At 41.0% G+C, this 45,598-nt stretch carries 42 protein-coding genes and 2 pseudogenes; 10 read left to right on the forward strand and 34 right to left on the reverse strand.

The genetic code is table 11. The annotated features are described in order from the left end of the window. Positions 1-15 precede the first annotated feature (15 nt). Positions 16-1,431 carry an FMN-binding glutamate synthase family protein gene (locus AC3WTL_RS06470; protein WP_048008816.1) on the reverse strand — a complete coding sequence of 472 codons (1,416 nt, stop codon included), beginning with the start codon at positions 1,429-1,431 and terminating at the stop codon, positions 16-18. A gap of 131 nt (positions 1,432-1,562) precedes the next feature. On the opposite strand from AC3WTL_RS06470, the gene AC3WTL_RS06475 reads away from it, so the two are divergent. Beyond that, positions 1,563-1,721: a hypothetical protein gene (locus tag AC3WTL_RS06475; RefSeq protein WP_492369228.1), complete on the forward strand. Its 159-nt coding sequence runs from the start codon at positions 1,563-1,565 to the stop codon at positions 1,719-1,721. Positions 1,722-1,756: 35 nt separating this feature from the next. Here AC3WTL_RS06475 and AC3WTL_RS06480 read toward each other — a convergent pair whose 3' ends face one another. The 9 genes from AC3WTL_RS06480 to ltaS all read right to left on the reverse strand — a co-directional run bounded on the left by AC3WTL_RS06480 (position 1,757) and on the right by ltaS (position 13,679). Further along, complete coding sequence (locus AC3WTL_RS06480; RefSeq protein WP_048008817.1) at positions 1,757-2,842, reverse strand: nitric oxide synthase oxygenase; 1,086 nt, start codon at positions 2,840-2,842, stop codon at positions 1,757-1,759. A 173-nt stretch (positions 2,843-3,015) separates the two neighbouring features. Next, positions 3,016-4,641 carry a glycoside hydrolase family 13 protein gene (locus AC3WTL_RS06485; protein WP_048008818.1) on the reverse strand — a complete coding sequence of 542 codons (1,626 nt, stop codon included), beginning with the start codon at positions 4,639-4,641 and terminating at the stop codon, positions 3,016-3,018. A 58-nt stretch (positions 4,642-4,699) separates the two neighbouring features. Next, the gene (locus tag AC3WTL_RS06490; RefSeq protein ID WP_283935675.1) at positions 4,700-6,385 is read right to left on the reverse strand and encodes a glycoside hydrolase family 13 protein; all 1,686 of its coding nucleotides are present in this window, start codon (positions 6,383-6,385) and stop codon (positions 4,700-4,702) included. Positions 6,386-6,419: 34 nt separating this feature from the next. Further along, positions 6,420-7,241, reverse strand: coding sequence for a carbohydrate ABC transporter permease (locus AC3WTL_RS06495; protein WP_048008820.1), 822 nt, complete (start codon positions 7,239-7,241; stop codon positions 6,420-6,422). Next, positions 7,241-8,104: a carbohydrate ABC transporter permease gene (locus tag AC3WTL_RS06500; RefSeq protein WP_048008821.1), complete on the reverse strand. Its 864-nt coding sequence runs from the start codon at positions 8,102-8,104 to the stop codon at positions 7,241-7,243. Before AC3WTL_RS06500 ends, AC3WTL_RS06495 begins: the two co-directional genes overlap by 1 nt. A gap of 57 nt (positions 8,105-8,161) precedes the next feature. Next, on the reverse strand, positions 8,162-9,394 hold the full coding sequence (locus AC3WTL_RS06505; protein ID WP_226619184.1) for an ABC transporter substrate-binding protein: 1,233 nt from the start codon (positions 9,392-9,394) through the stop codon (positions 8,162-8,164). 80 nt (positions 9,395-9,474) lie between these two features. Next, positions 9,475-10,482, reverse strand: a complete 1,008-nt coding sequence (locus AC3WTL_RS06510) for a LacI family DNA-binding transcriptional regulator (protein ID WP_048008823.1) — start codon at positions 10,480-10,482, stop codon at positions 9,475-9,477. A gap of 199 nt (positions 10,483-10,681) precedes the next feature. Then, positions 10,682-11,494 (reverse strand): uroporphyrinogen-III synthase, encoded by an 813-nt coding sequence (locus AC3WTL_RS06515; protein ID WP_197246165.1) that lies wholly within the window; start codon positions 11,492-11,494, stop codon positions 10,682-10,684. Between the two features lie 181 nt (positions 11,495-11,675). Continuing rightward, positions 11,676-13,679: a lipoteichoic acid synthase gene (gene ltaS / locus AC3WTL_RS06520; protein ID WP_163141371.1), complete on the reverse strand. Its 2,004-nt coding sequence runs from the start codon at positions 13,677-13,679 to the stop codon at positions 11,676-11,678. Between the two features lie 414 nt (positions 13,680-14,093). On the opposite strand from ltaS, the gene AC3WTL_RS06525 reads away from it, so the two are divergent. Beyond that, positions 14,094-14,237, forward strand: coding sequence for a hypothetical protein (locus AC3WTL_RS06525; protein WP_197246169.1), 144 nt, complete (start codon positions 14,094-14,096; stop codon positions 14,235-14,237). A 15-nt stretch (positions 14,238-14,252) separates the two neighbouring features. Beyond that, a pseudogene (locus tag AC3WTL_RS06530) lies at positions 14,253-15,377 on the forward strand (serine hydrolase domain-containing protein); the annotation flags it as partial. A 40-nt stretch (positions 15,378-15,417) separates the two neighbouring features. Here the strand turns inward: AC3WTL_RS06530 and AC3WTL_RS06535 are convergent. The 17 genes from AC3WTL_RS06535 to AC3WTL_RS06615 form a co-directional block, all read right to left on the reverse strand. Then, positions 15,418-16,092, reverse strand: a complete 675-nt coding sequence (locus AC3WTL_RS06535; RefSeq protein ID WP_197246171.1) for a lysozyme family protein — start codon at positions 16,090-16,092, stop codon at positions 15,418-15,420. 138 nt (positions 16,093-16,230) lie between these two features. Next, the gene (locus AC3WTL_RS06540; RefSeq protein WP_197246173.1) at positions 16,231-17,124 is read right to left on the reverse strand and encodes an NAD(P)-dependent oxidoreductase; all 894 of its coding nucleotides are present in this window, start codon (positions 17,122-17,124) and stop codon (positions 16,231-16,233) included. Further along, entirely contained in the window at positions 17,121-17,882 is a 762-nt protein-coding gene (locus AC3WTL_RS06545; protein ID WP_197246175.1) for a hydroxypyruvate isomerase family protein, read from the reverse strand. The genes AC3WTL_RS06540 and AC3WTL_RS06545 overlap by 4 nt, the downstream gene beginning before the upstream one ends. Continuing rightward, positions 17,879-18,754 carry an MBL fold metallo-hydrolase gene (locus tag AC3WTL_RS06550; RefSeq protein WP_197215034.1) on the reverse strand — a complete coding sequence of 292 codons (876 nt, stop codon included), beginning with the start codon at positions 18,752-18,754 and terminating at the stop codon, positions 17,879-17,881. Before AC3WTL_RS06550 ends, AC3WTL_RS06545 begins: the two co-directional genes overlap by 4 nt. A gap of 120 nt (positions 18,755-18,874) precedes the next feature. Beyond that, a complete protein-coding gene (locus AC3WTL_RS06555; RefSeq protein ID WP_248347077.1) occupies positions 18,875-19,642 on the reverse strand; it encodes a VWA domain-containing protein in 768 nt (255 codons plus the stop codon). Between the two features lie 74 nt (positions 19,643-19,716). Further along, the gene (locus tag AC3WTL_RS06560) at positions 19,717-19,923 is read right to left on the reverse strand and encodes a hypothetical protein (protein ID WP_492369229.1); all 207 of its coding nucleotides are present in this window, start codon (positions 19,921-19,923) and stop codon (positions 19,717-19,719) included. 37 nt (positions 19,924-19,960) lie between these two features. After that, positions 19,961-20,239 carry a hypothetical protein gene (locus AC3WTL_RS06565; protein WP_197246179.1) on the reverse strand — a complete coding sequence of 93 codons (279 nt, stop codon included), beginning with the start codon at positions 20,237-20,239 and terminating at the stop codon, positions 19,961-19,963. 116 nt (positions 20,240-20,355) lie between these two features. Then, the gene (locus AC3WTL_RS06570) at positions 20,356-20,829 is read right to left on the reverse strand and encodes a RidA family protein (protein WP_197246181.1); all 474 of its coding nucleotides are present in this window, start codon (positions 20,827-20,829) and stop codon (positions 20,356-20,358) included. Between the two features lie 295 nt (positions 20,830-21,124). Continuing rightward, the gene (locus AC3WTL_RS06575; protein WP_061791677.1) at positions 21,125-21,475 is read right to left on the reverse strand and encodes a 2Fe-2S iron-sulfur cluster-binding protein; all 351 of its coding nucleotides are present in this window, start codon (positions 21,473-21,475) and stop codon (positions 21,125-21,127) included. Between the two features lie 95 nt (positions 21,476-21,570). Continuing rightward, the gene (locus AC3WTL_RS06580; protein WP_197246183.1) at positions 21,571-22,257 is read right to left on the reverse strand and encodes a GntR family transcriptional regulator; all 687 of its coding nucleotides are present in this window, start codon (positions 22,255-22,257) and stop codon (positions 21,571-21,573) included. A gap of 15 nt (positions 22,258-22,272) precedes the next feature. Beyond that, complete coding sequence (locus AC3WTL_RS06585) at positions 22,273-22,803, reverse strand: chromate transporter (RefSeq protein WP_061791679.1); 531 nt, start codon at positions 22,801-22,803, stop codon at positions 22,273-22,275. Continuing rightward, on the reverse strand, positions 22,800-23,396 hold the full coding sequence (locus AC3WTL_RS06590) for a chromate transporter (RefSeq protein ID WP_197246185.1): 597 nt from the start codon (positions 23,394-23,396) through the stop codon (positions 22,800-22,802). Before AC3WTL_RS06590 ends, AC3WTL_RS06585 begins: the two co-directional genes overlap by 4 nt. An 83-nt stretch (positions 23,397-23,479) precedes the next feature. Beyond that, a complete protein-coding gene (locus tag AC3WTL_RS06595) occupies positions 23,480-23,959 on the reverse strand; it encodes a GlcG/HbpS family heme-binding protein (RefSeq protein ID WP_197246187.1) in 480 nt (159 codons plus the stop codon). A gap of 19 nt (positions 23,960-23,978) precedes the next feature. After that, positions 23,979-25,442, reverse strand: a complete 1,464-nt coding sequence (locus AC3WTL_RS06600; RefSeq protein ID WP_197246188.1) for an aldehyde dehydrogenase family protein — start codon at positions 25,440-25,442, stop codon at positions 23,979-23,981. Between the two features lie 121 nt (positions 25,443-25,563). Continuing rightward, on the reverse strand, positions 25,564-26,295 hold the full coding sequence (locus tag AC3WTL_RS06605) for an iron-containing redox enzyme family protein (protein ID WP_492369230.1): 732 nt from the start codon (positions 26,293-26,295) through the stop codon (positions 25,564-25,566). 221 nt (positions 26,296-26,516) lie between these two features. Further along, complete coding sequence (locus AC3WTL_RS06610; protein WP_197246192.1) at positions 26,517-27,287, reverse strand: creatininase family protein; 771 nt, start codon at positions 27,285-27,287, stop codon at positions 26,517-26,519. 62 nt (positions 27,288-27,349) lie between these two features. After that, entirely contained in the window at positions 27,350-27,682 is a 333-nt protein-coding gene (locus AC3WTL_RS06615; protein ID WP_197246193.1) for a 2Fe-2S iron-sulfur cluster-binding protein, read from the reverse strand. Between the two features lie 494 nt (positions 27,683-28,176). On the opposite strand from AC3WTL_RS06615, the gene AC3WTL_RS06620 reads away from it, so the two are divergent. Both AC3WTL_RS06620 and AC3WTL_RS06625 read left to right on the forward strand, forming a co-directional pair. After that, entirely contained in the window at positions 28,177-28,512 is a 336-nt protein-coding gene (locus AC3WTL_RS06620) for a hypothetical protein (protein ID WP_197246196.1), read from the forward strand. Between the two features lie 623 nt (positions 28,513-29,135). Beyond that, positions 29,136-30,518 carry a hypothetical protein gene (locus AC3WTL_RS06625; protein ID WP_197246199.1) on the forward strand — a complete coding sequence of 461 codons (1,383 nt, stop codon included), beginning with the start codon at positions 29,136-29,138 and terminating at the stop codon, positions 30,516-30,518. Between the two features lie 19 nt (positions 30,519-30,537). Here the strand turns inward: AC3WTL_RS06625 and AC3WTL_RS06630 are convergent, their stop codons facing one another. Continuing rightward, positions 30,538-31,218 carry an NAD(P)-binding domain-containing protein gene (locus AC3WTL_RS06630; protein WP_197246201.1) on the reverse strand — a complete coding sequence of 227 codons (681 nt, stop codon included), beginning with the start codon at positions 31,216-31,218 and terminating at the stop codon, positions 30,538-30,540. Between the two features lie 91 nt (positions 31,219-31,309). Continuing rightward, positions 31,310-32,755 (reverse strand): hypothetical protein, encoded by a 1,446-nt coding sequence (locus tag AC3WTL_RS06635; RefSeq protein ID WP_197246203.1) that lies wholly within the window; start codon positions 32,753-32,755, stop codon positions 31,310-31,312. 529 nt (positions 32,756-33,284) lie between these two features. Between AC3WTL_RS06635 and nadX the strand changes: the two genes are divergently transcribed. Beyond that, positions 33,285-34,091, forward strand: a complete 807-nt coding sequence (nadX, locus tag AC3WTL_RS06640; protein WP_197246205.1) for an aspartate dehydrogenase — start codon at positions 33,285-33,287, stop codon at positions 34,089-34,091. Positions 34,092-34,121: 30 nt separating this feature from the next. On the opposite strand, the gene AC3WTL_RS06645 is transcribed toward nadX, so the two are convergent. Together AC3WTL_RS06645 and yyaC are read right to left on the reverse strand one after the other, a co-directional pair. Next, positions 34,122-34,796 (reverse strand): GntR family transcriptional regulator, encoded by a 675-nt coding sequence (locus tag AC3WTL_RS06645; protein WP_163141433.1) that lies wholly within the window; start codon positions 34,794-34,796, stop codon positions 34,122-34,124. 105 nt (positions 34,797-34,901) lie between these two features. Then, a complete protein-coding gene (gene yyaC, locus AC3WTL_RS06650) occupies positions 34,902-35,522 on the reverse strand; it encodes a spore protease YyaC (protein WP_197246207.1) in 621 nt (206 codons plus the stop codon). A gap of 286 nt (positions 35,523-35,808) precedes the next feature. On the opposite strand from yyaC, the gene AC3WTL_RS06655 reads away from it, so the two are divergent. Then, on the forward strand, positions 35,809-35,961 hold the full coding sequence (locus AC3WTL_RS06655; protein ID WP_197246208.1) for a hypothetical protein: 153 nt from the start codon (positions 35,809-35,811) through the stop codon (positions 35,959-35,961). A 35-nt stretch (positions 35,962-35,996) separates the two neighbouring features. On the opposite strand, the gene AC3WTL_RS06660 is transcribed toward AC3WTL_RS06655, so the two are convergent. After that, positions 35,997-37,121: a M14 family zinc carboxypeptidase gene (locus AC3WTL_RS06660; RefSeq protein ID WP_222496860.1), complete on the reverse strand. Its 1,125-nt coding sequence runs from the start codon at positions 37,119-37,121 to the stop codon at positions 35,997-35,999. 352 nt (positions 37,122-37,473) lie between these two features. Here AC3WTL_RS06660 and AC3WTL_RS06665 point away from each other — a divergent pair, with 352 nt between their 5' ends. Genes AC3WTL_RS06665 through AC3WTL_RS06675 form a run of 3 tightly spaced genes read left to right on the forward strand, consistent with a single transcriptional unit; the run spans position 37,474 to position 39,362 of the window. Further along, complete coding sequence (locus AC3WTL_RS06665; protein WP_197246431.1) at positions 37,474-38,379, forward strand: DMT family transporter; 906 nt, start codon at positions 37,474-37,476, stop codon at positions 38,377-38,379. Positions 38,380-38,427: 48 nt separating this feature from the next. Next, a complete protein-coding gene (locus tag AC3WTL_RS06670) occupies positions 38,428-38,673 on the forward strand; it encodes a hypothetical protein (protein ID WP_346769623.1) in 246 nt (81 codons plus the stop codon). Beyond that, positions 38,664-39,362, forward strand: a complete 699-nt coding sequence (locus AC3WTL_RS06675) for an acetamidase/formamidase family protein (RefSeq protein WP_346769624.1) — start codon at positions 38,664-38,666, stop codon at positions 39,360-39,362. The genes AC3WTL_RS06670 and AC3WTL_RS06675 overlap by 10 nt, the downstream gene beginning before the upstream one ends. Before the next feature lie 52 nt (positions 39,363-39,414). On the opposite strand, the gene AC3WTL_RS06680 is transcribed toward AC3WTL_RS06675, so the two are convergent. Continuing rightward, positions 39,415-40,662: a helix-turn-helix domain-containing protein gene (locus AC3WTL_RS06680; protein ID WP_492369231.1), complete on the reverse strand. Its 1,248-nt coding sequence runs from the start codon at positions 40,660-40,662 to the stop codon at positions 39,415-39,417. Between the two features lie 108 nt (positions 40,663-40,770). Continuing rightward, positions 40,771-44,957: pseudogene (locus tag AC3WTL_RS06685) on the reverse strand (S8 family serine peptidase). Between the last annotated feature and the right edge of the window lie 641 nt (positions 44,958-45,598).

Consider the following 45,598-nt stretch of genomic DNA (forward strand, 5'->3'; position numbering starts at 1 on the left):
AAGTGCCAGGCTTTTTTATATCTTCTTAGATTTGTCCTCCCATGGTTCAAAGGAAAATGGGATTCCGATCATTTTCGCGGTGAGTTCATCATAAGACACAAGATCTTTCTTGGATAATTCTTTTAATGACTTTTTCCCCATGGCTCTTAAAGCCATTTTGATTTCCTCGGTGCTCGCGGTCAAGAACTTTTCCGCCGACTTAGCCCCATCCTCCGTTTTAAATACATCTTTGAATTTCCCCTGGTTCCAGACAGCCTGTGTTGGCGGCTCAAAAGGAAGAGCATTCAATGTTTGTTTATGAGAAACAGTAAACAGCATTACAGATCCCAGATAAACCGCATCCGCTCCAAGCGCCAGGACTTTTAAAAAGTGTCCTGGTGTAAAAAGACCTCCAGAAACAATTAAGCTGATATCCCCCTTCATTTTTCTTTTTTCAAGATGGTTTGAGGCACGGGTGATAGCATGCAGGGTTGGTATTCCAAAATCGTCTGCCAATAAGGGAGGTGCACCGACAGAAGCCCCTTGTCCCCCATCAACTGCGATAAAATCCACCCCGATTTCGATTAAATGATCAATATCATCTTCGATCTTTCCGCCTGCCCCTATTTTTGCGCCGATCGGGACACCTCCGGACATTTTACGCAGCTCATCCACCAGCTCTTTTAAATCCTTCAATGTCTGTTTTTCAAAAAAATGTTCCATTATATGGGCAGTTTCGTTTTCCTTTAACCCCATGACTTCCCTTGCACGACCGGTTAAATTTTCAGGGGAGATGTTGCCGCCCATACCCAGTGTAGCTCCCTGACCCAGCTTAAGTTCAATCATGTCCGCCCTTTTAATAGTCTTTTCTTCCTTACCCCACTCCGTCTTGGAGAACTGAAGAATGTACTTCCCCGCACTTTCAAGCTCTTCAGGCAGTATTCCGCCTTCACCGGAATTGATGGCTGTTCCTGTATTCTTGGCAGCTGTGGCCAATGCAATTTTGACTTGCTCACTTAAAGCGATTCCATAGGCCATTCCACTAATCATCAGTGGAATTTTGATTTTCATCGGCTTTTTCGCTTTTGGACCAATTGTCACTTTCACATCAACGTCTTCCTCACCGTCAATGGGGAAAGGGGATGTCTGTGCAGGGATAAACGTAATTTCTTCAAAATGCGGCCATTTTTTCGAGGAGCCAAATGGACGGTGAAGCACATCCCCCGTTTCAGCACGAAGGTTGTTTTCAAGCGCATTTTGAATGCCCATATGCTTAAAGCCGGGAATCAGCTCAATGAGGTTTTCCTGATAGCTGTCTGTCATAATAATTTTTCCTGCCTGCTTCACTGCCCGCTTCATAATCCAGCGCCAGCCGATAACAAGCATAAATAATAAAAAAATATATAATAAGGAAATCATTGCAAGTGTTGCAATTAATAATATATTGGTCATTAGTCTTCTCCAAAAGATCTTTTAGATTCCATTATTTCCATTGAGAGGGAATTTAACCTATGACTTTTGGGTTTTTGGAATAATCACAAAGCTGAAAGTAAACTCTATGTGAAAATATAGAATGAGGTGAAATGATGGACAACCGCGAGAATGTTCAGTCGAAAAATATTAATGAAGAAAACCGAGTTAAAGGAAGTCTTCTTGAATCTATGATGGAGCCTATGGACCAGCTATCTAAGATTCCTTCAGAGAAAACGGACCGAAGAACCAGTGATGGAGAGATGAATTAACAAATGAGAAAGCCGGCATTTTTGAATGCCGGCTTTCATTTTTGATAAGGAGTATCTTGATAAAAGTAATTAGGGGTTTTCACTTTATTATTATACTGCTTATGAAAAATATGTGCAGCAGCAGGGGAAACGGGCGGAATCAGCCAGGTCCAGTCACCGGTCAGGTCCCTCCCCTGGTTCTTTTCGTTTTCTTCAAATTTCTTGAATTGCTGTGCAGCGGTATGATGGTCTATTATGCTAACCCCTTCTTTTTTAAAGGAATGCAGTACGGCTGCATTTAATTCCACCAGGGCCCGATCCTTCCACAGCGAAGAATTCGACCTGGTATCAAGCCCCATTAATGAGGCAATTTGAGGAAGCATATCATAACGAAAATCATCTGCCAGGTTCCGCGCACCAATTTCAGTACCCATATACCAGCCATTGAATGGGGCTGCATTATAGGAGATGCCCCCAATTTCCAGTTTCATATCCGATATCATCGGGACTGCGTACCATTTCAAACCGAGATCACAGAACCAATTATACTCTGGATGCTCAATCTCTATTTCAAGAATCATCTCTTCCGGTATTTTCCTTAATTGGGGCGGCTGATTGTTCATTTGTATAACTAATGGCAGCACATCAAATTTGCCGTACTTCGGCTCCCAGCCCAATTTCATGCATTGCTTTGTAAATGCGATGGAGTGAGGATCGCCAATAATGCCTTCCTCTGTCTCATACCCAGCATACCGGATTAGCTGATGATTCCAAATTCTAAGTCCCTGTTCGGAAGTGTCCGGAGAGAAAATGGTGATGGCCGGACGCAGTCTGCCATTGTTAGTGGCAAATTGTATATGTTCAAAAAGAGCAGAAAATACTTCATCCGCTTGTTTCACATTCCGCTTATCCAAAACATTCAGCTGATCCCAAAACAGCCTGCCGATGCAGCGATTGCTATTTCGCCACGCTGCTTTTGCACCAAATTCCAATTCTTCAAAAGTATGTTCATAATACCCTTGCTTTGCAATAGAATATTCGATTTCCCTTAACCTGCTGTTTAGCTCAGCAGGACTTTTATTCTGTTCACCATAATACATTTTTATAAATTCTGCTGCTTTTTCAAGTAAGTCCTTTTTCAAAGATGAATCCTCCCAGAATAGACTACTTGTTAATGATAGCATAGGGAGGGTTGGGGAAAAAGTAATGATGTTCTGTGGTTTGCCTGATGTTACTGATATTGAGGTGGAGCTTTCTGAATTACTTCCATAGAAGTTTTCGCAAAGAAAAAAGAGAACCGCACGGGTCCTCTGCTTTAACCATTAATTATCTTATATATTCTAGCTTCATGGGGATGCAGTACTTCTTCATTTTTTTCAAAGTCACTTCTATAATTAGAAAGAATCAGCTTCCGGTTTGTGAATCCATTAAACGTAAATCTCTGCTGTTCGTCATCATGGTTTAAAACTATCAGCCAGGTTACATCATTATAGGAACGTGTATATACATATAGGTGTTCATCATCTGGCAATAGATCCTTATAATCCCCATAAACCATTACCTCGTTTTGTTTTCTTAATTCAATCAGCTTTTGATAAAAATAATATACGGAGTCTGTATCATTCAGAGCTGATTCGACATTGATTTCCTTATAATTCGGATTCACTTTGATCCATGGTTCACCAGCTGTAAAGCCTGCCTGGCTGCTTGCATTCCACTGCATCGGTGTCCTGGAGTTATCGCGGCTCAAAAGCAATAAGCTTTCAAAAACCTCCTGAGGGTCACGCCCTTTTGAAACTTCTTCATGATATTTATTTTTCATAGCAATGTCATTGTAGTCTTCAATGGAATCGAATCTCACACCTGTCATGCCGATTTCTTCGCCCTGATAGATATAAGGAGTTCCAGGCAAGGTATGAATCATAGCTGCCAATAGCTTCGCAGACTGAATACGGTACTGGCCATCATTTCCATAGCGGGTAACCTGTCTTGTGTGATCATGGTTGTTAAGGAATTGCGAATTCCACCCTTTTTTCTTAAGGCCTTCATGCCAGCTTGTTTGGATTTCCTTGAATCTCAGCATATCCCATACCGGCATTTCATCTGCCACCTGAAAATGGAACAGAGTGTTCAGTTCATTTCTGCTTTCATCCACATAGAGCAGTCCCTCTTCCGGTGAAACAAACGGGATCTCACCGACAGTCATCACATCATAATGCTGAAGGACTTCCCGGTGCATTTGCTGAAGATAGTCATGGATACCGGGGTTATTGGCCAGGTAGCTTATATCATAAGGATTCTCTGCCTCTGATAAATCTTCTTTTTTGGCCAGTAAATTAATCACATCCATTCGAAACCCGTCAATGCCTTTATCCAGCCAGAAGCGCATCATTTTGTAGATTTCCTGGCGCAGTTCAGGATTTTCCCAATTAAGATCCGGCTGCTCGACTGCAAAGGAATGATAATAATATTGTCCTGATGCTTTGTCCCATTCCCAGCAGGATGGAGCAAAATAGGAGCGCCAATTATTTGGCTCCCTGCCATCCTTTGGATCCTTCCAAATATACCAATCTCTTTTCGGATTATTTTTGGAGGAGCGTGATTCCACGAACCAGGGATGCTGGTCAGAAGTATGGTTTACAACCAGATCCATAATGACCTTCATACCGCGCTGATGTATTTCATGGATCAGCTCATCGAAAGCTGCCATGTCACCGGCTTTTTCCATAATTCCATAATAATTTGAAATGTCATAGCCATTATCCCGGTCTGGTGATTGATAAAAGGGATTCAGCCAAATCACATCAACGCCAAGATTCTTAATATAATCAAGCTTTTTTATAACCCCTCTTAAATCACCATAGCCATCACCATCGGAATCAAAAAAGCTTCTCCAGTAAATTTGATATACAACAGCTTCTTTCCACCATTTTTTACTCACAGGGCCACCTCATTATCATCAAATCTTCGTAAAAAAGGGCCCTAAACAGGCCCTGTCTTTATTTTTTCAATCGATACACTCTAGCTTCATATGGCTTGAGTGTCAGGTTATCAATTTCTTCATTTTCATCTGCAGTCAAGTTGGATATCAGAAGTTCCTTAGACGAATAAAGGACATGTCCCGGCAGCTTAAAGTCCGGTGTTCCATCACTGAAGTTGCAGATCACAAGCAGCTGGTCATCACCCAGAGTCCGTGTAAAAGCAAAGATCTGCTCATCCTCTTCCATTATTAAATCGAATGCTCCATATACAATCACTTCATTTTGCTTTCTAAGCTGAATGAGCTTCTTATAAAAATGGAAGATCGAGTCTTCGTCTTTTAAAACTGCTTCTGCATTAATCTTCTCGTAATTCGGGTTCACATTGATCCAAGGGTTTCCGTCTGTAAAGCCTGCATTCGGGCTGGCATCCCACTGAACAGGCGTTCTCGCATTATCCCTGCCTCTCTCATGAATGCCTTTAAAAATCTCATCATGTGTTAAGGAATCCGGTGTAAGATCACGGTAGGCATTCAATGTTTCGATATCACGGTAATCATTGATATCAATGAACTTAACATTTGTCATGCCGATTTCCTCGCCCTGGTAAATATAAGGCGTCCCCTGCATCATATGAAGGCACACAGCAATCATCTTACCAGAAGTTACACGGTATTCTTCTGAATCATTTCCCCATCTGGAGATGGCGCGGGGCTGGTCATGGTTGCTCCAGTACAGACTGTTCCAGCCATCTTCTTCAAGGCCCTTTTGCCACTTGTTGAAGATCTCTTTCAAATCAGTCAATTTCCAGGGGCGGGGGTCCCATTTGCCGTATTGTCCATCTCCAAGGCCCACATGTTCAAAATGGAATACCATATTTAATTCATTTCTGTCCCGGCCGGTGTAGAGTTTGCCTTCATCAACTGTTACACCAGGCATCTCGCCAACCGTGATGGTATCATACGGGCTAAGGGCTTCCTTGTTCATTTCCTGCAGGAACTCATGAATTCTTGGACCGTTCATATAATACTCGCTGCCGTCCCCATATTTGTGTCCTTCCCTGATCTTCCCCTGAGGATAGCTCGTATCTTTTGAAATGAAATTGACTACATCCATGCGGAAACCATCAATGCCTTTATCCAGCCAGAAGCACATCATTTCATACACTTCATTTCGCAGAACAGGATTTTCCCAGTTCAAGTCAGGCTGCTTTTTGCTGAACAGATGCAGGTAATATTCGCCGGTTTGTTCATCATATTCCCACACGCTTCCGCCAAACGCTGCTCCCCAGTTAGTAGGAGGCTCGCCATTGTCCGTCTTTTTCCAAATATAATAATCTCGATACGGATTATCTTTAGATTTTCGTGATTCCTGGAACCACTGGTGTTCATCGCTTGAATGGTTGACAACGAGGTCCATCATGATTTTGATCCTGTGTTCATGGGCTTTTGCAAGCATCCCGTCAAAGTCTTCCATAGTACCGAACTCATCCATAATATTACGGTAATCTGAGATGTCATAGCCATTATCATCATTAGGCGATTTGTAAACGGGGGATAGCCAGATGACATCGATCCCCAATTCGGCTAAGTATGGAATCTTTTCAGTGATTCCGTTGATATCGCCAATTCCGTCCCCATTTGAATCATTGAAACTTCTTGGGTAGATTTGATAAATAACGCTTTCTTTCCACCATGTTTTGTTCAATTTATACAACTCCGATCAAAGAATAATTTCATCTTTATTTTATAGAACCCTTCATTACACCGCTTATGATCCATTTTTGAGCAAAGATGTACACAATAATCATTGGCGCAAGTGCCATTAAGTAGGAGGCAAATGCAAGATTGTAATCTGTGCTGAATTGGCCCTGGAAAATGTACTGCACCAGCGGAAGTGTGGCCATTTCCCGGTCGCTGAGCAAGACAAGCGGAAGCATAAAGTCATTCCATGCACCAAGGCTCGTAATGATTGCGACGGTTGCATTCATTGGTGCCAGAAGCGGGAAAATGACTTTCCAGAAAACACCCCATGTGGTTGCTCCGTCCATGATAGCCGCTTCTTCCAATTCAACCGGAATGGCACGGATGTAGCCAATATAGATAAACACATTGAAAGAAAGGTTGAAAACGATATACAAAATGATTAATCCAACCAGGTTATCCATTCCCCATGCACTGGTCTGTTTGACAAGCGGCAGCATGATGATTGGAAAAGGTATAAACATAGCACTTAAAAAATAGAAGTATAGGAACTTATAAAACTTCTTATGAAGGTTTCTGGCGATGGCATATGAAACAAGCGAGTTCGTTAACACTGTAAAAATGACTACAAATACTGTAACAAATGCACTGTTTTTAAATGCATTAAAGAAATTAGTCATTTCAATGGCCTGTGCAAAGTTGTCAAATGACCATGACTTAGGAAGAGCCAGTAAATTCCCTGCCATTTCAGGCGGTGTTTTAAACGCAATGGTAATAGTTAAATACAGTGGAAAAAGAATGAGCAATGAACCTAAGATTAATAGAGTGGTCACAAGCCAGCTCGTTTTTTTGCGATTCATTAGTTTTCCACCTCTCTTTTATTTAAGAATTTCAGCTGAATAACAGAAAAGACGATGATGACGATAAAGTATATGACCGCATTGGCTGATTGATAGGCAAACTCTCCGCCTTCAAATCCTCCTCTATAAATTAGCAGGGAAATGGATTCGGTCGACTTTCCCGGACCTCCTCCAGTCAAGGCAACAATCTGATCAAAGACCATAAGGAAGTTTTTCAATGAGAGAACCATATTAATAGTGAAAAATGGTGCGATGAGCGGAAATGTAATTTTCCAAAATTTTGTCCAGACACCAGCACCGTCAATGCTTGCAGCTTCATATAAATCCTCTGAAATTGTCACAAGCCCTGCAAGATACAATATCGTATTAAAGGACACAGCCTGCCAAACGGCTACAATGACAATTCCGATCCAGGCAAGGTCCGGGTTTCCAAGAATATTGCGGGTCAAAATTTCCCATCCGAATACATCGCCAATCTGCGGCAGGAAATGAGCAAAAATAAAATTAAAGATAAAGCCAACAATCAAGATACTTAGAATGTAAGGCAGGAAGTAGATTGCCCGAAGCGTTTTGTGAAACTTTATCTTGGAATTAAGCCCGATGGCCACAAGAAGGCTTATGATATTGACCAAAATGGTCGCAACAATGGCAAATTTAAAAGTAAATAAGTAGGCATCCCCTGCCCGTTCATCTTTAAAAACGTTTAAGTAATTTTTTAACCCAACAAAATTCCAATCTCCATACCCTTTCCAATCAGTAAAGCTGTAAAAAATCCCCTGCAAAGCGGGAAAGCTGTGGAAAATAAAGAAAAGAAGGAAAGCGGGTATGGTGATGATGAGAAACACACTGTTTTTCTTTTTCATAGTGACAACTCCTTTTTAGAAAGCCAGGAAATCATGAGATTCCCTGGCCCGATGCCTTTATCGGTTTTGAACTTTTTCCCATTCGCTGTCCATTTTCTTCAGGAATTTTTCTTTATCTTTCTTGATCAGGAATTCCTGAACAAGGTTTTCGGCTCCCATGCCTGCAGGGTAATAGTGATCGGGGAAGCTTGTGATGGTGCCATTTTCAAAGTTAGCTTTGATTCCTTCAAACACCGGATCTTCCTGATATACTCCTTCAATGGCTGAGAAAGCTTTCTGCTCGTCAATATACTTTTGAGCAGTATCATTATTCATCATGAATTCAGCAAATTTCATCGCTTCTTCTTTATGCTCAGTATCTTTGCTGACTGCTAAAAGAACATCTACACCAGAAACAAGTTTGTTTTGTGCAGGATCGTTTGTTACAGGCATTGGAAATACTCCAAGTTCCATGTCAGGATTTGCTTTTAGAATTTCAGGGATTGCCCAGTTGCCCTGCAGGTAGAAAACAGATTTGCCAGCCGCAAATGCATTGTTTCCATCCCCGTAAGCAACACCCATATTGTCCTTGTGGCCATACTGAACTAATGTTGCCATCTTGTCTGCAACTTCATCATATTTATCGGTGAATGATGTTTCGCCGGCATTTTTCTTTTCGGCAAAATCTTCTCCTGCAACATTCGCACCAAGAGAGTTCCATGCAATCATGCCAGTCCAGGCATCTTTTAACGTGAAGTAAATCGGTGTGTCACCAGCAGCCTTCACCTTTTCAAGACTGGCGATGAATTCATCCCAGGTAGCAGGGACTTCAAGGCCATGTTCTTCAAACTTCGCTTTATTGTAAATAACCGCATTCGCATTTGTAGCATACGGAAGTCCGAAAGTACCTTCACTTTCAGGTCCTACAAGACGATTGATCATGTCGATATAAGATGGCTGGACTGTTTTAGCTAAATCAGTGCCTGAAAAATCCTCTAGAACGCCTGCACGTCCAAGCTCGCCGTATGTTGCATTACCAGCAATGGACATGATATCAGGAAGATCATTTTTGGTAAGCCGTGTTTTCAGGACTGTTTCCGCTTCTGGCGGTGCATCCAATTTGATCTTAATATCCGGATATTCCGCTTCAAATTCTTTAATCAATCCTTTGTATGTCTCGATGCTTTCTGATTTATTGGAGAAGAGCTCAAGCGTTACTTTTCCGTCATCAGCACCATCAGATGAACATCCAGCCAATAAAGAGGCTCCTAAAGTTAATGCCATCACACCTGCAGTCATTTTTTTAAACATGGTATATCCCCCTATGTGTTTTTGTTTTATAGCTCAATTACGTAAACGTTTACGTAATTGAGCTGAGAAAAAGAGAGTTCTTATTGCCTCTCTTTCACACTCATTCTTTCAATGATTTTATGCGGCATAATCCGGCTTTCCGGAGTTTCGCCAGTTTCCATGATGGTAAAAAGCATTTCTGCAGCAGCCTCACCCATTTTTGCGAGAGGCTGTCCTACTGTAGTCAGCGGCGGGATGGACATCTCAGCCAGGCTCAAGTTATCATAACCCATAACAGACAACTCTTCCGGGACGTTAATTCCCAATTGATATGCTGCGGATAAGGCACCGATAGCCATTTCATCACTTGCAGCAAATATCGCCGTAACATCCGGGAACTGTTCGACAAGCTTTTTAAAGCCCTCAACTCCATCAGGGAATGTAAATCCCCTGCTGAACACAATATTTTGGGAACCCAGCGGTATGCCATGATCTGATAAAGCTTTCTTAAAGCCTTCAATCCTGGGAATACCCGCGATGATATCATCCTTGTTTCCACTTATCATTCCAATTTTGGTATGCCCCTTGTCGATTAAATGCTTAGCTGCAGCATATGCTGCATGAAAATCATTGACCTTTACAAAAGGCACCGGGTACGCATAGGACTCTGTCGAAAGCAAAATCATCGGCATCTTGGTTTTAGTTACAAATTGATAATACTCATCCTTTAATATTTCACTTGCGAAAATTATCCCGTCTACCCTTTTTTCGATAAGCAGCTGGAGATACTTCATCGTTTTTTCGCCATTTGATTCTGTATGGCAGACGATCACACTGGAACCGTTGTCATTAGCAGCCTTTTCAATGCCATCCAGCAGATCGGTTACCAGAGAACTGGAAAGCTTCGGGAAAAGCACCCCAATCGTATGTGTTCTTTTGTTAATTAATCCTCTTGCCACTGCGTTTGGCTGGTATCCCAGTTCTTCAATCACTTTTAGAACCTTGAATTTTGTTTTTTCCGAATAGCCTCCCTGGCCATTTAAAATCCTGGAGACTGTTGCAATGGAGACATTTGCTTTTTTGGCAACATCTTTGATGGTATAAGACATATCCCACCTGCTTTAAATTGCTGTATTATTTTTTACGAAAACGTTTACGTTGTAATAATATCACGAAGTGTAAGCCTTTTCAATATTTTTTAAAAATTTTTTAAAAATTTGTATATACATCTAGTCATTGAAAAAGAGCCTATAAAGGCTCCATGATAAATTTTGCAATGCTGCACATTTATGAATACAAACTTTATTCCTAAAAATCTTCTTCCGTATAGAAACGGGCTAATTCAATTACCGCACTGCCTATCCTTTCGACTTCGGGGAAAATGACTCTAATAATCCCTTCTTCATATAAAGCTTGAGCAGTTACTTTTCCAACAGATAACGCAACAGTTTTTTCCGACAAACAGGTTTTCAATTGTTCTTCTGTATTCTTTTGGCGGGCGAAGCTGAATAAATTCCTCACTTGTGGAGTGCTTGTGAAAAATACGGAATCGAGCTTTCCATCAAGGATCTCTGAAAGCAGCAGACTCATCACTTTTTCCTCCGGAGGAATATGGGTATATGGAAGAATTTCTTCATAGTCGGCCTGGTTATCTTCGAGCCATTGTTTTAGGAGTGGTGCGGGGTCGCCGTGAAGCTGCAGAGCTACTTTCATGCCTTTTAGGGGATATGCTGAGAGCTCTCGAAGTAATCCTGCCATGCTGCCGTCATCATCCCGAACTGCAGGTATGATATTAAGTTTTTTCAGCATATTGGCGGTTTTGTATCCCCTTGCAGCAATATTTGCTTTTTGCAGGCTGCTGATCAGTGCATCACTCTTATTCATCTCAAGAGCAGTTTGATAAATGGTTTCAACACCGATTCCAGTCGTAAAAATAATCCAATCGAAACTGCACTCAGTCAGCATTTCTACATGGTCCTGGAGTTTTTCATCTTTCAGCAGTGATGTTCCCTGAGCGGGCCTGCTGACAGCAACCCCTCCCTGATTCTCCACCAATTTACTGATATCTTCTATTTTCCGTGAACCTAAAAGTGCAACTTTTTTGCCGGCAAGCTTTTTCATTTTTACTCCCCCTCGGTATGTACATCTATATGTATTATTATAAAATATGCATTACATTAAAACAGTGGTTAAGCACTTTAATTAAAGTATATTTTAATTTTGTCCATAAGTTTTGTTTTTTTTGGATTAAAAGAAATGCGTAAAAAAACTGCCTGCAGGATCTCCCGCAGGCAATTTTAATTTATTTATCAGCTGGTTCAGCTTCAGACGTTTCTTCGGTTTCATCGTTCTTTTTGATTACCCCATTGTTTTCTGCTTTGTAATCGTATTTTGAACGATCAACCGGTTCGAAGTTTTCCGGTTGGTAGAAGCGGAGAAGATCTCCGTTTACCACTTTATCAGATAGTGCCAATTTCTGCTCAGCACTTTCCTGGAGTTTTTTCGCTTCTTCAAAACGGCTTTCATCCAGCAGTTCACCCGTTGTTGAATCATAGTACTTTCCGTCAACAGATGAAATGGTTGGACTCATGAAGTCTCCGTTACGGAACGGCACAAGGTCATCATGATTTTCTGATAATAAGTCTGTACCGAATTGGAGATACTGTTTAGTATCAATCCCAAGCAAGTGCATCAATGTTGGCATCAGGTCGATCTGACCGCCAAATTCATGATTTACTCCGCCTTCCATGCCAGGTACACGGATGAATAGAGGAACACGCTGCAGACCGGCACTATCAAACGGTGTAATTTCCTTGCCAAGCACTTTTTCCATTGCTTTATTATGATTTTTGGAAATTCCATAATGGTCACCATACATGACAATTACTGAGTTTTCATACAGGCCGGAAGCCTTCAGCTGTTCAAAGAACTGTTTAAGCGCTTCGTCAGCATAACGGGCTGTCTGGAAGTAATTATCAACTGATTTGTCCCCTGTAGTATGGGGCTCAATTGTCGCCATCTCCTGATCCATATGATACGGATAGTGATGGGACACTGTAATGAATTTAGAATAGAACGGCTGCTTCAGCGATTCCAGATACGGCATGGATTGTTCAAAGAACGGCTTATCCATTAGACCGTAGTCAGCCATGTTTTCAGGTTTTAAATCATAATAATCTGCATCAAAAAAGTTATCATATCCAAATGATTTATAAATTTCGTTACGGTTCCAGAAACTTCCGGAGTTGCCGTGGAAGACCGCAGAAGTATATCCTTTATCCTTCAGAATTGCCGGCGCTGCATTGTACGTATTCATGCCTTTTGTTGTAAAGGCAGAACCCTGAGGGAGCCCATATAGGGAGTTCTCAAGGATAAACTCAGCATCAGCTGTTTTCCCTTGTGCAGTTTGATGGAAGAAGTTATCAAAATACGTTGTATTTTCCTCTTCTATCAGCGAATTCAGGAATGGTGTTACTTCTTCACCATGCAATTCATAGTTCATTAAAAATGTCTGAATGGACTCAAGGTGAAGGTAGATCACATTCATGCCTTCGGCTTTTCCAAAATATTTCGGATTCGGCTCAGCATAATTAGATTTTGTAAAGTTAATGACTTCAGTTGTATCACTGCTATCCGCCATAACTCTTTGTGCGGATGCCTTCGTGCTTTGCACTGCATCATAGATTGTATAATTGTACATGCCCAGATATTTAACAATATAGTTACGGTCAAAACCTCTTGTCAAAAGCTCAGGGCGGTCTGTTTCAGCCAGGCCCAGATTTGCAAAGGAAATGGCAAGCGACGCATAGATTAGGGCTGCTGATCTGCGGCGCGTCAAATCCTTTGTTTCAATTTTAACGGCTTTAAAAATAAGCAAGCCGGCAAGCACGATGAAATCAAGGAAGAAAAAGATATCAGTTGGCTTTAATAGTGAGCTGATGCTTCCGCTGACATCACCGAAATTTTGTGTCTGCGTCAATGTCGGCAGTGTAATAAAGTCATTAAAGAAACGGTAGTACACTGCATTTGCAAACAGCAGGAACGACAGGAAGAAGTACATAACCATCAAAGCGATATATTTTCTTCTGCCTTTAAAAAAGAATGCAATTCCTAAAAACAGCAATGCAGACCCAAGCGGGTTAATGAATAAAAGGAACTGCTGCAAGGCACTTTCAATGCCTAAATTAAATTGTGTCATTTGAGTAATATACGTTTTCATCCAGAGCAGAAATACTGCTAAAAAGAAAAAGCCTATATATTTATTCAATATATCCTGACTTTTATGAAGTAAAGTATTCAAAATCATACACCTGCCTTCTAGCACATTATTGTAACATACTTCGCTAGTAATTTAAAAATTTAATGTTGGCAATCAGCCTAATTATTAGTTTACCTGAAACATATTAATAATCTATGAACAGGCAAAAAAGCACTGCACAAGAATATAACTATACTCGCATTTAATAAAATGTCAAGCATGTCCAGATAAACCGCTCTTAATGCCGATAAAAACAGGGTGAGAACCCTATTCACAGTATAAGCTGATTTTAAGACATTTATAAATGCTGCACGTCTATATAGACGAATGAAATACAATTTGGTTTCACTTTTTATATAAAAACTTATGAATCTATAATTTTCCAGGGAAGGAGAAAAATCAGACAACAGCCAATATATATGAAGAATGGTAAACAATTATACATAAAGGCGGAATATTTTCATGGACAAGAAACAGCAAATTAATGAGTATATGAACATCCTTGCCGAGGGCAATTATTTTAATGGATCTGCACTTGCAGCAAATAAAGGAGAAGTCATTCTGAATAAAGGATATGGACTATCAAGCTATCAATATGCCATTTAAAACACGTCAGACACCAGGTTCCGAATCGCTTCTTTAACAAAGTCATTTACCGCCGCGGCTGTCCTGTTGCTCCACCAGCAAGGAAGACTGAATCTTTCGGATAAAATTAATGACTATATTAACAATTTCCATTCTGAAAACGGTGTGACCATCCACCATTTATTATGCCAGTCTTCGGGTGTGGCTTATTTCACTTTCTCTTCTGAATACTGTGAGAAATATATGCGCCTTCCTTCCAGTCTGAAACAATCCGTCAATTGGATTAAAAGCAGACCGCTGCAATTTAAGCCCGGTACAGACATGCAATACAGCAATGCAGGATATCTGCTCCTGACTGCTTTAATTGAAAACGTTTCAGGTTTACCCTATGAACAATTCCTCCTGGAGAATATTTTTAAACCACTTCAACTTAAAAATACAGGCATTGATCATGGCCGCAAGATTGTGAAGGACTTGGCCAGCGGTCATTCGGTCTGGGAAGAGGTAATTAACGCAGAATTTGTAGATATGAGCATTCCACAGGGAGCATATGGGATGTACAGCACTGCTGAGGATTTATACAAGTGGACAGAAGCATTGCGGAATGGTGTACTGCTAAACAAAAACATGACCTCAAAAATGTTCACAGCCAACCATTGGAGATATGGCTATGGCTGGTTTAGCGGCAATTCGGAGACAGCCAGACACTTTGGGGACATTAATGGCTTTACAAATGAACTGTTGATGAACTTTAAAGAGGATCTTACCATTATCGTGTTGAGTAATGTTAATATCACTCCAGCGGACAAAATCTGTGAGGATATATCCAAAACCATCTTAAATAAGGAAGTTCGCATGCCGGAAAGGTTTTCACCTGTAAGAGAGCCTATTCCATGGAGAAATCTTATAGGTGAATACAAATCCAATGAAATATATTCATCAGTCCATTGGGAAAACAATAAATTGTTTGTGACCATGCCAAAGAAATATGGGGCACTATATAAATATCAAATACAACCTTTTACCCTTGCAGATGGCAAAGCTATTCTCAAATCAGAATTTTTGTATGAGGTTTTTACATTTGATTTGAAGGGTCACTTTCTAGAGTTTGTGGATGTATATGGAAAAACGCATATTCTTAAAAAACAAACCGCACAATAAGGTGCGGTTATAGTTTACCATAATATTATTATGTTTGGTTTTACCAAACTGATTTATATTCCCCGTTTTTTCCTGTGCCGCTTGCTGTGAGAATCTCGATATTCTTTGTTACCTTAGTGGTATATGTGAAATCACCATAACAGTATGGATAGCGGAAATTATTCTTATCGTCTCCACAATCATAAACCTCCGGATTCTTTTCAGCCTGCTTGAGAGAGAATTGCTTTGCGATTTCTTCACTGTGTTTTCCCCCCTGTTCAGCGACAAAGTCAATATATCCGATTCCCATATTATAAGCCTGGATCACGGCAGGGAAGTCTACATTTTTTTTACTGCCATAATTTAATGCTTTCTGAAAGTGTTTTACTCCCTGTTTAATGCTCTGTTCCGGATCCTGAATTGAATTTGGGGGCAATCCTGCTGATTCAGAAGCCTGCATTGGGTCCCCGCCCTTCCCTTTGCTTTCCTGCTGCATGATTGCGGCCAGAACAAGTGTGTATTCTTCGAGATTGACCTCTTTCAATTCCTTTTCAAGTAAAGGCGTGTAATGCTGGACGTTTTTAGATACCAAATTTGGCATCAAAGAAACTGCAGTTTCCTTTATATTAATCTGCTTGAATTGGTCAAATAAGACAAAAATCAAAACCATAAAAAATAACAGTAAGGCTATATTTGAACTGCGTTTTGTACGCTTTTTGCTTTTTCTGCGCTTCATTGCTGCACTCCCGGATTCTCTATTATTATTTCAGATTATTATTATAGCAGAAAATACTGATATTTTAATAAAAAAACCCCTTACGTGAATTTGCAGGAAAATGATAAAAAAAAGCGGACGCATTTCTGCACCCGCTCATTAATCTTTCTGCTTCACAACAGTGCCCGTCTCTTCCTCGAGAATCTTTATCACTGCCGACATATCCTGCTCGCTTAGTTCTTTCTCTGCTGCTGTTTGGAATGCTTTTTCTGCCATCCGCCCGGTAAATTGAGTAAGGCCGGCTTCCTGCAATAGCTGGTTTGCAAGCCGGACGTCTTTATGTACATACTTGACTGCCCCTCCTGGTGTGAAATGGCGGGGTAATACGTATTGTTCCATATGCCTGCGTAGGATCTTGCTGTCGCCATAGCTTGTTTTCAGGACTTTTAATAGCTGTTCAGAATCCAGTCCATATGCAGCTCCGGTTACCATTGCCTCTGAGGCAGCCAGCGAGTGGACAGCAACAAGGTACTGATTAATCAGCTTGGCAATGCTGCCAGACCCCGAAGGTCCCATATATTCTATAGTGTCACCCAGCACATCAAGTACCGGCTTAACTTTCTGAAAGGCCATTTCCCCGCCGCCAGCCATGATCGTTAAAGTGCCGCTTTCGGCCCCTTCAGGTCCGCCGCTGACAGGACAGTCAAGATAACTGATTTCTTTTGCACCTGCCATCCCATTGATGATTTTACTCGTATCGGCCCCTACTGAAGTAAAGTCAACGCATATCGTTCCGGGCTTGGCATTGTCAATGATTCCTTCTTTACTCATATAAACGGTCATAACATCCTGAGGCATCGAAAGACACGTGCATATAATTTCACATTGATTGGACAGCTCACTTACTGTCTCTTCATAAATCGCTCCATTTTTAATAAGCGGCTGCACTTTTTGGAATGTCCGGTTATGTACTGCCACTTGAAAACCATGGCCTAATAGCCGCTGGGCCATTCTGGAGCCCATCACGCCTGTTCCTATAAACCCGATCTTCATGAGGTCACCTCCTTCAGCCTAGCAAAGCTCTCAGCGCTTCTGCCTTGCGGATTATATTCAAGACCAATACTGCCTTTATAGTGTTTCTGCAAATATAGGAGGATCTCTTTATAGTTCATTTCCCCCGTCCCCGGCTCATGTCTGCCCGGAGAGTCTGCAATCTGTACATGTGAAACCAGCTCAGCATACTTTTGAAAAAAAGAAAGAGCTTGGCCATGTATTCTTTCAATATGGTAAAAGTCGAATTGAAGCTTCACATTCGGCAAACCGACACTATTGATTATCTCTTCAGCCTGCTGGATATCGTTTAAGAAATAGCCAGGCATGTCGATTGGATTGATTGGTTCAATTAATAAGTTAATTCCGTGTTCAGACATAGCAGTGCCCGCAAAAGAGAGATTTTCAATAAAAATATTCTGATTATTACTCGGGTGTACCCCTGCCATGCAATGAATCTGATTTACCCCAAGTCCTTTCGCATAACGGATCCCGATTTCAACTGATTCTCTGAATTCTTCTCTGCGATTGGGGTCTGCAGCAAGGCCCCTGTCCCCTTCTTCCCAATGACCTGGAGGCAGGTTTATTAAAACCAATGATAAATCATTGGTTTTAAGCTCATTTCTGATTTCTTCTATTGTATTAGAATATGGAAATTGGCATTCTACAAGATCAAAACCAGCTTCGCGGGCTTTTTTGAATCGGTCCAAAAAAGGGACTTCTGTAAAAACGGTTGATAGATTAACAGAAAAATTGTTCATGGCAGCCTCCTGGAAGGTCCTTTCAGTTCATAGCCATTTGCAAAGAACTGTATCGTTTCTAACTCATTCTCATTCAGTTCACGATTGACATAGGATTGATAGGCATTCTTCATTTCTTCAATCTGCCCTTCGTATTTTTCGCTTAGGTGGGCTGCTTTCCTGAGCATGGCCGCTTCCTCCTGGTATTCTGCCTTTGAGATTGCAGTCCCGTGGGATAAAATATATGTATCTGCATCAAATTGATCTATTGCATCTAATAACTGAAGCATGGGGTCTTCCATGTAATTCCATTTACTTGCGTAAAGATTCGCGTAAATCGCATCACCCAAAAATAATATTTTTTCTTCCTTTATATATACCACTACGGAATCTGGAGAATGGTCCCCGCCGACTTGCTGCAGTTGGCAAGTCACACCGCCGAGATCAATTTCAAGCTTATTCTCGAAAGTGATATCTGGAAGTTTAATTTTAATACTCCGGTCATTACCATATTCTTTCTTTATGGCGCTCGCGCAAAATTCTATTTCGACTCCGTTTTCCACACGTTCATCTAAAGCTTCATCTGTCCATAAATATGGGATTAGTTTTTCCATTTCAGCTTTGGTCAGTCGGGAAGCAATAGATGGGATGTTCAGTCGAGACAAACCGAAAATATGATCCCAGTGCCAATGAGTCAACACCACCATCCCTGGTGAAAGTATTTGATGTTTCTCCAGCTCGCTTAAAAATAGTTGAGCATGAGCTTCCGAATTTCCTGCATCAATCATCAGAGTCATTCGATCCCCGACCACAGCCCCTAAAATGGGACGGTCTGTTTCTGCAACAGGAGTAAGATACCAAAATCTGCGCTTTAGTTTTTCTAATGTTTGCATAAAATCCTCCCTTTGATTCTGTTATACTTTAATTCGGTAAAAGTGAAGAGAATCCTTTTTTTAGTCCTATATACAGACAAAGCCTGCTCTTAATGCTTTTTGAGCAGACTCTTTATAAATTTACATATTAACATTTTCTAAAAATCGATCTGTTATCTCATCCCAATTATCAAGGAATGAGTCACGATTTAGACTATCGAGCTCTAAGAATAAATCACGCGACTCCTGATCCACTGTCAAAAAATATTCCCGATAATGATCATCATATCTAAAGAAAACATCTGTATCAATTTTCTCTTGATCATTCAAATAATTTACCGCTGATTGGAGATTCTTATGTTCCCTGTTCATCTTTTCCTGCTCTGTTTTGTGCCACTCGTTTAGCTGTGATTGAACATTATTAAACAGACTGTTAATGGCTGCATTGGCATCTTCATGCCATTGAGACCACACTTTAGCCATTTCAGCTGTCCTGTTAAATTCAGATTTTAGATCCTGCTGATTTTGAACGTTCAGAAACTGGCCATTGGCGGCCTTTGCCATTTCCTTTAATTGACTAAGACCATGGTTATCTACCTGATAGCCAATGATATTGACAACTGGCTTGAGATTGGACGCACCAAGGCTTTCCATTGCTTTAACTGGATCTCCTCCGCATGTTTCAATCCCGTCGCTGACTAAATAGATTATGTTGGTATTCATCTCACCATCCTTTTCCTTTAAATCCTTCATCACCTGCTCGACAGCTTTAGCCATAGGTGTCCAGCCTGCAGGCTTAAACTGATTTAATGAGTTTGTGAATGCAGCAGGGTCATAAGCTGAAAGCGGATAAACTTCTTCAACCTTTCTGCAGGACTTTTCTTTATCTTTTTCCTGACCTGTGCCCACATGTCCATAAACGCTGAGAGAGACATTAGCTTTTTGCGGCAAACTCTCAACAAATTGCTAAATTGCCTCTTTGGCTAAATCCATTCTTGTCCGCCCGTTCTCGAGCGCACCCATGCTGCCGCTGGAATCCAGCAATATAGCCACATTACAATTTTGTTTAACCTGCAGATCTCCCCCCCCCCGGCATTTGGATCTGTAAACTTCATTGCTTCCCATTGATCAATTGGCACATTAGGCAAACTAAGATTTTCTTTAAACAGCGCAAATATCTCCTGTTCCATTGCCTCTATTTCTTCCTCTGACGAATCCTTATTTATGTCAGGAATTAAGCTTATTTTTTGCTTCTTGTGAAAACTCTTTTCCTGCAAATTCTCCTGTCATGTCATATTCAGCAGATTCTTTGAAAGACTTGGGAACAGGAGGAAACTTTTTTACAGTTTGCTCTGAATCTTCTTCCTCAACTCCTTCCACACTTTCAGCTGATTTCTTTTGATCAGACTCCTTTTTATCGTCCTTATTCTCTTCAGCTGAACTGCATGCAATTAGAAAAACTGCAGAAAGAATAATGGTTACGATTAGCAGTAATGCTCTTTTCATAGTACCCTCCTTCTTATCTTCAATATCCTCAATCATTTTACCATGACAGTGAATCTATGAAATTAGTTTTAAGTCACAAAAAAACTGCTCTAAATTGAGCAGCCCTTGTTCGGAATTTATTCTATTTCAACAATCATTTCAATCTCAACAGGAGCCCCACCTGGCAGTGAAGCCAATCCCACTGCTTTACGTGCGTGTCCATTTTCTTTGCCGAAAATATCATGCAGCAGTTCTGATGCTGCATTTATGACGATCGGATGATATTTAAAGTCACTTGTTGAGGCAACATATCCATCCATTTTGATGATTCTTTTCACTTTATTTAAATCTCCAATTATTCCTTTAAGGGCTGCCAGCAAATTCAGCGTACAAATTCGTGCCGCATCCTTTGCATCTTCGATCGAAATGCCTGCCCCGACAATTCCGGTATATTTTTGAAGACCATTGACTCTGGGTGTTTGCCCGGATAAATAGACAATCTTTCCTGAGATAACGCCCGGTTCAAAAGGCATTCGGATATCAGTCAATTCAGGGAGCTGGATATTCAGCTCTTCCAGTCTTTCTTCAATTCCCTTTTTTACCCCTTCCATCTCTAAGCCTCCTGGGAAACACTTTCTTTTAATGAAGAATAAAGTTGTTTAGTGAATTTAAATGAGCGGTGAGTATAGTACACTTTGGCAAAAGCATGATTTTCACAAAGTGAGCATTTAATTTCATAAGGAGCTTTTCGAATATGAGGTGTTTTTAATATTTGCATGGCTTCTTTTAAATGAGTGCTGCAAACCCACATAATTTCACCTTCTTCTATATTATTGGAAATTTATTTTGCATTCTGTAACGTGCAGAAGTTAAGTTCCTTCATTACAGAATGCATTCTTCGGAATCTCATTTTCCTGTTGAGACGGCTTGCTTCAATTTATCCGGCTTTCTCTTCTTAACCTGATCTGTCACTTTATCATCCCAGGAAATTGTAACATCCCCGTTTGTTACAAAAGTCTGGCATCCTAAACGATAGCCTTTCTCCAGCCACTCTTCTCCCAGCTTTCTTCTTTCCTGGATTTTCACGTTGTCCAGATATTCGGACCCTTCTTCCGTTTTAAAAACACATGTGCCGCAAATACCGCCGCCGCAGCGATTTGGCAGATCACCATCATATCGGAGCGACATTCTTAATATATTTGAATCCTCAGGCACTTCCAGAGTTTTGCTGCTGTTGACAAAATGGATGTTTGGCATGCTTGAATTCCTCCCTGTGATTTCGTTTCTCGGTACTTGGTATACAATATACCATATTAATAATATTCAGACAATACTAAACTTTTAATTATTTATTAGTTTTTTACAATCCCTCTCTTTTTAATTCGGTTCATATAGGCCATATAGGCCTTCTTTGAATTTTCAATATGAATCCTCATCAGGTATTCCGCTATTTCGGCATCTTTATCGCGAAGTGCTTTCATAATATCGATATGTTCTTTTAATGAGTCCTTTCTTCTCCCAGGTGTTTCATATCCCATATTGGCAGCCATGTGAATGAAATCGATCAAGCCTGATAGGATTTCATATAGCTTTGGGCTTTTGGATGCCTTATTAATCAGCCTGTTCATCTGGATATGTTCGGAATTGAAGTTTTCTTCATCCTGTTCACTTAGCTCTATTAGTTCCTTAATCTTGAGATCCAGTTCTTGTTGTGTACTTGAATCCATTCTTTGTGCTGCCAATTTTACAGCCAGCACTTCCAAGGAAGATAGAATCGTAAATACCTCCAATACCTCATTCTCTGAAATATTGGAGATGACCACCCCTTTTCTGGGAACTGTTTTGACGAAACCTTGAGATTCCAGCCTGAACAGAGCCTCCCTAATCGGCGTGCGGCTGATGTTGAGCTTGGCTGCAAGTTCTCTTTCTACCAGTCTGTCCCCTGCCTGGTATTCTCCTTCTAAAATAAGTTTTTTCAGATACAAATACGCATGTTCGCGTATAGATATTAAGTTATTTTCCCCCCATATTTTTTCCATTGTTTCACCGCCTGTTTAAGATAAAAAGATCCCTCCATAAAATAAAGCTCCGAATATAACAAGAGAAGGATGAACCTTGAATTTGATTAATGTTAAATAGCTGACGGCTGCAAGAAGTATAAGGTGCAGCATTCCGCTTTTTTCGAAGGCTGACATAAAGAACTGATAGGCCATGACAGCCAGAAGGACCGCTATGACCGGCTGTACGGATTTGGTCATTAATTTCACTTTAGGAGAATCTTTAAATAAATTCACAAACTTAAACAGCACAATCACTGCCAAAGCGGATGGCAGGATGGTTGCGGCTAAAGCCACCGCCGCACCCAATACTCCGCCTAGTTCATAACCGATAAATCCGGCCATTTTGGTTGCTATGGGACCCGGCAGCGCATTGGCTATGGCAAGAACATCCCCAAATTCAGAGAGTGTCATCCAGCCATTGTTATTGACTACTTCAATCTGTATGAGGGGAATTGTTGCGGGTCCCCCTCCGTAACCCAATAAATTCGCTATAAAAAATGCCCAAAAGATATCCCAATAGATCATGAACTTTTCTCCCTTACTGGCATGTACTCTTCAGCTGTCTTTTTATTCGCCTGTTCTTTCCGGTGGGCAATATAAAAAGCAGTACTTAAGACAATTGCAATTAAAATACCGGGATGCCATTCCAAAAATTGAACGAAAATTAATGACACTGCGGCCAATATTAGGTTTTTTGGCAATCCTAACCCCTGGCTGCCTTTCTGGTAAAAACGATAGGCCATCTCTGCCAGCATAAAACCGATGACTGGTGTCACTCCCTGCACCATTCCACTGACAATTGGGGACTGGCGGAAAGAGTATAAAACGCCAAGCAAGGCTAGCATGGCAATAATGGAAGGCAGTATATGCGTAAGGATGGCTACAGTAGCACCCAAACTGCCTTTGACTTTATAGCCGATATAGGCAGCCATCTTCGTTGCAATCGGTCCGGGCAAAGTATTGGCTAGAGCCAGAGTCTCTCCGAATTCCTCCTCCGTCATCCACTTATATTTCTTGACTGCTTCAAATTCGATCAGTGGTATTGTCGAGGGACCTCCTCCATACCCTGTCACACCGGTACGTGCAAATCCAACCGCCAATTCAAGATAAGGCTTCATGCGATCCTCCCCTTTTTTAGGTGCTTCTGACTGAAGAAGGACCTCATTCCGCTACTATTAAAAACGAATGAGGTCCCTTTCTATTATTTTTTAATATCTGCTTCGGTTACGACTTCATAGCCGTCTTTTTCCAGGTAAGTTTGAAGGGCTTTTAGTGCAGCAGTCCCAACAGCGGTATCCTGCTCGCCGTTTCCTCCGCTGATGCCGATTCCTCCAACAACCTCACCATTTACCACAATTGGGAACCCGCCGACAAACACAGCAAATTTGCCATTAAGCATATGCTGAATGCCAAATGCCTCATTGCCAGGCAGGGCAGGCCCGTTCGGTTCTTTATTGAATAGGTGGGTGGATCGTTTATGGCCGGCGGCAGTGTATGCCTTGGCAATTGCAATTTCAGGACCCGTGATTCTTGCTCCATTCATGCGTTCCAGGGCAATGACACTTCCGCCGTCATCGACAATCGCAATTGTTTCAAACACATTGATTTCAGCAGACTTTTCCTTTGCTGCTTCAATCATCAATTTTGCTTCTTCCAGTTCAAGCTTTATAGCTGTTTTCATCTTTCATTCTCCTTTAGTTTTAATAGCCGATATAAACGGTTTTTACTTGAGTGAAAAACTCCAGTCCAACTCTTCCTGATTCCCGGAAAGTAGCCGTGCTTGACTGCTTTAATCCGCCAAACGGTGCATTGATTAAGTTGCCTGTTGTAGTCCGGTTCACTTTTACCGTGCCAGCCTCAATGTCTTTAGTAAACTGGCTGGCTATTTTTAAGTTATTTGTCACGATGGAAGCAGATAATCCGTAGTCAACGTCATTTGCAACCGCAATAGCTTCTTCATATGTATCTGCCTCGATCACGGCAATAACCGGTCCAAAAATCTCTTCCCTGGCAATACGGTGATTCGGTTTAACATTCGTAAAAATGGCCGGCTGAACAAAATATCCTTTTTCATATTGTGCTTCAGTCAGCTGTTCACCGCCATATACAAGGTCTGCACCGTCTTCTTTTCCAACCTCAATATACTTCAGAACGTTTTTCAGCTGCTTTTCATTTGCCAGCGGACCAATTTTAACTCCTTCTTCAAAGCCGCTGCCAATTTTAAGGGCACTCGTTTTTTCAATCAATTTGTTTACAAATGCTTCCTTTACTTCCTTCATCACAATTACTCTGCTTGTTCCAGTGCAGGCTTGGCCTGTTAAAGAAAACCCGCCATTTACTGTTAATGTTGCCGCCAGATCAAGGTCAGCATCTTCCATAACTAAAAGCGGGTTTTTACCGCCAAGCTCCATTTGGGTACGGGTGGTGAAAGAGCTCTTGCTGTGGATGTCCTCACCGGCAGCTGTTGAACCAGTGAATGTAACAGCCTTGACGGCAGGGTGGGTGACTAATAAATCACCTACATCGGAAGCCCTTCCTGTAACAAAATTTAAGACCCCTTTTGGTATACCTGCCTTATGCAGTGCTTCTACAAGCCGGACAGCAATCAAAGGGGTATCTGATGAAGGTTTGAACACAACTGTGTTTCCTGTAATTAATGCTGGAGCAATTTTTCTCGCCGCAATGGAGATTGGAAAGTTCCATGGCGTTATGACACTTACAACGCCGAGCGGTTCTCTTTCCGTTGAAACTCTCATATTGGGATCATCATTAGGGAAGGTTTCACCTGTGAAGCTTTGTCCCTCAACCGCATAATAACGAAGCGTCTGTGCGGAACGGAGCACTTCATTTTTTGCATCACTGACATGCTTCCCTTCTTCTCTTGTCAGTTCTTCTGCAAATTGGGCGGCATTTTCTTCAAGGTATGCTGCTGCTTTGTTTAAAATGGCTGCACGCTTGGATGGCGCTGCCTTTGCCCAGCCCGGGAATGCTTCTTTCGCGGATTCAATCGCCAGCTTGACATCTGTTTCATTGGATGCCTGAAAAACGCCGACGACATCTTCAGTATTTGCCGGGTTAACACTATAAAACTTCTTTTGGCTCCCGGATTCCTGCCATTCACCATTAATATAATTATGGAAGGTTTCTACTTTTGTTGTAATCAAATGAAATCACCTTACTCTCTGTTTATTTCTCCCTTTACTGCGCCAAATTCTCTGGTTATAGAAAGGCCGCCACATAGACCTCGGATGACAAGATTTAGTGTGACGGCCTGGATAATAGATATTATTTTGCTTCTACTAAAGAGCCAAGATCCTGTTCAAGATATTCTCTCCATAGGCCATCCATGTACATGCGGCGCATCTTCGCACCTGTGCGAACGACTTCCAGACAGCGCTGCTGCAATTCAGAAGTGTCAGCATGATCTAAAACAATCTTATAGCCGCGTTCTCCATGGATTTCATCGGATACGATATGAAGATCGAAGAATTCGATTTCTTCATCTGTAAATCCGTATTGGGCACGAAGAGCAGGAGTCTGCTTTCGATAAATGTCCGGTACCTGTGACTCTAAGCCGACAACAAGAGCTGCTGTAGCTACAACGAAGTTTTCACGGGCAGCAACTGCATAGCACCAGCTTTGAAGACCTAGTGTAGTCGGTGCCATGTTTTCTGGATTAATTACGCGTTCGCGAGTTGTTCCGCATGCCTCTGCAAAACGAATCAGCAAGTCTGTATGGCGGTCGGCTGCAATTTCTTCTTCATACATATTTTGAAGTGTGAAATCTTTTGCTGCTTCGAATTTCGGATCGGTTGGAGTGTTGTGATAGATGTACGCTAAGTAGTCAGCAAAAGGCCCTACATAGTGGTAATGATTTTCAGCCCATCTCGCAAAATGCTTTCTTTCCAGTTTTCCTTCAGCCCAAGCTACAGTGAATGGAGCTTTCTGACTGTGGTTTCCTTTAATGGCTTCCTCTAGTTCTTTGCGAAATTCATCTTTAGATAATAATTCTGGCATGTGTAAACTCCTCCTCGAAATTTATGTAGCCTATCGGCATTTAATATTTTGTATACCAAAACTTCTTTTAAAAAAATAGTTTGCTAATTTTCAGCCCTATTTAATCTTGTTTTTGGTCTTTGGTATACCTTAACGAAATCATAACCTATTCTTTTTCAATTGTAAACACAATTTTTAGAATTTTTTAAAGATTATTTTTTCTCGCTGCTAGTTTGTTAGAATTAATATAGAAGTTCTTCTTTCAAATCAAGCAGTTCAGAAAGCTCCTCAGTAAGATGATCCAGTGCTTCCTCTACAATTTGCTCTCCGATATCCCTGCCCCCTTGCCGGGCATCACCTATACAGCCGTTTCCAGTCATTTCTTCGTAAAAATAAAATCCCTGAACAGCCTTCCCCGGACGGAGCTTTTCCCATCTGCCGCCTTGCTTGATTTCTCCTTTTTCCAAAAGGTCCTTTCTGACCAGTTCCGGAGCCAGATACAGAGCTTCAGACACTTCCCTTTCGCAGCTGTGGCCAAATAGAGGGGATTTAACATATTTTCCGATAGATTTCCTGGCAGAGGCAGTAGTCTTTGCATAGTAGACTTCTACTTCTAATTCCTTTGTGATAGTCATTGCTGCGAGATTCAGTGTAGATTGGTTTCCGCCATGGGAATTCAAAAATAGAAACTTTTTGATGCCATGCTGTTTCAGTGAAGAAACCATATCTTTCAGAACAGCAATCAAAGTAGACGGCTGAAGGGTGATGGTTCCGGGAAAATGAATGTGATGCTCGGAAACACCCATATTAACGGTTGGTGTCACAATAGCATAAGGAAACATTCTTTGCCCCAGTTTAATTGCCATTCTTTCCGCAAGCACGGCATCACAGCTTTCCGCCATATGAGGCCCATGCTGCTCATGTGCTCCGACCGGAATAATAGCAAACTCTGCATTTTCTAAAGATTTCTCGACTTCCTTCCATGTCATCTTGGTAAGCTCATAACAATTCATTTTCTTATTACCCCGCTTATTTTTAGGTATTTTGTATACCACTAAATAATAAAAATAAAAAACTATTTTGAAATAGCTGCAGTTGTTTTCTTAAGAGGTTTTACAGAGATATTTTCCTGGGATATTTCAATATCACTTTGGATGGTCATCTGACAAGTTAACCGGTATCCTTCTTTCACTTTATCGCCAAGCATTTTTTCTTCCTTCCAATTTGGCGGCGCGAGATCATCTCCCCCGTTTAATACGACACATGTACATTTTGTACACCTTCCCATGCCACAGCCATACTTTAATTCCGGAAATTGGCGGATCCCTGCCAGAACAACTAAATTGGCATTATCCTTGACCTGCTTCTCCACAATCTCTCCATCCACATGCAGTGTAACCTTCGGCATATCAATACCCCTTTCAGTTTATTCTAAAAATTTAGATACTTTTCCAAAGTATACAACCTTTCTTGGAGATTAGCAAACTGGTTTTTTATTTTTTCTTTGGAAATGATCCTGGAAGTGGAAGCGAAAAAGATGTTGTTTTATAGATTATGAAAGGTTGCAGTTGATTTAAGATGGATTAACTACCATTTTGGCATTGGCCCGCTTATTTTCGTCGTTATTCAGGAGGATTAACAACCATTTTTAACTTGGCTCACATATTTTCGTCGTTAATCGGCCATAGGAGCTGCCATTCATAAGCTGCTTAACATAATCAAACGGAACTTTTACCGAATTATTATAAAATTTAGAATATACAATTGAATTTTTCGAAAATTTAGTATAAAATACATTTAAAGTTATTGGTATACAATGTTCCAACAAAAAAGGGAGGTATGCTGCCTAATTACATATTGAAAAACACTGAAAATATCAAAATAAAAAAAGGAGTGTTTTAATTGGGTAAATATATTGTATTAACGAATAAAGATACTTTCCAGACCATTCTTGAAAACGAGGGACTGAAGCCGGTTGAGACGTATCATTTCTATTTTTTTGATAAACTGAAGGCAAAGTACACAATTGCAGAAGTTTTGGATGAGAATATGAAAATCCAATTGTTTGAAGAATTTGAAGGAAAAGAGTATGTAAATCATATCGGTGTTAAATTTTTTGAACGTTTTGAAACGCTGGAAGCTGCCAGAGAAGAATTGGATGAGATTGTAAAGGCATCCGGCAATAGTGAAGACTCCATTCACTCGAAGCTGGTTAAATCTGATGAAGTAGCAGTATAAAGTGAAACTTCAATCAGTGGGAAGTGCTTTTCTCCCTGCTGATTGTTAGTTGAGGCCCACAGGACAAGAAAGGCTTCGTCAGCATGAGCATCGCACGACCAAATGCGACAGCTTTTGGGAGGATGTGGCGTTTTTAGTCTTTGTTCTTCTTTTCGGGCCTTTACGGGCAGTTTGACCCCCACTTATCCTCCCTTGATTCATCTGAGTCTTGATGTGGGGGTCTTACTGGCCGTTAGTCTGCGATAAAAACTTCTTAAAACCCGGGAGAAGCCGCTCTTCTTCCGGGTTTGCTGTTCACAAATAATAATTTTATAAAAGAAAAAACCGCCAAAGGATGGCGGCATAACTAGAATTTTAATGTTCTTCTTAAACGGGCTAATTTTCTTTCAGTTTTCTCAATTGCATATTTGGATCCAAAAAGAAAATGGAACATCGGGGCAGCCTCCTTTTTTTCTCTTACCTGTTATCATTATTATAAGATGAATTTTTAAGATTTACAATACAATTGTATACCAAATACCAAAATATAAGAATATTTGTGACTGATTTTTGAACAATTATATAAAAATTGGGATTTTGGTATACAATTTATGTTGAAATTCAATTAAATGAGGGTGGCTGATATGCTAAGAGTTTTATTTTTGACAGTGATTGCTTTATATTTGCTGTCCACCTTGCTTCCGCAGTGGAATATTGATTCTCTCCTTTCTATCTTGTGTTTTTTCATCGTCGTTTTGACATTCCGGCTTACGAAGAAATTTGTACAGATTCTCGGGGGCGTTTTCCTGACTTTTGGTGCATTCCTGCTATGGACAAGCAGCTCTGAGTGGCAGCAGTATATTTTTGCTTTTGGACCAATGCTTGATTTGCTTACCATGTTTACTTTAATACCCATTTTGGGGATTCCTGTTAAACTGGGACGATACGGGGAAGGCATCCAGGCCATCATTCAAAAACGTGTAAAAACATCTGGTCATTTGTATATGATGACTTCTGGAATCTCTTACTTCTTCAGCATTTTCATGAATCTTGCCACCCTGCCCATGACTTATTATTCTATCAGGCCGGCTCTGGGGAGCTTTCCGGTAAGGAATAAAGAGCGGTTCATGAGCAGGGCTATTTCCAGAGGGTTTGCAATGCCTTTAATTTGGGCGCCTGTAACGCCTATTGTGGGGATTGTGATAACGATGACGGGGGTCAGCTGGGGATCCATCCTCCCTTATGTCATTCCGCTGAGCATATTAGGATTAGCAATGGATTGGTTTATTGGATCCCGTCAGTCCCAGCCAATGAAACTCCCTCACTCTGCAGATGAATCTGTGCATGAAACAGCTGCAGCCCTGGAAGTGACCAATGACAGTCGTCCGGGCAGAGTTTTTCAGATCCTGGTGGCAATCGCAATATTTAATGTCCTCGTATCCTTTGCAGAGACACAAGTTTCGTTGCCATTCTTAATTCTTGTATCGCTGATCGTCATTCCATTTGCTTTCAGCTGGTCCCTTTTTTTACGTAAAGGAAAAGAATTTGGCCATCAGCTGTCTGACCATTTCAATTCCTTCGCGATGAGCATGAAGGATCAATTTTTTATCTTTTTATCAACAGGCTTTTTTATCTCAGCGATTAATATTTCGAAGGCAAATGAAATCCTTTTTGACTGGATTGCAGCTTTTATAAGTGTGGCAGGAGTCGAGATATTCCTGATCATACTTCCTTTGATTCCTTTAGGGCTGGCCTTTCTGGGCCTCCATCCAGCCGTTTCCCTGGCTTTGATGATTGAAGGAGTAAACCCGGAAGCCATCGGTATTTCTCCTCATATTCTGACAGTCGCAATGCTGTCCGGCGCAGTTTCCGCCTTCTTAGTAGGCCCATATAATGCCACTCTTGGTCTCATGTCTAACATTATCAAAGTCGATTCTTATAAAGTTTCGAGCTGGAATCTTCCCTTTGCGGCAGTTTATGTTGCCTGCGTAATGTTCTATTTGTTTATGCTGGAAAGATTGCTCTAATAGGAAAAGCTGCTGAAAATTAATCAGCAGCTTTTTTATTAGATTCCTGTATTTCCTTCACAATTTCTTTTGCAAAATGCCCCAAAGTACCTTCGCTGTAAGAGCGTATGACTTCCGGTGCAAGGGAAGTAAGACCTCTTTTAATATAAGCTGGGTCGTATCCTTTGCCTGTCAAATCATTCTCAATTTCAACAGCCGTTTTCACAGCATAATAGGTTGCCAGTTTATTTATTTCTGCTACTCTCTCTTCGCTGTCTTTTATGATTTCCCCCACTGGTCTAAACAGGTCCTGTATGGGAGCAGGGAGTTGGTCCTCAGTAATAAATAATCCCTTTCCATTCTCCATTAAGTCTCTTGAATGCCCCATGTATTTCAACCCACACACCTTACAGGAAGGGAACCTTTCTTTAATCTTTTTCGTTGGAAGAGCGGTCGCCATATTAATGAAGACAATCGAAGAATTCTCTGGAATTATGCTATCCATAAAAGAAATCACTTTTCCAGCCGGCAATGCGAGCAGGATAATATCCATATGTCTCATTTCGTTATCAGTTAAAGGATGTGCGTTAGGATACCTTTCAGCAAATTGTTCTGCCTTTGAGCTGTCAGGATGAAAAATACCAATTGGAAGATTTGATTTATTCCAGTGAGTCATCATCGCTGAACCTAATTTCCCTATACCTGCTAATCCAATTTTCAAATCCTCACTCCTCTCTTATAAAAAAGACTATCCCCTAAGTTAGTTTATTCTAACTTTGCAGGATAGCCTTCTTTATTTCAAGCTTACTATTTTACCAGATTAATATGGCAATTAAGGTTGCGATAAATAAACTGGCGACGACTGGAATAAAGTTTTTTCTGGCCAGCTCCAGCGGTGAAATCTGCAGGAATCCTGCTACTGCAACAAGCGAAGACCAGGCAACAATTGTTCCTCCACCCCAGATGGCACCCATTTGCCCGATGGCTGCTAATGTGGAAGGATCAATATGGCTTCCACTTGCTAATGCACCTGATAAGGCACCTGTTAACGGCAGCCCGGAAAAACCGGAGCCATCTAAGCCGGTGATCAGACCGACAATTAAGAGGCCAAATCCTGCAATAAACGCATTTTCAGGAATATAAGCCTGGCCTGCCTGTATCATATCAAATAAAAAAGCAGGTTTGGCAGCGCTTTCATCTAAAGATAAAATGGTGCCGGTAAAGTCCGAGCTTCCCATAAAGAAGAATCCTGCTATTGGAATTACCGGAGCCATCGCCCTGAAGGCAAACACGAAGCCTTCCGTTAAATGCTCGCTTATCTTATCTAATGCATGGATGCGATTAAATGCCACAGTGGCAAGCACCAATAAAAGAGTCGCAACACCGCCAATAAAAGCAGCTCCATCTGTTCCTTCAAAACCCGACCCACCTGTTAATTTGGTTGAGAACATATAAATCATTACACCCAGCATCGATAAAGGCACTAATACAGCAAAAACCTTGCCCCATGTATTTTTTCTCTGAATGATTTCAGCACTTTCTTCAGCCGTAGCAGCAAGCTCATTCGCTACACCAAAAAAGGCAGCATCTTCAGGGTTTAACGAGGAGTCATGTTTCCCATTTTTCACGATTGATTTTCTATGCGCCACATAAACGTAGGTCAATGCAAGTACACCTGTAATGACGGAAAGAACCAGTGTCTTATCCGCAACCAGGGCCTTATCAATTCCAGCTGCCTTGGCACTGAGCATCGGTGCTACCTGCATGATATAGTCAGAGGAAAGCGCCATACCCTGACCGGCAATGACAATAACCATGGCTGCTGTCATTACAGGCAGCCCAGCTCTGACTGCTGCGGGTACAAGCAGGGCACAGATAAGCGGAACAGCAGGTGTTGGCCAGAAAAAGAGAGAAATCACATACGTTGTTACCATTAAAACTAAATAAGAAATATGCCCATTCACCATAACCTTCTCAATCGGACCAATAAGCCTTTTGTCAGCTCCCAAATCCTTCAGTGAATTGAGTAGCGCGATCATGAGAGAAATGATTAAGAATATACTGAATAACTCTTTTGCTGCGAGGAGATTAGCGTTAAATACAGCCTGAAAGCCAGCGATCAGGCTGCCTTTATAAATGACTGCCACAAAGAAAGTTCCGATGATAACCGGCAAGACAACGCCTCTTCTAAAAAGCATCGTGGCGATGACAGACACAGTAACAATTGCATATACCCAATGAGCAAATGTTAACTCCATATATTCCCCTCCGTTTTTCGTTTTAAATAATAACCCCTATAAAATATTGCAAAAGACAGATTGCAAGGTTTTCTGTTTTTCTATGGCTGACTATGTAATACCCCGGCATTTTGCTTCACTAGAAGGACTTGTAACTTTTCCCAAAAAGAATACAGCATTTGGTAGATTGTATACCAAAATCACCAAAAAACAAAAAAGCGCTATCATGGATGACTTGGTTATCTGCTGGTGCACCGCTCTTTTCATGCTATACCAATCTCTTATGCTCTTTAGATGTGCAAACATCGTCAAGACCTTGAGACCACTACCACCTCCTCTTTACACTATTTTAAACTTGTATACTATAATAACACTAAAAATAACTATTGTGCAAATAATTTTGAAAATTTAGATGTTTTAATATTTTCTATAAAATCTATTGCTCTCTTAATGGTTTTAAGTTAAAATCTAGAATAAAATTGCACAAAGTATATCGTATACCAAATTTATACAGTTTTTTTAAGGGTGATCCCGAGAAGGAGTGATAAATATGTTTAAAGCTGGAATTATCGGCTATGGAACGCTGGGGAAAACCATAGCGGAATTAATAGAAGACGGCCATGCCGGAAACGTGGAGTTAAAGTCTGTGCTGGTTAGAAGTACTAAAAATTCAGAGCATGCTGATAAACAAGCATTTACCCTTACATCAGATGAAGACGAATTTTTTAATGGAGATTTAGATATTATCATAGAATCAGCAGGTCATCAGGCATTGCATATGTTCGGGGAGAAGGTGCTGGCAAATGGAAGCCATCTTGTGGTGCTTTCTGTTGGAGCATTAGGAGACACCGGTTTTTATGAAAAACTGCAGGCTGGGGCCAAGCAGCATGACCGGCAGATCTTTGTTCCCTCTGCAGCTATAGCCGGCCTGGACCGGATTGCAGCGGGAGCATTGGGTGAGATTGAAGATATTACCTTAATTACAAGAAAGCATCCGCGCAGCTGGAAAGGCACGATTGCGGAAGAAAAAGTGGATCTGAATATGCTGACTGAGCCATTTTGTATTTATGAAGGGAATGCACGGGAGTCATCCAGGCTGTTTCCGCAGAGCGTGAATGTTTCAGCAGCCCTTAGCCTTGCAGGGATTGGCTTTGAAAATACAAAGGTGAAGGTGTATGCCGATCCGACTATCCAATCAAACACACATACCATCAAGGCTAAGGGTTATTTTGGCGAAGTAGAGATATCCGTTTCGAATGTTCCTTATGAGGAAAATCCAAAATCCAGTCCAATTGTCGCCATGAGTGTGGCTAAGGTTTTAAAAAATCTAACTTCGCCATTCGTGATTGGAATTTAATAAAAATTAAGAAAGAGCTGAGGCTCTTTCTTAATTTTTGTCTTCATTCTGCTGAACCGCTTCAATATATGCTTTTTTTGAATTCTCAATATGTATTTTGGTCAGATACTCAGCCATTTCCATCTCTTTATTAACGATGGCTTCCATGATTTTTAAATGCTCCTCCATGGACTGCTTTGCCCTGCCGGGATTTTTATGCCCGATTTTGGCAAATGCTCGAATGTAATCGGACAATCCGCTCAGCATCTCATAAAGCTTCACATTTTTGGCGGAGCTATATAGGAGATGATTGAGCTCCCTATGTAATTCAGCAGCATCCTCTTCAGGATTGTTCAGAAATTCCTGTACCTTCTTTATGCTGCCTGTGAACTTGTTTTTCATTTCATCATCCAGCTTTTGGACGGCCAATTTTGCTGCCAATACTTCAAGTGATGATAAAATGGTAAACACTTCAATAATTTCCTTTTCAGAAATATCGGCAACGATTACGCCTTTTCTTGGAACTGTCTTTACAAACCCTTGTGATTCCAGGCGGAACAGCGCTTCGCGAATTGGCGTCCTGCTGATATTTAACCGTTCAGCAAGTTCCCGTTCCACCAGCCGGTCTCCCGCTTTGAATTCCCCGTCTAAAATAAGATCCTTAATATGCAGATAAACTCTCTCACGTATCGAGATAAGATTATCTTCCGTCCAATTGTTAACCATCCCTTTCCCTCTTTCTCTCTTTAGTAACCTTACTGCCCATTATAACTTACCTGTCAGGGTAACAGCAATTTTTTGGCTGATTTACCAGGAGTTCTTATACAATGTTTACGGCACATTTATTTGTTCTATCTCCCCTCTGGAAGTCCGATCATTAGCCGCTACCCGTGAAATAATTTCCGCAATGATCTCAGCCAGTTTTAAAACCATATATAATCTCGTGCTATTTAAGGAGTGTACAGGTGTTAATGGATCCAGAGTATTTACAATGGCCTTAAGATGATAGTCACCCACACTCGGCAGAACCCGATTTACTGCATTCCCCGGAATAAACGACCCTTCTCTTATTAAAATATAGCCGATTTGCCGTTCGTCCCCGAGGCAGGCGTCTATGCCAAATATAAAAGGTTCATGATGCGTGTCCTTAATTTCTTTAAGAACCGTTTTGATATTTAATGCGTGAACCGGATCCTTAAGAGTCCCATATACCGGATACGGAATGTTCTTTTCTTTAAGGATCTTTCCTGTCAAGGGTCCAAGAGAGTCTCCTGTTGACCGGTCCGACCCGATGCACAAAATAACAATTTCCCTTGATGTGCTGTAAAAGATCTGTTCCAGCTTCGATACCATCTTTTCAATTTCCGCTTCTTCCGTTGTTTCATTGATGGAAATGTAACTAGCTGCATTGATGACATTTTTCTTCGATTTGTTGGATGAAAAAGGCCACATTTTGGTCCCCCCTTCCCGGTAAAAGGTTATATATTCCGAATCAGCATTAAATAAACACTAAAATGACAATCGTTCTTAGTTTATATAATGAAAGAAGCAATTGTAAATTTTTTAGCCGGTATAATATGTAATACCCTGACTTTCAGTGACATATCCTCGGACTTTTTTTATATCTTTTTTTAATCATAACCGAAGCCCAAGCTGAAGTTCATCACCTTTATAAATCCGTTTGAAGAATATTTTAGATACTTAAACAAAACATACTTTTTAAGGAGATGAGATTAAAATGAAAAAGGATAAAATTAATGAAGGAATTGATAATCAAAATGGTTCTTCCAAGGATATAATGATGCATCGGGTTAATCAAGTTTTTGACAAAATGGTTGAAGATGTAAGAGGGATGGTTGGTGAGAACAATAGCAGAAAGTATAAACGATAAAAGAAGCTGGCACCATGACCAGCTTCTCCATTTTTTTAAAACCCTGAAGATTCCACAGGTACTATCCCATTATAATCTGTCCAATAGCCTGCTAAAGGATAAGCTGGGATCTCATTCCATTTTGCAGGATCCACTTTATTTACCTCTCCTGTGACATAGCCATAAACTAAGGATTTTAAAGCTAAATAGTTTTGTTTTGTTAGATATCCGTTTGATTTCTGCCCTAGGCTGCCATCGCTTGAATTGCCTTTTGTTTCAAAAAATATAGCCGGATGGCTGTGTTTGTCAGGATTCAAGTCGTTATAGTTCAATCCCATCATCATGGCCGATACAACTCCGCCTTTAATGTCGATGTCATAGCCAACTTGATTCTCACTATCAACAATTTGGTAACGGTCAATATGCGTGTAGCCGTATCCTTTCATTTCATCATACACATATGCCATCATCTGTTTAGTAATATCATTGTACTTTGTTTCATTTGGCAATGTTGGCCCGTCTGGTGCTAAAGATATTCCTAAGGAGAATGATGTCGCTTCATTTGTTCCATATATTTTCTTTAAACCTTGATGATGCAAATCAATCGCAAAATCCGGCTTCAATTCTGCCCAATAAGAATAGACAACTTTTGATTCCTTGGCTTTAAAGCCTCCCTCTACCCAATCGCGATTTAGGTCCAGAGACTGGCCCGTTTCCATAATTTTAGTTCCGCGGGTATTCATCTCTGCACCATCAGGATTGTACATCGGAATGAAGTATAGTGTGGACTCTTCCAGGACGGTCTGTACGTCTTTGGAATTGCTGCTCGCATAATTTTTTAACAGCTGAAGCGCTGCCTCTGTAACCAGTTTTTCATTTCCATGGATTTGAGCCTGAATCCAGATTTTCTTTTCTCCAGTCCCAACCTTGGCAGCATAAATGCTTCTGCCCTGCTCCGATTTTCCAAAGCGATCAAGTGTAAAGACTTCAACCTTCCCTTTGCTTGTCTGTTCGATACTGTTAAGCTCTTTCACCACATCTTCATAGGAAAGCATGCTGTTAATGTTCGTGTTTCCATTAGTTGATGGCCCTCCTGGTACTGTTGCCGCAAAGGAAAGCGATGAGAACAGCAAAATAAAAAATGCTGTCAGTAAGCTTATTTTCCCTGCTCCTTTTTTCATATGTATTCACTCCTTCTTCGCCCCTTTCTTCGGGACTCTAAAGAAAGAATAAGGGATGGGCTTATCCTTGGATAGAGAAAAAAGAATGAATTTTCCAGCAATTTTAAATACAGTTTTTCAATGTTTAGCAGAGTGATTGAGAAAAAAGAACTGTTTTATTCTTTAAATCGATAAAGTGAGACAAAAACCAACATACTCTACCCATCCTTTTATCCCATAACTGGATTTGAAGTTCATGTAATAAAAAAATAACTATTTCGACTTTCGAAAAAGGTGTTATAATACTATTTATAAAATTTTACAGAAATGAAGGCGAGTTCGTTTGAAAAAGAGATTATGGCTTATTTATGGAATGCTGACTTTGGCTACTGCAACATGGGGCAGCGCATTTATTGCCGGCAAGTTTGCTGTTCAAAGCTTTGAACCTGCAACCGTTGCATTTTTGCGTTTTTTGGGAGCTGCCATCCTGCTTTTTCCGCTCATGTGGATTATGGAGAAAGACCGGAAACGACCAAATTTAAAAGATCATGGACTGTTTGCTCTCTTGGGCCTGACAGGAATTGCGCTGTATAATATTTGTTTCTTTCTGGCCACAAAGCACGCACCTGTGATTAAAAGCTCATTATTTATTGCATCAAATCCGGTTCTTATCGTCCTTTTATCTGGACTATTTCTTAAAGAAAAAATTACGAAAAATCATATCATTGGAATGGCCGTTGCTTTGACAGGTGTAGTGTTTATTATTACAGATGGCCATTTGCTCACTCTTTTCCAATATGGCTTTGAACCAATTGACTTTGTACTGCTGGGGGCTGTCGTCAGCTGGGCCATCTATAGTGTTGTGGGGAAAGTAGTCCTGAAGAAGTTCAGTTCAGTAGAATCCACCACATATGCAGTTGCCTATGGAACCTTATTTCTTTTGCCATTTGCTTCAGCAGAAACAACGTGGATGGATCTTCAGCAAGCCAGCTTTACGACTTGGGCTGCTATCGCACATATGAGTATCTTTGTTACGGTGGTTTCGTTTGTCATGTATTATAACGGAATTAAAGAGGTCGGAGCGGCCAAGGCTTCCATTTTTATAAATGTGATGCCTGTGTCTGCTGTTATCATGGCTACAGTATTTTTGGATGAAACGTTCACCATTGCGCATGGAATAGGCGCAGCCTTTGTTCTTACGGGAGTATATATAGGAACAAACGCGAAGATGTTCCGAAGAAAGATGAATAAACAAACCATGAAGAATAAAACTGCCTAGTAATTTATAAGATCTTAAATTTCTTAATCCTGCAAGGAGAAACAATTTATGATTCATACACTTACAATAAAGGACGAAAATCTCCACGGTTCTTTCAGCAATGAATATAAACCTGCTCTAACCATTCATTCCGGTGATTCCATTCGCCTGCAAACGCCTGATATCCAATGGGGGTACTCAAGCTCAAAGGATATGAAAGAACCACTTTTAATTCCAAAGAGAATGAGGAGAAGCCAGGTCATCCAATGGTGGGCCCCATTAAGATTCATGGAGCAGAGCCAGGGATGGTTTTAGAAGTAAAAATCAATGATCTTGTACCCGGCTGGTATGGCAGAAACTGGGCAGGAGGCAATAAAAGCTGGCAAAATGATCAGTTGGGATTAACAGGAACAGAACGCATTCAGCTTGATTGGGAACTGTCTCCCGCAAAAATGACGGGCACCTGCCAGATTGGAGGGCGTCCATTTCATGTGGCGCTTAATCCATTCATAGGATTAATGGGAGTTGCACCTGCAGAACCAGGTGTGCATTCCACCTCTCCTCCCCGTTATTGCGGCGGAAACATAGATTGCAAGGAGCTTGGCAGAGGAAGCACTTTGTTTTTGCCGATTTCTGTGGAAGGTGCGCTTTTTTCAATTGGTGACGGCCATGCAGCCCAGGGAGATGGAGAAGTATCTGGAACAGCAATTGAATGCCCTATGGATCTGGTTGATATTACCTTAACGGTTAGAGATGATATAAAGCTTTCCATGCCGAGAGCCAAAACACCGGCTGGGTGGATTGCATTTGGCTTTAATGAAGATTTAAATTTAGCAGCGGCGGAAGCTTTGAAGGGAATAGTAGAATGGATCCAGGAGATGTATAAACTAGGAAAAGCGGAAGCATTAGCTTTATCAAGCGCCGTAATCGATCTAAGAGTTACCCAGATAGTCAACGGGGTAAAGGGAGTCCATGCTATCCTTCCGCATGGGGCAATCAGATAAAATCGAATCAAAAGGCTTGTTCCCGAATTGCGGTGAACAAGCCTTTTATTATCTACTCATGATCATAATAGCTTTTTTGTTTTTGTATAAACGAACTGGCGAGTTCGATTGCTTTTTGGGCATCGCCTTTTTCTGAGTAAAAGTTGAAAAGCTTTTTCTCATAATGGTCGATTAAAATGCCGTAGCCAATTTTTTTAAAGTATGGCAATGCTGTTTCTTCAATAAGTTGGTAGTAATGCTGTTCTTCATTTTTCAATAGATGAAGATGGAGCTGAAAATAAATCCAGGTATATGAATCAGCAGCTTTTGCCCTCTCCATGCCTTCTTCAGCTAATTTTATTAACTTATTTCGGGACTTGAGTTTCCCTTTATGACAGGTATGGATATAACCATCTAAAGCAGTCAGATAGTGAGGGGAGTTTTCATCGGTAAGCTTTAGTGCTTTTTCGTAAAGGCCGGCTGATTCCCGATACTTCTTTCGGCGAAAATATTCAAATGCCAGATTATGATAAAGCTTGGATTTCCGGTCACCTGAATTACACGCATCACAAAGCTTAATTAACTGTTCATATTTTTCTTTTGTTTCATTAAAATCATGAAGTTCCTTGGCATTTAGCTGAACAATCAGTAGCATTTCTGTGTCGATAATGCGGAGAATGTTTAAGGTTCTTTGAAAATATTGAAGAGCCTTTTTGCCATAATAATAGGCTGTGATATTTGAGTGAATGGAATGGTAAGCAATTGCTAAATGGTAATAGTATTCTTCATAGTTATACTGATCTCTGTCAATGGAAGCTAAACAGCTGATACAGTCACGGTATTGACCTGTAAGAAAATAATAGATACCCTGGATGTGCTTTAACAGATTCGCATCATGAGGTGAAAAGGCAGCGGAAGTTTTATTAAATTCTGATATCAACTTTGATGCTGACTCCAAATCACTTACAGATAAATAGTACCTGGCTGACAGCAGGCCATATAGAGTCTGAAAATCAGGCATATGAATCAGTTTTTCAACCTGCACTTCCTCTTTTATCTGTTCAGATTCCTGTATTCGCTGCATGATCATGCTTTCATGCCATTCATTCAGCCTCTTTGCAAGCTGATGATATCGAAGAATTTCCTCTTCGTGATTAATGCCGAGCCTCCTGGCCAGAAGATTTGTTATTTCTCCGGAGTATTCGGTAATTCCGCGTTCAATTTTACTCAAATGGGTTACAGAACAAATCCCTTCCCCCAGCTGACCCTGAGTTAGACCTTCTCTTTCCCTGTAAAACTTAATTATTTTCCCAATGATCATGCTGCACCTCAGTATAAAGTTTCTATTATTATAGTGAAATTGCCGGGCATTTTCTATAGGATAATAGAAATAAGCAGGAGAACCTGTCTCCCGCCTTCTGCTTAAATCTTATTTTTCTTTTGGCTCTAATCCAATCAATTTTAAGAAATCCGCAAGACCTTTTTTCCCAATTGTTTCTTTCGGCTGATTACCATTTCCTGCTAACGGGCCCTTCTTAAAGAAATTCTTTTCAATCCATCTGACATCTGTTTCATCAATCACCCCATCCTGGTTAATATCGAGATGCGGATTTTCAGGGGCTTTCTTGCCATAATGATCAACAGCTTCTTTCAGATCCCGAATATCAACAATCTGATCCTGGGTAACATCCCCTGCAACGTTATCTTCAGGATTAATTCTTACATACAGGCCTTGCTGCTCTCCCTCTTTTTCGATGCTTGCCATTACATTCTTATATTCAGCCATATGGCCAGGAACCTCTACATAGACCGTATAGGCTTTTTTATCTGCTGGCACAATGACCTCAAACAGCCCCCTGCTGTCCATTGATCCTTCATAGGTTTTTCCATCTGCATCTTTAGCGTAAACCTTTGTCTTAAGCTTAGTAAAATCATATTTGCTGTCAATCCAGCCTCCGGAATTCAAGAAAGCTTCTGGTGCTATATTGCCTGAAATACGTGAGTGTGATGAGACAAACTCAAAATGGTTTAAGCTGTAAGCCGGAATGGTTAGGGCTTCTGACTGATCTTGCTTCCGATAAGAAAGCTCCTTTAATCCAAAGGAGGTAAACCTTGTGAAATTAGTGTCGTCCACCATTTTAAAAGTCACATCAAGGAATGGCATATCTCCGCTGATTCCTTCAAAGCCTGCTTTTAAAAGAGATGCTCCGACTTTTACAGTAGATTTTGAGACAACTGGCTCATCTATTTTTATTTCAATTCCATTTTGATCTGCAAATTTCTGAAGCTCTGGATTTACTTTTACTTCCTGCAGCTCAAAGAAATCTAGATGAGGTTGAATCTCATATGAACCTGAGATAAAGTTCTTTACATTATTTAAATCAAGAGTCATGGTAATTTCATCATTCAGCTTCACACTGTTTTTATTAAAACGGCTGGCTGCATGTTCAGTGCCTTCCTTCATAAACACATACCGGGGAGATTTAAACATATTGGCTGCTGTTGCCATATCCCATGGGAATAGCCTTAATTGGTAAGGAGCCGTTTCATATTCTTCCGGAAGCACACCGAACTTCGTTGCGCCATCGTCATCCAGCGGCAGGAATCCGCTGATAAATGGTATTTCACTTTCATAATAAGCAGCTGTATTGGTTTTCTGGGTATAACCCATCCCTTTTGATTGCAATAGGTCAACTGTTTTATCGATCACCTTTCCATGAACCCAGTATGCATGGTGGCCATCTTCAGTTGTTAACATGCTATCATTTATCTCAACCACTCCCGGTTCAATGTCAAGGTCTACTTCCGGAGGAGTATTGTCTACAATACCGACACTTTCATGGTGATAGGTTTTTCCTTCAGCATCACGGCTGATCAGGTCAAGAATATATTCACCCTCCGGCAGTTTTTGAATGTAATCGGCAATCGGCTGCTTCTTATTCCCAGTGAATGGATAAACAAGCCCTCTATGGCCAAAGAAAATGAGATATTCTTTATCAGGCAGGGCTGCTCTGGCATCATAGCTTCCGACAATTCCAACAGCCTTTCCGGTTTTTGCATCCTTTACAACTAAATCGAATGTCTCCATTGGGCTTTTAAACTTAAAGACATAGTGCGTACCAGGCGCATAGTATTGGTGCATTGGTGTATCAGTCGTAATAGACGGCTGAAGCGGTTCTGCAAAATCAATGCCTTTATCAGTCACCCGGATCGCAAATGGAAGTTGATAGCGTTCTTTTGGATTATCCTGATTCACCACATGAATATATCCTTCATAACGCCCGATTTCAGCTGTTTGCGGAATTGTAATCGCTGCTTGTAACTGTTCCGTTTTTCCTGCTTGAATTGTAAACGATTCTGGAAGGTTTACCTTAATATTATTTTTTACTCCATCCTGCACACCGTTCCGTGCTGAATGATATTCCACTGTTACATCATAGGATTGGTCCTGGCTGCCCTTGTTTGTCACTTGAAGTGTACGGCTATCCTTTATATCAGCACTGTCCAAATAGTGGTTTCCATAGCTGATGGAACCCGTAAATCATCAGCCTCCACGTACTCTCCGTTTTCAACATGCTCTGTTTTATCCAGCACCTTAAATGAAACGTTAGAATGAACTGCCTGATAGGCATCCACACGGCCGGCACCAACTTCATACACGGAGTAATCCTTTTTTAAATCATCCGATGTATTCATTAATGCTGTTTTCACATCGAATGGATCAAGATTCGGATTATCCTGAAGCATAAGTGCCGCCACGCCTGCGATATGAGGAGTGGCCATGGACGTACCATTCAGGCGTGCATAGGCAGATGTGTAATCCTGGCCATCTTCTGGATGGTTCATAAACTCCGGATAAGTGGAGAATATGGAGACCCCTGGTGCCACAAGATCCGGTTTTATATCATAGTTGCTGTTGACAGGTCCTCTTGAGCTGAAGTCTGCAAGAGAATCTTCTTCTGTTTTAACCTCAGCGAGCTGATCAAATGTGAGAGATGCTTCAGGATTCCCTTTTAAATAGTCTCCATCTGCTTTCGTAAGCTGGAACGTTGGAATATACTTGGTGTTTTCTCCTATGTAGGCAGGAATTTCCCCTTCAGTGTTATTAAAAATGATGACAGCTGCTGCGCCTGCATTTTTGGCATTTTTCACTTTTTCCTCAAATGTCAGCTCTCCGCGTTCAATTAATGCAATTCTGCCAGCTAACTCTTTCCCTGTAAAATCTCCTGGTTTACCCAATCCAGTAAACACAACAGGATACGATTTGCCTTCCAGAATTTTTAAGTCATCAGAAAAATTCTTGGCAAGTAATTTCATAGATTCAAAAACCTTGTCACCTGCACTGGCTTTAAAAGCAGGTATGGAAATGGCTGCGTCACTCGCACCTACTGTAATCCCAAACGCACTTGTACCTGGAGATCCAAGCGTCTTTTCACTCGGGCCCGCATTTCCGGCTGCCACAACGGAAACAACACCTGAAAGCATCGCGTTATTAATCGTCACTGAGGTAGGGTATAAAGGATCATTTACACTAGCACCAAGAGATAAATTAATTACGTCCATGCCATCCTCAACAGCTTTATCAATGCCTGCCAGCACTCCATCTGTTGTACCTGAACCATACGGACCGAGAACTCTGTAAGCAAATAAATCTGCATCAGGCGCCACTCCTTTAACAGCATAATCAACTGCATTTTCTTTTTGCGCAGCAATTGTGCCGGAGACATGCGTACCATGGGAAGTATAATAAGCAGAACCATTTAGATACTCAGGCCTATTCGCGGCTTTCCATTCATCATAGGTCGCTTCCATTGGATCTGCATCATTATTGATAAAATCCCAGCCTTTCACAGAAGCAGGATCGACCGCCTTAGGATCTTGTCCGATTTCTGCACGGTACCCTTTATAAGAACCAAATAAGTCTGGGTGTGTATAATCAATTCCTGTGTCCAATACTCCAACCTTGATTCCTTTTCCGGTAACCCCTTCATCGTGAAGCTTATCCACTCCGATTTGCGGAATGCTGTCTGCCATCTTCGGCTTCATTTTAGTTTCCTTTGCTGAAGGAAGATCCAGCTGGACCTTGGCATTGCTCCAAATCCGTTTTACTGCGCCTGATTGCAGGAGTTCTTCCACCGCTGTACCCGGCAGTGTCATGGAAACCCCGTTGAATGCATTCTTGTATTCGCGTTTCACTTCAATTTTAGAGGTGTCATACAATGAACTACTTTTCTTAGCCTTCAGCTTGCTGACATGTGCTTTGAATTCACTGTGGGATTTTTCTACTTTTTCTTTAGCTGAAAGAATAGAAAGTTTTTTGCCCTTTAAAGCTTCTCTCTTTACCTCTACCTTTGCAGGAGCCTGGTTAAATTCCACAATGACTTCGACCAGGTCAGGAGTGGTTGTATTTACTTCAGGGGAAATAACAAATCCAGGTCCTATCTCAAGCTGTTCTAAAGCATCCCTTTGTTCTTTCGAGAGGGCACTTAAGATTTTCTCCGCTTCGTCCACCGTGATCTCCGGCTTCTGTGCAAGGACATTAAATGGAATGGAAGCAGTGAATAATAAACTTGCAGCCAGAGCCCCTTTTAATAGATTTTTATTGCGAGACTTCATATTTTTCCTCCTGTTCTTTAATTGATAGAAAAGTAAGAATACTTACTATATTCATCTTAAAGGGGAGAGATGTGAGCAGTAAATTGGGGTAATAAAAGAGGTACATTACTACTAAATTTAATATTCTCAGCTGGGATTTATCTTGAAAATAGGATGAAATGCATCTTGATCACCGGGAGAAAAATTAAAATATGGAAGAACCGGGCATTGATTACCCCAAATTGGGCATTGGTGGCCAGTTTGGGGGATAACTTTGATTCCTGTGCTATGACGAGTGTTTTCTTTTCCTTGCTACTTTTTTTAATCATGAACACTCTATGCAACTTTTTTCCTTTCCTCCCTTCGTATTCATGAAAACTTTATGACGAACGTTTTCTTTTCCTCGCTTGAATTTTCTTCGTCATGAGCGCTCCATGACGACCGTTTTCCTTTCCTCGCCTTACTTTTCGTCGTCATAATTTCTCTATGGCGACCATTTTCTTTTTCCCGCTTCCGCTTTCGTCTTCATGAAAGCTCCATGACGACCGTTTTCTTTTCCTCCCTTCCATTTTCGTCTTCATGAACGCTCCATGACGACCGTTTTCTTTTCCTCCCTTCCATTTTCGTCTTCATGAATGCTTCATGACGACCATTTTCTTTTC

It is taken from the genome of Cytobacillus sp. EB106-05-05-XG126, from assembly GCF_058791715.1.

What these genes read in the sequence shown, in the direction of transcription:
- AC3WTL_RS06500 (WP_048008821.1), bottom strand. Translation starts at nt 8,104, where the DNA reads ATGAAAAAGAAAAACAGTGTGTTTCTCATCATCACCATACCCGCTTTC.
- nadX (WP_197246205.1), top strand. Translation starts at nt 33,285, where the DNA reads ATGTTTAAAGCTGGAATTATCGGCTATGGAACGCTGGGGAAAACCATA.
- AC3WTL_RS06605 (WP_492369230.1), bottom strand. Translation starts at nt 26,295, where the DNA reads ATGCCAGAATTATTATCTAAAGATGAATTTCGCAAAGAACTAGAGGAA.
- AC3WTL_RS06565 (WP_197246179.1), bottom strand. Translation starts at nt 20,239, where the DNA reads ATGAAAAGAGCATTACTGCTAATCGTAACCATTATTCTTTCTGCAGTT.
- AC3WTL_RS06670 (WP_346769623.1), top strand. Translation starts at nt 38,428, where the DNA reads ATGATTCATACACTTACAATAAAGGACGAAAATCTCCACGGTTCTTTC.
- AC3WTL_RS06550 (WP_197215034.1), bottom strand. Translation starts at nt 18,754, where the DNA reads ATGCAAACATTAGAAAAACTAAAGCGCAGATTTTGGTATCTTACTCCT.
- AC3WTL_RS06470 (WP_048008816.1), bottom strand. Translation starts at nt 1,431, where the DNA reads ATGACCAATATATTATTAATTGCAACACTTGCAATGATTTCCTTATTA.
- AC3WTL_RS06580 (WP_197246183.1), bottom strand. Translation starts at nt 22,257, where the DNA reads ATGGAAAAAATATGGGGGGAAAATAACTTAATATCTATACGCGAACAT.
- AC3WTL_RS06615 (WP_197246193.1), bottom strand. Translation starts at nt 27,682, where the DNA reads ATGCCGAAGGTTACACTGCATGTGGATGGAGAGATTGTGGAGAAGCAG.
- AC3WTL_RS06595 (WP_197246187.1), bottom strand. Translation starts at nt 23,959, where the DNA reads ATGAAAACAGCTATAAAGCTTGAACTGGAAGAAGCAAAATTGATGATT.
- AC3WTL_RS06475 (WP_492369228.1), top strand. Translation starts at nt 1,563, where the DNA reads ATGATGGACAACCGCGAGAATGTTCAGTCGAAAAATATTAATGAAGAA.
- AC3WTL_RS06635 (WP_197246203.1), bottom strand. Translation starts at nt 32,755, where the DNA reads ATGGAGTTAACATTTGCTCATTGGGTATATGCAATTGTTACTGTGTCT.
- AC3WTL_RS06495 (WP_048008820.1), bottom strand. Translation starts at nt 7,241, where the DNA reads ATGAATCGCAAAAAAACGAGCTGGCTTGTGACCACTCTATTAATCTTA.
- AC3WTL_RS06545 (WP_197246175.1), bottom strand. Translation starts at nt 17,882, where the DNA reads ATGAACAATTTTTCTGTTAATCTATCAACCGTTTTTACAGAAGTCCCT.
- AC3WTL_RS06610 (WP_197246192.1), bottom strand. Translation starts at nt 27,287, where the DNA reads ATGAATTGTTATGAGCTTACCAAGATGACATGGAAGGAAGTCGAGAAA.
- AC3WTL_RS06585 (WP_061791679.1), bottom strand. Translation starts at nt 22,803, where the DNA reads ATGATCTATTGGGATATCTTTTGGGCATTTTTTATAGCGAATTTATTG.
- AC3WTL_RS06540 (WP_197246173.1), bottom strand. Translation starts at nt 17,124, where the DNA reads ATGAAGATCGGGTTTATAGGAACAGGCGTGATGGGCTCCAGAATGGCC.
- AC3WTL_RS06625 (WP_197246199.1), top strand. Translation starts at nt 29,136, where the DNA reads ATGCTAAGAGTTTTATTTTTGACAGTGATTGCTTTATATTTGCTGTCC.
- AC3WTL_RS06570 (WP_197246181.1), bottom strand. Translation starts at nt 20,829, where the DNA reads ATGGAAGGGGTAAAAAAGGGAATTGAAGAAAGACTGGAAGAGCTGAAT.
- AC3WTL_RS06660 (WP_222496860.1), bottom strand. Translation starts at nt 37,121, where the DNA reads ATGAAAAAAGGAGCAGGGAAAATAAGCTTACTGACAGCATTTTTTATT.
- AC3WTL_RS06655 (WP_197246208.1), top strand. Translation starts at nt 35,809, where the DNA reads ATGAAAAAGGATAAAATTAATGAAGGAATTGATAATCAAAATGGTTCT.
- AC3WTL_RS06590 (WP_197246185.1), bottom strand. Translation starts at nt 23,396, where the DNA reads ATGAAGCCTTATCTTGAATTGGCGGTTGGATTTGCACGTACCGGTGTG.
- ltaS (WP_163141371.1), bottom strand. Translation starts at nt 13,679, where the DNA reads ATGATTTTGAATACTTTACTTCATAAAAGTCAGGATATATTGAATAAA.
- AC3WTL_RS06575 (WP_061791677.1), bottom strand. Translation starts at nt 21,475, where the DNA reads ATGCCAAACATCCATTTTGTCAACAGCAGCAAAACTCTGGAAGTGCCT.
- AC3WTL_RS06560 (WP_492369229.1), bottom strand. Translation starts at nt 19,923, where the DNA reads ATGGAACAGGAGATATTTGCGCTGTTTAAAGAAAATCTTAGTTTGCCT.
- AC3WTL_RS06535 (WP_197246171.1), bottom strand. Translation starts at nt 16,092, where the DNA reads ATGAAGCGCAGAAAAAGCAAAAAGCGTACAAAACGCAGTTCAAATATA.
- AC3WTL_RS06675 (WP_346769624.1), top strand. Translation starts at nt 38,664, where the DNA reads ATGGTTTTAGAAGTAAAAATCAATGATCTTGTACCCGGCTGGTATGGC.
- AC3WTL_RS06525 (WP_197246169.1), top strand. Translation starts at nt 14,094, where the DNA reads ATGGACAAGAAACAGCAAATTAATGAGTATATGAACATCCTTGCCGAG.
- AC3WTL_RS06515 (WP_197246165.1), bottom strand. Translation starts at nt 11,494, where the DNA reads ATGAAAAAGCTTGCCGGCAAAAAAGTTGCACTTTTAGGTTCACGGAAA.
- AC3WTL_RS06680 (WP_492369231.1), bottom strand. Translation starts at nt 40,662, where the DNA reads ATGATCATTGGGAAAATAATTAAGTTTTACAGGGAAAGAGAAGGTCTA.
- AC3WTL_RS06645 (WP_163141433.1), bottom strand. Translation starts at nt 34,796, where the DNA reads ATGGTTAACAATTGGACGGAAGATAATCTTATCTCGATACGTGAGAGA.
- AC3WTL_RS06665 (WP_197246431.1), top strand. Translation starts at nt 37,474, where the DNA reads ATGCTGACTTTGGCTACTGCAACATGGGGCAGCGCATTTATTGCCGGC.
- AC3WTL_RS06505 (WP_226619184.1), bottom strand. Translation starts at nt 9,394, where the DNA reads ATGTTTAAAAAAATGACTGCAGGTGTGATGGCATTAACTTTAGGAGCC.
- AC3WTL_RS06510 (WP_048008823.1), bottom strand. Translation starts at nt 10,482, where the DNA reads ATGTCTTATACCATCAAAGATGTTGCCAAAAAAGCAAATGTCTCCATT.
- yyaC (WP_197246207.1), bottom strand. Translation starts at nt 35,522, where the DNA reads ATGTGGCCTTTTTCATCCAACAAATCGAAGAAAAATGTCATCAATGCA.